At 59.9% G+C, this 57,671-nt stretch carries 53 protein-coding genes and 2 pseudogenes (2 of these 55 cut by a window edge); 18 read left to right on the forward strand and 37 right to left on the reverse strand.

Annotation, left to right across the window (positions count from 1 at the left end):
• The 5 genes and pseudogenes from NKH36_RS24815 to NKH36_RS24835 form a co-directional block, all read left to right on the forward strand.
• Positions 1 to 776: the final stretch of a Tn3 family transposase gene (locus NKH36_RS24815; RefSeq protein ID WP_352958862.1), read on the forward strand. Its footprint begins 1,393 nt before the window's first position; only the last 776 of its 2,169 coding nucleotides appear in the window; its start codon lies off the left edge, out of view; its stop codon occupies positions 774 to 776.
• A complete protein-coding gene (locus tag NKH36_RS24820; protein WP_352958861.1) occupies positions 773 to 1,693 on the forward strand; it encodes a tetratricopeptide repeat protein in 921 nt (306 codons plus the stop codon). The genes NKH36_RS24815 and NKH36_RS24820 overlap by 4 nt, the downstream gene beginning before the upstream one ends.
• Before the next feature lie 19 nt (positions 1,694 to 1,712).
• Positions 1,713 to 1,901, forward strand: a complete 189-nt coding sequence (locus NKH36_RS24825) for a helix-turn-helix domain-containing protein (RefSeq protein ID WP_502912108.1) — start codon at positions 1,713 to 1,715, stop codon at positions 1,899 to 1,901.
• Entirely contained in the window at positions 1,898 to 2,323 is a 426-nt protein-coding gene (locus NKH36_RS24830) for a hypothetical protein (protein ID WP_352958859.1), read from the forward strand. Before NKH36_RS24825 ends, NKH36_RS24830 begins: the two co-directional genes overlap by 4 nt.
• 132 nt (positions 2,324 to 2,455) lie before the next feature.
• A pseudogene (locus NKH36_RS24835) lies at positions 2,456 to 2,774 on the forward strand (Ros/MucR family transcriptional regulator); the annotation flags it as partial.
• 152 nt (positions 2,775 to 2,926) lie between these two features.
• Here the strand turns inward: NKH36_RS24835 and NKH36_RS24840 are convergent.
• From NKH36_RS24840 to NKH36_RS24885, 10 genes are all read right to left on the reverse strand, one after another.
• On the reverse strand, positions 2,927 to 4,585 hold the full coding sequence (locus NKH36_RS24840) for a dihydroxyacetone kinase family protein (RefSeq protein WP_352958858.1): 1,659 nt from the start codon (positions 4,583 to 4,585) through the stop codon (positions 2,927 to 2,929).
• A gap of 57 nt (positions 4,586 to 4,642) precedes the next feature.
• Positions 4,643 to 6,034, reverse strand: a complete 1,392-nt coding sequence (locus NKH36_RS24845) for an amidase (RefSeq protein WP_352958856.1) — start codon at positions 6,032 to 6,034, stop codon at positions 4,643 to 4,645.
• 31 nt (positions 6,035 to 6,065) lie between these two features.
• Positions 6,066 to 6,902 (reverse strand): ABC transporter permease, encoded by an 837-nt coding sequence (locus NKH36_RS24850; protein WP_352958855.1) that lies wholly within the window; start codon positions 6,900 to 6,902, stop codon positions 6,066 to 6,068.
• Entirely contained in the window at positions 6,899 to 7,714 is an 816-nt protein-coding gene (locus tag NKH36_RS24855) for an ABC transporter permease (protein WP_352958853.1), read from the reverse strand. The genes NKH36_RS24850 and NKH36_RS24855 overlap by 4 nt, the downstream gene beginning before the upstream one ends.
• A 74-nt stretch (positions 7,715 to 7,788) precedes the next feature.
• Positions 7,789 to 8,880 carry an ABC transporter ATP-binding protein gene (locus NKH36_RS24860; RefSeq protein WP_352958851.1) on the reverse strand — a complete coding sequence of 364 codons (1,092 nt, stop codon included), beginning with the start codon at positions 8,878 to 8,880 and terminating at the stop codon, positions 7,789 to 7,791.
• A 75-nt stretch (positions 8,881 to 8,955) separates the two neighbouring features.
• The gene (locus tag NKH36_RS24865) at positions 8,956 to 10,065 is read right to left on the reverse strand and encodes an extracellular solute-binding protein (protein WP_352958850.1); all 1,110 of its coding nucleotides are present in this window, start codon (positions 10,063 to 10,065) and stop codon (positions 8,956 to 8,958) included.
• A 41-nt stretch (positions 10,066 to 10,106) separates the two neighbouring features.
• On the reverse strand, positions 10,107 to 11,243 hold the full coding sequence (locus NKH36_RS24870) for a M24 family metallopeptidase (protein ID WP_352958849.1): 1,137 nt from the start codon (positions 11,241 to 11,243) through the stop codon (positions 10,107 to 10,109).
• Between the two features lie 4 nt (positions 11,244 to 11,247).
• Positions 11,248 to 12,525 carry an NAD(P)/FAD-dependent oxidoreductase gene (locus tag NKH36_RS24875; RefSeq protein WP_352958847.1) on the reverse strand — a complete coding sequence of 426 codons (1,278 nt, stop codon included), beginning with the start codon at positions 12,523 to 12,525 and terminating at the stop codon, positions 11,248 to 11,250.
• Positions 12,522 to 13,901: an FAD/NAD(P)-dependent oxidoreductase gene (locus NKH36_RS24880; RefSeq protein ID WP_352958845.1), complete on the reverse strand. Its 1,380-nt coding sequence runs from the start codon at positions 13,899 to 13,901 to the stop codon at positions 12,522 to 12,524. The genes NKH36_RS24875 and NKH36_RS24880 overlap by 4 nt, the downstream gene beginning before the upstream one ends.
• Positions 13,894 to 14,193 (reverse strand): (2Fe-2S)-binding protein, encoded by a 300-nt coding sequence (locus NKH36_RS24885; RefSeq protein ID WP_352958843.1) that lies wholly within the window; start codon positions 14,191 to 14,193, stop codon positions 13,894 to 13,896. Before NKH36_RS24885 ends, NKH36_RS24880 begins: the two co-directional genes overlap by 8 nt.
• A gap of 123 nt (positions 14,194 to 14,316) precedes the next feature.
• Between NKH36_RS24885 and NKH36_RS24890 the strand changes: the two genes are divergently transcribed.
• Together NKH36_RS24890 and NKH36_RS24895 are read left to right on the forward strand one after the other, a co-directional pair.
• Positions 14,317 to 15,672, forward strand: a complete 1,356-nt coding sequence (locus NKH36_RS24890; RefSeq protein ID WP_352958842.1) for an MmgE/PrpD family protein — start codon at positions 14,317 to 14,319, stop codon at positions 15,670 to 15,672.
• 150 nt (positions 15,673 to 15,822) lie between these two features.
• Positions 15,823 to 16,569 carry an IclR family transcriptional regulator gene (locus NKH36_RS24895; protein WP_352958840.1) on the forward strand — a complete coding sequence of 249 codons (747 nt, stop codon included), beginning with the start codon at positions 15,823 to 15,825 and terminating at the stop codon, positions 16,567 to 16,569.
• A gap of 70 nt (positions 16,570 to 16,639) precedes the next feature.
• Here NKH36_RS24895 and NKH36_RS24900 read toward each other — a convergent pair whose 3' ends face one another.
• Genes NKH36_RS24900 through NKH36_RS24935 form a run of 8 tightly spaced genes read right to left on the reverse strand, consistent with a single transcriptional unit; the run spans position 16,640 to position 25,469 of the window.
• On the reverse strand, positions 16,640 to 17,470 hold the full coding sequence (locus NKH36_RS24900; protein WP_352958839.1) for an ABC transporter permease: 831 nt from the start codon (positions 17,468 to 17,470) through the stop codon (positions 16,640 to 16,642).
• Positions 17,467 to 18,822 (reverse strand): MmgE/PrpD family protein, encoded by a 1,356-nt coding sequence (locus NKH36_RS24905; RefSeq protein ID WP_352958837.1) that lies wholly within the window; start codon positions 18,820 to 18,822, stop codon positions 17,467 to 17,469. Before NKH36_RS24905 ends, NKH36_RS24900 begins: the two co-directional genes overlap by 4 nt.
• A 7-nt stretch (positions 18,823 to 18,829) precedes the next feature.
• Positions 18,830 to 19,993 (reverse strand): Gfo/Idh/MocA family protein, encoded by a 1,164-nt coding sequence (locus NKH36_RS24910; protein ID WP_352958836.1) that lies wholly within the window; start codon positions 19,991 to 19,993, stop codon positions 18,830 to 18,832.
• Positions 19,945 to 20,784, reverse strand: a complete 840-nt coding sequence (locus tag NKH36_RS24915; RefSeq protein WP_352958835.1) for an ABC transporter permease — start codon at positions 20,782 to 20,784, stop codon at positions 19,945 to 19,947. The genes NKH36_RS24910 and NKH36_RS24915 overlap by 49 nt, the downstream gene beginning before the upstream one ends.
• Complete coding sequence (locus NKH36_RS24920; protein ID WP_352958833.1) at positions 20,781 to 21,860, reverse strand: ABC transporter ATP-binding protein; 1,080 nt, start codon at positions 21,858 to 21,860, stop codon at positions 20,781 to 20,783. Before NKH36_RS24920 ends, NKH36_RS24915 begins: the two co-directional genes overlap by 4 nt.
• Positions 21,861 to 21,905: 45 nt before the next feature.
• Positions 21,906 to 22,967 carry an extracellular solute-binding protein gene (locus tag NKH36_RS24925; RefSeq protein ID WP_352958832.1) on the reverse strand — a complete coding sequence of 354 codons (1,062 nt, stop codon included), beginning with the start codon at positions 22,965 to 22,967 and terminating at the stop codon, positions 21,906 to 21,908.
• Positions 22,968 to 22,990: 23 nt separating this feature from the next.
• Positions 22,991 to 24,340 (reverse strand): imidazolonepropionase, encoded by a 1,350-nt coding sequence (gene hutI, locus NKH36_RS24930; protein ID WP_352958831.1) that lies wholly within the window; start codon positions 24,338 to 24,340, stop codon positions 22,991 to 22,993.
• Positions 24,330 to 25,469, reverse strand: a complete 1,140-nt coding sequence (locus tag NKH36_RS24935; protein WP_352958830.1) for a M24 family metallopeptidase — start codon at positions 25,467 to 25,469, stop codon at positions 24,330 to 24,332. Before NKH36_RS24935 ends, hutI begins: the two co-directional genes overlap by 11 nt.
• Positions 25,470 to 25,782: 313 nt before the next feature.
• On the opposite strand from NKH36_RS24935, the gene dctP reads away from it, so the two are divergent.
• From dctP to NKH36_RS24955, 4 genes are all read left to right on the forward strand, one after another.
• The gene (gene dctP / locus NKH36_RS24940; RefSeq protein WP_352958829.1) at positions 25,783 to 26,943 is read left to right on the forward strand and encodes a TRAP transporter substrate-binding protein DctP; all 1,161 of its coding nucleotides are present in this window, start codon (positions 25,783 to 25,785) and stop codon (positions 26,941 to 26,943) included.
• Positions 26,944 to 27,072: 129 nt separating this feature from the next.
• Entirely contained in the window at positions 27,073 to 28,098 is a 1,026-nt protein-coding gene (locus NKH36_RS24945) for a C45 family autoproteolytic acyltransferase/hydrolase (protein WP_352958827.1), read from the forward strand.
• A 24-nt stretch (positions 28,099 to 28,122) separates the two neighbouring features.
• The gene (locus tag NKH36_RS24950) at positions 28,123 to 29,271 is read left to right on the forward strand and encodes a mandelate racemase/muconate lactonizing enzyme family protein (protein ID WP_352958825.1); all 1,149 of its coding nucleotides are present in this window, start codon (positions 28,123 to 28,125) and stop codon (positions 29,269 to 29,271) included.
• A gap of 223 nt (positions 29,272 to 29,494) precedes the next feature.
• Positions 29,495 to 31,099 carry an ISL3 family transposase gene (locus tag NKH36_RS24955; RefSeq protein ID WP_502912109.1) on the forward strand — a complete coding sequence of 535 codons (1,605 nt, stop codon included), beginning with the start codon at positions 29,495 to 29,497 and terminating at the stop codon, positions 31,097 to 31,099.
• Between the two features lie 202 nt (positions 31,100 to 31,301).
• Here the strand turns inward: NKH36_RS24955 and NKH36_RS24960 are convergent, their stop codons facing one another.
• On the reverse strand, positions 31,302 to 31,688 hold the full coding sequence (locus NKH36_RS24960) for an ectoine synthase (RefSeq protein WP_352958823.1): 387 nt from the start codon (positions 31,686 to 31,688) through the stop codon (positions 31,302 to 31,304).
• 148 nt (positions 31,689 to 31,836) lie between these two features.
• Between NKH36_RS24960 and NKH36_RS24965 the strand changes: the two genes are divergently transcribed.
• Positions 31,837 to 32,775 (forward strand): LysR substrate-binding domain-containing protein, encoded by a 939-nt coding sequence (locus tag NKH36_RS24965; protein ID WP_352958821.1) that lies wholly within the window; start codon positions 31,837 to 31,839, stop codon positions 32,773 to 32,775.
• Here NKH36_RS24965 and NKH36_RS24970 read toward each other — a convergent pair.
• From NKH36_RS24970 to NKH36_RS25035, 14 genes are all read right to left on the reverse strand, one after another.
• Positions 32,772 to 33,968, reverse strand: coding sequence for a CaiB/BaiF CoA transferase family protein (locus NKH36_RS24970; RefSeq protein ID WP_352958820.1), 1,197 nt, complete (start codon positions 33,966 to 33,968; stop codon positions 32,772 to 32,774). The genes NKH36_RS24965 and NKH36_RS24970 overlap by 4 nt on opposite strands.
• A complete protein-coding gene (locus NKH36_RS24975; protein ID WP_352958818.1) occupies positions 33,969 to 34,745 on the reverse strand; it encodes a carnitinyl-CoA dehydratase in 777 nt (258 codons plus the stop codon).
• Positions 34,746 to 34,761: 16 nt separating this feature from the next.
• Positions 34,762 to 35,862: an acyl-CoA dehydrogenase family protein gene (locus NKH36_RS24980; RefSeq protein ID WP_352958817.1), complete on the reverse strand. Its 1,101-nt coding sequence runs from the start codon at positions 35,860 to 35,862 to the stop codon at positions 34,762 to 34,764.
• 1 nt (position 35,863) lies between these two features.
• Complete coding sequence (locus NKH36_RS24985) at positions 35,864 to 37,066, reverse strand: acyl-CoA dehydrogenase family protein (protein ID WP_352958815.1); 1,203 nt, start codon at positions 37,064 to 37,066, stop codon at positions 35,864 to 35,866.
• Between the two features lie 352 nt (positions 37,067 to 37,418).
• Positions 37,419 to 39,473, reverse strand: coding sequence for an acetate--CoA ligase family protein (locus tag NKH36_RS24990; protein ID WP_352958813.1), 2,055 nt, complete (start codon positions 39,471 to 39,473; stop codon positions 37,419 to 37,421).
• A 7-nt stretch (positions 39,474 to 39,480) separates the two neighbouring features.
• On the reverse strand, positions 39,481 to 39,915 hold the full coding sequence (locus NKH36_RS24995; protein WP_352958811.1) for a MaoC family dehydratase: 435 nt from the start codon (positions 39,913 to 39,915) through the stop codon (positions 39,481 to 39,483).
• Positions 39,912 to 40,328: a Zn-ribbon domain-containing OB-fold protein gene (locus NKH36_RS25000; protein ID WP_352958809.1), complete on the reverse strand. Its 417-nt coding sequence runs from the start codon at positions 40,326 to 40,328 to the stop codon at positions 39,912 to 39,914. Before NKH36_RS25000 ends, NKH36_RS24995 begins: the two co-directional genes overlap by 4 nt.
• Before the next feature lie 9 nt (positions 40,329 to 40,337).
• Positions 40,338 to 41,504 carry a thiolase C-terminal domain-containing protein gene (locus NKH36_RS25005; RefSeq protein WP_352958808.1) on the reverse strand — a complete coding sequence of 389 codons (1,167 nt, stop codon included), beginning with the start codon at positions 41,502 to 41,504 and terminating at the stop codon, positions 40,338 to 40,340.
• Between the two features lie 13 nt (positions 41,505 to 41,517).
• A complete protein-coding gene (locus NKH36_RS25010; protein WP_352958806.1) occupies positions 41,518 to 42,258 on the reverse strand; it encodes an SDR family oxidoreductase in 741 nt (246 codons plus the stop codon).
• Positions 42,259 to 42,380: 122 nt separating this feature from the next.
• Positions 42,381 to 43,229, reverse strand: coding sequence for an amino acid ABC transporter ATP-binding protein (locus NKH36_RS25015; protein ID WP_352958804.1), 849 nt, complete (start codon positions 43,227 to 43,229; stop codon positions 42,381 to 42,383).
• Positions 43,230 to 43,502: 273 nt separating this feature from the next.
• Positions 43,503 to 44,207, reverse strand: a complete 705-nt coding sequence (locus tag NKH36_RS25020) for an ABC transporter permease subunit (RefSeq protein ID WP_352958802.1) — start codon at positions 44,205 to 44,207, stop codon at positions 43,503 to 43,505.
• Positions 44,197 to 44,892, reverse strand: coding sequence for an ABC transporter permease subunit (locus tag NKH36_RS25025; protein WP_352958800.1), 696 nt, complete (start codon positions 44,890 to 44,892; stop codon positions 44,197 to 44,199). The genes NKH36_RS25020 and NKH36_RS25025 overlap by 11 nt, the downstream gene beginning before the upstream one ends.
• Before the next feature lie 35 nt (positions 44,893 to 44,927).
• Entirely contained in the window at positions 44,928 to 45,698 is a 771-nt protein-coding gene (locus tag NKH36_RS25030; protein WP_352958798.1) for a substrate-binding periplasmic protein, read from the reverse strand.
• A 27-nt stretch (positions 45,699 to 45,725) separates the two neighbouring features.
• Positions 45,726 to 46,508, reverse strand: a complete 783-nt coding sequence (locus tag NKH36_RS25035; RefSeq protein ID WP_352958796.1) for an amino acid ABC transporter ATP-binding protein — start codon at positions 46,506 to 46,508, stop codon at positions 45,726 to 45,728.
• A gap of 71 nt (positions 46,509 to 46,579) precedes the next feature.
• Between NKH36_RS25035 and NKH36_RS25040 the strand changes: the two genes are divergently transcribed.
• Together NKH36_RS25040 and NKH36_RS25045 are read left to right on the forward strand one after the other, a co-directional pair.
• Entirely contained in the window at positions 46,580 to 47,317 is a 738-nt protein-coding gene (locus NKH36_RS25040) for a GntR family transcriptional regulator (protein ID WP_352958795.1), read from the forward strand.
• A 194-nt stretch (positions 47,318 to 47,511) separates the two neighbouring features.
• Positions 47,512 to 47,913, forward strand: coding sequence for a RidA family protein (locus NKH36_RS25045; protein ID WP_352958793.1), 402 nt, complete (start codon positions 47,512 to 47,514; stop codon positions 47,911 to 47,913).
• Positions 47,914 to 47,980: 67 nt separating this feature from the next.
• Here the strand turns inward: NKH36_RS25045 and NKH36_RS25050 are convergent, their stop codons facing one another.
• The 4 genes from NKH36_RS25050 to NKH36_RS25065 all read right to left on the reverse strand — a co-directional run bounded on the left by NKH36_RS25050 (position 47,981) and on the right by NKH36_RS25065 (position 50,955).
• Positions 47,981 to 48,139 carry a zinc-binding dehydrogenase gene (locus NKH36_RS25050; protein ID WP_352958791.1) on the reverse strand — a complete coding sequence of 53 codons (159 nt, stop codon included), beginning with the start codon at positions 48,137 to 48,139 and terminating at the stop codon, positions 47,981 to 47,983.
• An 11-nt stretch (positions 48,140 to 48,150) separates the two neighbouring features.
• On the reverse strand, positions 48,151 to 48,267 hold the full coding sequence (locus tag NKH36_RS25055; RefSeq protein ID WP_352958790.1) for a hypothetical protein: 117 nt from the start codon (positions 48,265 to 48,267) through the stop codon (positions 48,151 to 48,153).
• Positions 48,268 to 48,298: 31 nt separating this feature from the next.
• Entirely contained in the window at positions 48,299 to 48,970 is a 672-nt protein-coding gene (locus tag NKH36_RS25060; RefSeq protein WP_352958788.1) for an alcohol dehydrogenase catalytic domain-containing protein, read from the reverse strand.
• 572 nt (positions 48,971 to 49,542) lie between these two features.
• Positions 49,543 to 50,955 carry a helix-turn-helix domain-containing protein gene (locus tag NKH36_RS25065; protein ID WP_352958786.1) on the reverse strand — a complete coding sequence of 471 codons (1,413 nt, stop codon included), beginning with the start codon at positions 50,953 to 50,955 and terminating at the stop codon, positions 49,543 to 49,545.
• Between the two features lie 218 nt (positions 50,956 to 51,173).
• Here NKH36_RS25065 and NKH36_RS25070 point away from each other — a divergent pair.
• The 4 genes and pseudogenes from NKH36_RS25070 to bioB form a co-directional block, all read left to right on the forward strand.
• Positions 51,174 to 52,706 (forward strand): annotated as a pseudogene (locus NKH36_RS25070) (acyl-CoA carboxylase subunit beta).
• A gap of 10 nt (positions 52,707 to 52,716) precedes the next feature.
• Positions 52,717 to 54,720 (forward strand): acetyl-CoA carboxylase biotin carboxylase subunit, encoded by a 2,004-nt coding sequence (locus tag NKH36_RS25075; RefSeq protein ID WP_352958784.1) that lies wholly within the window; start codon positions 52,717 to 52,719, stop codon positions 54,718 to 54,720.
• Positions 54,717 to 56,858 (forward strand): methylmalonyl-CoA mutase, encoded by a 2,142-nt coding sequence (gene scpA / locus NKH36_RS25080; RefSeq protein ID WP_502912110.1) that lies wholly within the window; start codon positions 54,717 to 54,719, stop codon positions 56,856 to 56,858. The genes NKH36_RS25075 and scpA overlap by 4 nt, the downstream gene beginning before the upstream one ends.
• Before the next feature lie 334 nt (positions 56,859 to 57,192).
• Positions 57,193 to 57,671, forward strand: partial view of a biotin synthase BioB gene (bioB, locus tag NKH36_RS25085; protein ID WP_352958781.1) — the 5' portion only. 457 nt of this gene lie beyond the right edge of the window; the window shows 479 of its 936 coding nt (coding positions 1-479); the start codon lies at positions 57,193 to 57,195; its stop codon lies beyond the right edge, outside the window.

Here is a 57,671-nt window from a genome sequence, read left to right on the forward strand (position 1 = left end):
GCTCGTCCTCGGAGGTCGCGTCGATGATCAAGGGCGTGCTGCGTCACTGCACCGACATGGAGATCCAGCGGCAATATGTCGACAGCCATGGCCAAAGCGCCGTCGGCTTTGCCTTCTGCCGCTTGCTTGGATTTGAGCTCGCCCCGCGCCTGAAGGCGATGGCCCGACAGAAGCTGGCGCTGCCATATCCGGGCCTGCGGGCGGAATTGCCCAACCTGCTGCCGATTCTTTCTACCGGCATCAACTGGGAAGAGATCGAGCAGCAATATGACGAAATGGTCAAATATGCCGCCGCCATGCATCGCGGAGTAGCCGACCCGGAAGCGATCCTGCGCCGCTTCGCCCGCGCCGAGGTGATGCATCCGACCTACAAGGCTCTCGCCGAGTTCGGCCGGGCGATCAAGACGATCTTCCTGTGCCGGTATTTGCGCCATGAAGAATTCCGCCGCGAAATCCACGAAGGCCTGAACGTGGTCGAGAACTGGAACAGCGCCACCAGCTTCGTATTTTTCGGTAAGGGCGGCGAAATCGCCAGCAACCGCCTTGACGACCAGGAGATATCCGTTCTGGCACTGCATCTGCTGCAGTCGTCGCTGGTCTATGTGAACACGCGCATGATGCAGTCGGTGCTGAGCGAGCCGAAATGGTCGGCGCGGCTGACGCCGGAGGATTATCGGGGCCTGACGCCGCTGATCTACGGACGCGTCAATCCTTATGGCCGCTTCGACCTCGATCTGGATCGCCGGATCGATTTTGAGCAGAAACAAGCGGCGTGACCATCGAAGGGAATGTAGAAATGCCTGTATCGAAGAAGCCCCGAAAGAAGCCAGTGGCGAAATCCAAGAAGCCAGAAAATGACAATGCTCTGCCTCCGATGCCGGACCGGCGCGGCATGGAGGGGTTGATGGCAGGTCTTTTCGGCGGACGGCGTGGGAACGACCCGACGGACGCCGCGCAAGACATCATGTATGAGGCTTGGGAAGCGACCGGTCGCAGCAAGCGTATCGCGCTGGCCAGGAAAGCGCTCAAAGTCTCGCCGTTGTGCGCCGACGCCTATGGGCTGTTGGCCGAAGAGGAGGCCGGCTCTGTCGAGGAAGTGCTGGACTACTACCAGAAGGGCGTCGCGGCGGGTGAAGAGGCGCTCGGACCGGACGGGTTTGAGGAATATGCCGGTCACTTCTGGGGTTTTCTCGAGACGCGCCCCTACATGCGGGCGCGGGCAGGTCTTGCCGCGGTACTCTGGCGGCTTGGTCAGCATCAGGAGGCCATCGACCATTATCAGGCGATGCTCGAGCTCAATCCGAATGACAATCAGGGCATCCGCTACGTGCTGGCCGGGCATTTGCTGGCGCGCGACGATATCAAGGCCCTGAGGAAGCTTCTCAAACAGCACGAAGACGATTGCGCTGCTGCATGGCTCTACACGCGCGCCCTTCTTGCCTTTCGTGAAAACGATCCAGGCGCCGGGAAGCTTGCCGAGGAGGCCTGGCTCGCGAACAGCCATGTGCCCGGCGTCCTGTCCGGCAAGCAGCCTTTGGTTGCCTCTCCGGACGGCTATATCACCTTGGGGGGCGAGGATGAGGCAGCTGACTACGTCGAGGAAAACGGCAAGGCCTGGCAGGCCACTCCCGGCGCAATCGCGTGGCTGGCGGAGGTTACCAGAAAGCTGAAACCACGAAGACGACGTAACTGACCGCCCGGAACCGATGGTCGTGTTCCGCCAGGCCGAGGGGATTGCCGCCGCGAAAAAGCGCGGCGTCTACAAAGGTCGGCCGCCGCAGATCGACCGCGCCGAAATCATGCGTCGACCGGAACAGGGCCACGGTCCAACCCAGATCGCCCGCGATCTCGGCATCTCGCGCGGAACCGTCTATCAGGTGCGGAAAGGCGAACCAGAATGAGCAAAGGCAAGCACATAACCCGTCTGACGCCCGCAGCCTGCGAAGAAATCCAGGCCCGCATGCTCGAGGCCTGTCGGAAGATCGCCGCGGATCATGGGCTGGTCATCGAGGGCGCAGGGTGGCACGGCCTGGACTCTGGGTTCTGCTTCGAGCCCGTGTTCCGTGTCAGCGTTCCCGCCTCCGACGGCACAGCATTCAATCTCGAGAAGGACCTGTTCGGGTTTCTGGCCGCGCGGTACGGACTGGCTCCCTCAGACTTCGGGCGCGAGTTCCGCACCGGAAGCGAACGGTTCCGAATCACCGGCATCGATCCCAAGCGACTGAAATATCCTATCTCCGCCGAACGGATTCCCGACCGTCGAGGCTTCAAATTTACCGCCGAAAACGTCGCCATGCTGCTGAAAGCTCAGAGCAAGTCATAACGTTCTACACTTGTTCCGCAACTTGGCCAAAATCGCAGCTTCGGGCCGATTAGGCCTACTAACGGCGCGCTCGCGAGCGGCTTCGTAACCGCCGAGCTACACCTGATGGGCCACGACCCCGATTAGGCCAACGTGGTGTCCAACAACCCTGTTCCGGCCGGGGACCTTCCTGCCCCTATTGGCCAGGTCCATGCCGCACTGAAGGGGACCTCCAGCGTCACGACAGAAGAAAAGGCTTAGGCGTAGAAACCGGCGGTTCCCATCAAGAGGTCGGTGACGCCTATTCCATCACCAGTCTCGAGGATGGAAAAAAGTTCAAATCGCTGAGACTCACGCCCGAGGAATACCGCGCAAAATGGGGCCTGCCATCGGACTATCGGACTATCCGATGATCGCGCCGAACTATGCCGCCGCTCGCTCGGTGCTCGCCAAGACGATGGGCTTCGGCCAGACGAGCACCCCAAACTGCAGGTGCTCCGAAGTGGCCGCTATCGGCAATGTCATTCGCGTCGACCGCAGTTGCAACCGCTGCGATCAGTCGGCTCCAGATGCTGCCTACAGAACCGATACGCCAATCGGAAGGCATTCACTGATAATTCGAGTCTAAGACAGCGCGATCGCGCCCAGCCAGATTGCCACGGAGGTTGCGCCGGCGTCAGGTGAACCGAGGGCGCGATTGCCGAGATAGGCCGCACGACCGAGCGCCGGAAACATGGCGCTGGTTGCCTTAGCGCCGTTCTCGGCGGCGCGCGCCGCGTCGGCGAAACGGCCGGTTCTCTGCCAGGCTTCCGCGGCGGGAATCAACGCATCGACCATGGTGCGGTCACCCGGCTTGGCGCCGCCGAGTTCCATGATGGCAGCGGTAGCATCCTTGAACGCTCCCAGCCAATCCATCGAGTCCGGCTCGACGACGCCGCGTAGCCGCGCGGCGGCGCGCAGCAGCGCAGTGGCATAGAACGGACCGGAACTGCCGGCAATGGCTCGGCGCAGCGCATTGGCAAGATCGGCGAGCAGGCGTTCTGGCGTCGAAAAGCTTTCGTCCCCCAGGGCACGGATCGCCTCCGCACCCCTTACCATCGATGCGCCGAGATCGCCATCGCCGGCCCTGGCGTCGAGATCGCCCAATTTCTCTTCGGCCGCCTCCAGTGCCGAAGCCACCGACATCGCGACCTGCTTGAGCCTGGGCGAAAGCGGACCCGACAGCGCAGGCGGCGGTGTCGACGAGGCTGGGATCGCGATCAGCTTTCGCTCGGCGATGCGGCCGTCGCCCGGCCAGACCGGCACTTCGGCTTTGTCGTCGAAAAGCGCATCGCGCTCCGCGTCGAGTATAAGCACAGTGAGCGAGCATCCAGACATTTCGATCGCCGTCATGAAATTGCCCGACCAAGAGCGCTCGACCGCCAACCCCCGGCCGCGAAGGTTCGCGAGAGCGGCCCTTGTGACGACCGCAAGTTCCATTGGGGGCGTGCCGCCCAGGCCATTGACCAACATCGCCAGCCGCATGCCCGGCTGCAGATCGAGATCGGAGACGATGGGATCGAGCAGCGAGGCGACGGTTGCGTCGGCGCTTTGCATGGCTGTCCGCTCGACTCCCTTTTCGCCGTGAATGCCGAGCCCGAATTCGATCTCGTTTTCGCCGAGCTCGAAGCCGGGCTTGCCGACCGACGGCACGGTGCAGGCACCAAGCGCCACGCCCATCGAGCCAAGTTTTTCGGCCGCCCCACGCGCGATGGCGGCAACTTCGCCTAACGGTAGACCACGTTCCGCAGCGGCGCCGGCGAGCTTGTGGATGAGCACAGTGCCAGCGATGCCGCGACGACGTTCACGAGCGACAAGGTTTCTGAGCGCCACGTCGTCGGCGACGGTCACTACTTCGACCGGGATGCCTTGCTGACGCGCCAGTTCGGCCGCCAGGCCGAAATTGAGCCGGTCGCCCGTGTAGTTCTTGACCACGAGCAGAGCACCCGCCGGCCCGCTGGCGGCAAGGATGGCGGCAAGCACCGCATCAGTACTTGGCGACGTGAAGACGTCACCAGCGACCGCAGCGGTCAACATGCCACGCCCGACATAACCGGCATGCGCGGGTTCGTGGCCGCTGCCGCCGCCGGAGATGACGGCTACCTTGCGCTGTGCAGCAGGCGGCAGGTCGCTGCGCACCACCACGTCTTCGCTGTCTAGCAACGCCAGTCGCGGGGAAAGATCGACGGTGCCTTCAAGCAGTTCGCGTACCAGATGCCGCGGATCGTTGATCAGCTTCTTCATTGTGGTCCCCCGTTGTTTTCCGTGCAATTCATTGTCGCGTTGCTGCGATCGGTAAATTCAGAATCCCGGCGGTGGCACAAATAGGCCGCCGCGTTCGCGCTCGAGCGCGCGGCCAATACGCAGTGCGCGTGCATCATCGAATTTTCTTACGATGATCTGCAGACCTGCCGGCAGCCCCTGCGTTGTAAGGCCTATCGGAATCGAAAGGCTGGCCAAGTCGAGATAGTTCACCAACCGGCCGAAATGGTTGGGCGGCTGGCTCTCGTTCACGTCCCCCAGGAGCACTGGCGTCCGGTGCGATCCAGGAGCGACGAAGGCATCAAAACCGTGCGCCGCATCGATAAAGGCAATTTGCGCCAGACGCCGGGTTTCCAGAAGCTGATAATATTCCGGCCCGGTCAGCGTCTTGCCGCGTTTGATGCGGCCGGCGATGACCGCGTCCACGGGGCTGTCAGGCCGGTCGACGTAGGAGCCGAGGAGCGCGTAGCTTTCCACGCTCATAATGTCTCCACCGCTGCTGAGATACTGGCTGATCGACAGCGGAAGCCTGATTTCGTCGAAACTGGCGCCGAGTGCTCGAAGCTCGACAATAGAGCGATCATGGAGGGCTCTTACTTCGGGTTCGACCGCTTCGAGATCACGCTCCGGCAAGATCCCGATCCGCAAATGCTTGATGTCTTTCTCGATGTTATCGAGCGGCCGAATGGACGGGGCATTGTGGGTGGAAACATCACGACGGTCAGCGCCTGCCATGGCTTCCAGCAAGATCGCCGCATCGCGAACGGTACGGGTCATTGGACCAACACTGTCGTGAGTGGGACACAGCGGAACGACGCCACCGCGGCCGACAAGGCCGATCGAAGTTTTCAAGCCGACGATACCGCACCAGGCGGCCGGCGTCCTGATGGAGCCGCCGGTGTCGGTTCCGAGCGCTGCCGGAACCAGTCCCGCAGCGACTGCGACGGCCGAGCCGCTGCTTGATCCGCCGGCGACCAGATGACCATGCTGTCCCCGCGGATTACGCGGCGCGCCTTGGACGGGATTGGTGCCCCATCCCCCATAGGCGAATTCGACCATGTTGGTGCGGCCCAAGATGACCATGCCCGCCATCTCAAGCTTTTCCACTACCGTTGCGGATTGACCCGGCAACCGATCATCAAGAGCATTCGATCCGGCGTGGGTCGCGTGGCCCGCATGATCGAATATGTCCTTGATCGCGAGTGGTATGCCGAGCAGCGGGGAGCACGGCGAGGCTGCGTTTCGCAAGGCGTCGGCTTTACGCGCCTGAGCCAGAGCGTAGTCGCCGTCAATTTCACAGAACGCGTGCAGATCCGCGTTCAGGTCGGTGATACGGCGCAACAGTTGGGCAGTCGCTTCGACAGAGGAAATTTCTCGGCGCGCAAGGCGCGACGAGAACTCTTCGATCGACCAAAATGGATCAAACGTCATTAAGCACTTTCGCCCATGGTCTTTGCCAGCGTTAAACCGCCGATCCCCGGTTTCCGATCACTGCGTCTACGATCAGGACGGCAGCGACATTGATGACGACGATCAGCGACGACACCGCGAAGACGGCCGGGCTGAACGACGTGTTGGCCTGCTGGAACAGCCAGATGGACAAGGGAAAGACGTCCACCGTGTAGAGGAAGTAGCTCAGCGTGAATTCGTTGAACGACAGGATGAAGACCAGGATCGCGCCCGACGCGATGCCGCCGCTGGCCAGCGGCAACACGATCTCGAAGAAGGCCCGCGGCGCCGAGGCGCCGAGTGTCTTTGCCGCTTCCTCCAGCATTGAATCGATGCCGCGCATGGCGGCCAGGCAATTGCGCATCAGAAACGGCAGGCCGATGATCGAATGCGCCGCGACGATCTGGAAAATACCGAAATCGATCCCGCTGGCGCTGACCAGTACGAGCAAAGCGATGCCAAGCACCACCGCCGGAAACACCACCGGCAATCCAAGCAGTTCCTCGACCAGACCCCTGCCCCAGAAGCGGAAGCGCACCAGCGCATAGGAAGCCGGCACACCGACCGCCACGCAGACCAACGCGGTCAACGCCGCGATCTCCAGGCTGACCAGCAGCGATTCACGCAGCCTGACGATGCTGGCATCGGGACCTGCGAGCATCGCCCAGACATCCTGGTACCAACGAAGCGACAGGCCGGGCGGCGGAAACTGCAGAGTCGTTCCGGCGGTGAACGAGACGAACAGGACCATGCAGATCGGCGCAAGGAACAGCGCGATGAGCACGATGGAGAGCCCCTTGATCAGCCGCCACTCGAAGCCGGAGCGGCCGGCGGCAAAATGGTCGCTCATCGCTCCGCCTCCACCCCGGTGCGAATCACCAGGCGGTTGAGCGACTGGACGCCAAGCGCCAACAGCACGAGAACGACCGACAGGGCAGCACCAAGCGGCCAGTTGAACAGCGAGCCCATCTGGTCGCGGATCACCACGGCGATGGTGGTCACCTTGAGGCCGCCCAGCAGCAGCGGCACCACGAATGCACCAGTGTTGAACCCGAAGACGAGGATCGCACCCGCCGCAATGCCTGGCCAGACCAGCGGCAGGATCACGTGTCGGTAGGTCCTCAGGCGATTTGCACCGAGCACGTTCGCCGCTTCCTCCAGCGACAACGGGATCCCCCGTAGCGCCGCGGCAATCGGCAGCACGGCCAGCGGCACCGTGGTCTGGACGAGGCCGAGCAACACCCCGGTGCGGTTAAACAACAGCGACAGAGGCTGTTCGATACCGGTGATAGCGGTGACCGCCTGGTTCAGCAGGCCGTTGGGACCGAGGATGGCCATCCAGCCGAAGCTCTGCACCAGCAGGCTGACGATCATCGGTAGAAGGATGCATATCAGGACGACACGGCGCGCCAGGGCCGAGGCGGTTCTGGTCATGAACAGTGCAATCGGAAAAGCGACGATCGTTGTAATGGCGGCGCTGAGCAGGGCCATCCAGATCGTGTCTAGAATGATGCCGATGTTGCGCGCCGTCGCGAGTTGCGCATAGGCATGCAGTGACCATGTGCTCCATTCGGCATTGCGCTCGCCAAGGCTCATGCGGACGACGGTAAAGCTGCAGACCAAAAGCAGCCCGATCAGCAATCCTGCCGGCAGCAGCAGCAACCAGGCGGGCGGCTTTCGAACCGCGACCTGGGTTTCCTGCTTGGCGGGTTTCTAAGTGTCGATCGCAGTCGGCGTCATTGGCGGACAAACCTGACCTTGTTGGGATCGACGCCGACCCATGCGGGATCGCCGACAGCGCATTGGCCTAAGCGATTTTCGGTCGATTGCGCGATGATCGTATTGCTATGCCCAAGCGCGATCTGCCAGCGGTAGAGCCCGCTGCGGAACTGCGTTGAGGCGATTGTCCCATGCAAAGCGCCAGCGCCCGGATCGGACGCGTGCACCAGGGTCTGTTCGGGACGAAAGATCGCATACATCCCCTCGCTCACCGGCCCCTGCGCCGCAGAATATCGAATCTTCGCACCACCCTCGGTCAACGCTAGCAACGCGCCTTTATCACTATCGACAAGGCGCTCGATGCGAAGAACATTGGTGTCGCCGAGAAATTCGGCGACGAATCGGGAGTTCGGCATGTCGTAGATCGCGGCAGGCGAACCGACCTGAATCACCTTGCCGGCGTTGAGGATGACAACCCGGTCCGACATGGCGGAGGCCGTTTCCTGGTCGTGCGTCACGTAGATCGCGGCGATGCCCAGCTTTTTCTGGATCGCTCGCAGTTCGACAGCCATATAGTCGCGCAACCGCCGGTCGAGGGCAGCCATCGGTTCGTCGAAAAGCACCAGTGCCGGCTCGGTCACCAGCGTGCGGGCCAGCGCCACGCGCTGCAATTGCCCGCCGCTGAGCTCGCCCGGACGACGCGTCGCGAATGTTTGGGGAGGCAGTTGCACCAGGTCGAGCGCAGTCCTGACCTTGGCTTCGATGACATTGGCCGCCAGACCCTGCATGCGTAGACCGAAGGCAATGTTCTGTTGCACGCTCATGTGCGGAAAAATGGCCAGTGACTGAAACACCAGCCCGACATTGCGCTTGTAGGGCGGCTTGCCGACGACGTCCTTGCCAAGGATGCGGATCTCGCCGGAAGTTGGCGTCTCCAGGCCGGCGATCATCCGCATCATCGTCGTCTTGCCGCACCCTGACGGCCCGAGGATGGAGACGATCTCTCCCGCCTGGACATCCAGGTCGACATTGTCGACGGCTTTGACCAAGCCCCGCGCGAATGTGCGCGAAAGGTTGCGGACCTCCAGGACAGACTGTGTTGCTTGCATTTTGCCTCGACTGAACAACAGCTACGAATGCGCCAGCTGGGCCGGCCGGCAGGCCGGTCCAGCTCTGATTGAAGACTACATTACAGCGTCGGTATAGCGCTGGATCCAGTCATCGCGGACAGATGCCAGATAGGCTGCATCGACCTTGTTGGCGCGTTCCTTGACGACCTGAGGCGAGGGAATGAACGAGCTCGACTTGGCCGCGTCGGAAAGCTTGGCATCCTGGTTGATCGGCCCGTACCAGACCTCCTCGGCCATCTTGCCCTGAACCTCGGCGTCGAGGGCGTGATTGAGCAGGGCGTTGATTACTGCAACGTCGCCCGGATGGCCTTTCGGCACGACCATGTATTGCAGGTCGACGAAGAACCCTTCAGCGAGATCGTAAGTGCCGCTGACATTGAATTCCGGCTTGGGGATGAACGGCGAGAGTTCCAGCGGCGAGTAGACGCCGCCGGCATTCAGCGCACCGGTGCGGAACAGGTCGCCGATCTGATTGGCGTTGGACGTGACCGTCAGGTACTTTCCCTTCAGCTTCTTGAGGATTTCGAAGCCGGCATCGGGGTTCTGCGCGTCGCCGCCTGCTGCCTTGGCTGCGACAATGATGAGTTCAAGGGCATAAAGATTGTCGGCCGGCGGCAGGAAGATCTTGCCTTCGTTGCCGGCATTCCAGATCACGTCGTAGGATTTTGGCGCCTCGGGGTAGGTCTTGGTGTTGAACACCAGCCCGTCGCTCCACAGATAGTAGCCGACGCCATGCCCCTTGGCGCCCGTCTGGTATTCTGGAAGCACTCGCGCCAGATTGGGTATCGCAGCGGTGTCCGGTTGTTCGAGCATGCCGGCATCGGCCAGCGAATTGGCGCCGAAGCCCGACAGGATGACCACGTCATATTGCGGCCTGGCGGCAGACGCCCTGATCTTGGCGATCATGTCCGACGTGGTGCCGGTAAGATCGGCGACGACCCGCGCCCCTGTCTTCGCCTCGAAAGTCTTCAAGATGTTCTTGACTGCCGCCTGGCCCGTCGCGTCCGACCACGTTAGCACACGGATTTCCTTGCCGGCGAATTCTTGGGCCGCTGCCTTTCGCACGAAAGGCGAAGGCAAAACAGTCGCCGCCGCCGCGGCGGCCGTCCCTGCCAGGAATGTCCGGCGCCTTAGAAACGTATCGAATAGAGATTTGTCTGACATTTGAATAGCTCCCATTGTTGGCTCAGCCCATTGTTGGCCGATCACTTGATCAGCAGTTCACGCCTATTCGAGCCTGTTAGGCGCTCAACCCCATTGTGCGTAACGACGACCGTCTCGCTGATGCCGAAGCCGCAGGCGAGCGCCAGCATGTGCAAGGCCATGCCTTCCTTCAATTCCCAGTCTTCCTGCTCGTTGAAATCGAGTGCTTCCCACTCCGCGGTCTTTGGCGGGAAGCCGATTCCGGTCGAATACCCTGTACGATTGTAATATTCGGGGCGGATCTTGCGGATCGGCTGGCGCACCAGCGCGTCGATCTCGCGGGCCGAGGCTCCCGGCTTCATTGCTGCGATGCCCGCGTCCTGCGCCGCGATGACGATATCGGCGGCCTTCTTAACCGCGTCAGACGCTTCGCCGATGGCGACGGTGCGCATCTGGGTGGCGTGATAGCGCTCAAGGCAGCCATAAAACTCGAACATCACCAGCTCGCCGCGACGGATGATCTTCGGCGACCAGTTCGCGTGGCAGACATTGTAGCGGTAGCCCGACATGATGTGGTGTGGCAGCCCGGTGTACTCGCAGCCGGCATTGACGCCTGCCGCAAACACAGCAGCCGCCACTTGCGCTTCCGTCGCCCCGTCGCAGATGGTGGCGAAGGCGACCTGCTGCTCGATCTCAGCGATCTGTGCGGCCCGCCGGATATAACCGACCTCGGCAGGCGACTTGAGCACCCGGACCCGGTCGACGAGCAGGCTAGCATCGACGATGGTGGCGTCGCCGAGCCCCGCCGTGATGGCATCCGCGTAGGCCGAGGTCAGGAACCAGCAACGCTTTTCCAGACCCACGCTTTTACCTGTGCAGTTGAACGAGCGCACGATAGCCAGGGTCTTCTCGACCTGATCGTCGCCTTCTTTCCACGTGGCTGCATCGTCCAGCCAGGAATACTCGTCGACATTGCCTTTCTCCAGAAATCTGAGCAGCAACTGCGGATCGCCATCCTGGCCGAGGATGACGGTCTGGTAGGCGAAATAGCCGGAAGTCTGATGCCCGGTCAGGTAGTAGATATTTTCGGGCGCGTGCAGCAACAGGACGTCGATACCCTGATCGGACATCGCCTTCTGCACGCGCGCTACGCGTCTGCGAAATTCTTCAGTCGTGAAAGCCTGGCGGTTACCAGTCATCTGCTCAGCCTCTGTATGTGATGTGCAAGTGGCGCAAGAACGAATCGAGGTAGGCGGCCTTCACGGATCCGGGGGTGGACCGAGGGAGGTGTTCGGCCGCGCCGCGCGAACCGTGAAGACCGCGTCGACCGCCGCTTTCCGCCTGGAATCGGACGGCCGTGTTCAAGGAATTTTCTGCTTTTACGAAACGCGCCACCGAGAACGGATCGATCGGCGTCGTCGTTTCGCCATCCAGCGCAAGGTCAGCAAGAATGGCCCCGACGGCCGGGCCGAGTTGGAAGCCATGACCGCAAAAACCAAACGCATGGTAGAGACCCGGCGTCGACGTGGAAGGACCGATCACCGGGATTCCATCGGGCATGCGTCCCTCGATTCCGGACCAGGTGCGGATGATGTGGGCCGACGAAAGACGTGGAACCAGCGCCAACGCCAGCCGTGCCGCCTCGGCGGTTACCTCGGGCAAGGGCCGGGCGCGAATCGTGTCCCGGTCGGCACGGCCCTCCCCGGCGCCGAAGATGACGTTGCCGCGCGGGATCTGGCGAAGGTAGATGCCGCCGCCGCAGACGCCGATGTTGGGAACGATGAAGTAGGGCAGTGGCTCGGTCACCGCCATGTTTGGAGCCATGACATCTTCAGGAATACTTTCGCCAAACGTCTCGGCAATCTTCGATCCCCACGCCCCTGCCGCATTGATGAGGCGAGCGGCGCGAAAGCTGCGGCCATCGGCGAGGCGGAGATCGAAACTCTTGCCGTCAGCGGCGAGTTGAACGACTTCGGCAGCCTCCACTGCCTCAGCTCCGGCTTTAGCGGCGGCGCGGGCAAAGGCCGGCGCCACCAGCCTTGGATTGGCGTGGCCATCGCCAGGGCAAAACGAACCGCCGACGACATTCTCGCCCAGATAGGGATAGCGCCGGCGTATCTCCTGCTTTCCGATCAGTTCGAGGTCGAGCCCGAACTCGATAGTGTCCCGCGCATAGACCTGCAGTTCGGCCATCTGCGCTTCGGTTACAGCCAATTTCAAATGGCCTGAGACGGCGAATTCGCAATCGGTCCCCAGCAACTCCGGCAGTCGTTCCCAGATTTTGCGACTGCGAACCGCGATTGGCAATTCGGCGACGTGGCGGCCCTGGCGCCTGACACCACCATAGTTGACACCGCTCGCTTGGCTGCCGATGCGTCCACGTTCCAGGAGGAGGACGCGGCTGCCGCGCAGCGCAAGGTGAAGTGCGGCCGATGAGCCGACAATGCCGCCACCGATGATTGCCACGTCATAGGAGGTCATTGGGCGGCCTCCTCACGGAAAACGGCCATCGGCAGCGGTTTTATCGGCGCCTGACCGCGCAGCCGCGACACCATTGAAATATCGAGGCCGGCTGCCGAGGCGGTGATCTCGGCAGCGGCCGTTTGGCAGACCCGGCCCTGACAGCGCCCCATGCCGACACGGGTGAAAGCCTTGACTCGGTTTATCTCCGCTTGCCCTTGCCCTCGAACTGCCTCGCGCATCGCTCCGGCGGCGATGCCCTCGCAGCGGCAGATCATCAGGCTGTCGTCACACTGCTGCGCCAGCTGATGGGGAAACGGGAAAGCGCGCGACGCCATCGCATCGCGAAAGCGAAGCCAGCGGTCGATACGACGATTGAGCGACCTTACTATACGCCTGGCATCGTATTGACCGATATCATGCAGCACGGCTTCGGCAGCCCTCGCCCCCGACAGTTCCGCCGCCTGAGCCCCCGCAAGCTGCATTCCGTCTCCCGCCAGGTAGATACCTTCCACGCTTGACCGGCCCCAAGCGTCGACGGCAGGGAGCCACTGGCGCAGCGACGGATCGAAGTCGAACTGCACGTCCAGCAGATCCGCCAGCTGCGTTTCCGATCGCAAGCCGAAGCCCATCCCGACGGCGTCGCAAGCTATCGTAGTTATCTTGCCCTCGCCTGTCGTATAGCGGACCACGCCGACCCGTTGTCCGCTACTGGCGTCGATGGCGACAGGGGTGATACCCGACCTGATTGTAACACCGGCCGCGACCAGGCGCGCCACGTAGTACAGACCCTTGAGCAAAGCCGTACCACCCGCCATCATTGTCGGTGCGGCACGAACCTTGCCGGAAAGCGGCGCTGTGTCGAGCACGGCGGCAACGTCGACCCCAGCCTTCATGTACTGGTAGGCGATAAGATAGAGCAGCGGGCCTGTTCCCAAGAAGACGGGCCGCGCGCCGATGGCGCAGGCCTGGTACTTCATCGATACCTGGGCCCCACCAAGCGTGAAGACGCCGGGCATGTCCCAACCCGGTATCGGTATGACGCGGTCCATCGCCCCGGTTGCCAGGATCAGGCGGTCCCAGAGCAAATGACTGGCACCATCGCGGTCGATCACATCCAGCCGCCTGCCCTCGGCGGACCAGACCGAGGTACTCGGCCGATAATCGATCGATCCGGCGAGTTCGTCGAATGTACGATGCAGCTTGCAAGCGCGCTCTGCCTCGAAACCATAGAGGTCTTTGGGATCCCGGTGCAGTTCGGCAGGCGGCCTGCGGTAGATCTGGCCACCGGCAGCGACGTTTTCGTCGATGACCACGGGACGATGCCCTGCCCTCACCAGCCGCTCGGCTGCCCGCACGCCGGCCGGACCGGCCCCGACAATCACGATCTTAAGCACGGGCGCCGATCTCCGTCGAGATGTCCATATTATCGGCGACCAGCGTCGAGCAGGCGCGAACACGTCGATTGTTCACTTCCACCCAGCAATCCTGGCAGGCCCCCATCAGGCAGAAGCCGGCGCGATAGCCATCTCCGAACTCGAATTTCCTGAGGCGCGGTGCCTGGGTAAGCACGACCGTCAGCACGGTATCGCCAGCCAGCGCCGAAATAGCCTGGCCGTTGACCCGGCAGCGAACTGGCGGCCGTTCGGCACCGGCAATCCGTACCAATTGAGCCCCGCTGTCAGCCACATCTCACCTCCGATTGCCCAATCACTATATTCCATATTATGACATTTACAATGCGTTTTTTTCATATAGTGATACATCTTATCCGGCAATGCGCCGGGCTTTTATGCAAGAGGCAGCAGGTTGATGACCATCGTAGGGGATTTCGCGCAGTTCCTGTCTGGCATTGGGGACATCGAACCGGAGCCGATCGAAAAGGCCAAGGCGGCCGTTCTGGACCTGGTCACCGCGGCAGTCGCCGGAGCCGATGCGGAAGGCACGATCGCCGCTCATAAGGCGGCATCGGCGGTCTGGAAGGAAGGCGATGCGGCGGTCTGGTTCTCCGACCGCCGCATGAGCGCCCCCGGGGCTGCGTTCGTCAATTCAACCAGCGCCTCTATCCTCGATATGGATGACGGGCACCGTGCCGCGGCCGGCCATCCCGGCGCCTCGATCATCCCAGCGGTCCTGGCGACGGCAGCCACCCATCGCTGCGCGCCCGAGAGGATCTTGACCGCCATCGTGCTTGGTTACGAAATTGCCGTACGCGTCGGGTCGTCCAGGGATTTCGCATCGCTGACGACCTTGGTCTCGGGTCCATGGGTAGGATACGGCGCCGCCGCCGCAGCGGCATGGCTGCGCGGGCTCGATACGCAGGCGATAGAACAAGCCATCGCCATCGCCGGCACCACGGCACCCAATCTCTCGGCAATCGCCTATTCGAAGGTGATGGGCAACCACATCAAGGAGGGTATCCCCTGGGCGACCGCGACCGCCCTGGTTGCTGTCGAACTCGCTGCGGCGGGCTCCACCGGCCCGGTCGACCTGCTCGACAACGAATCATTGTTCAACCGCAACCAACTTGTCGACGGCCTCGGGTCCAACTGGGCGATCAACGGCATCTACTTTAAGCCGTATGGGTGCTGCCGCTGGGCACATTCGGCCATCGATGCAGTGCTGTGGCTTCAATCCCAACACGGCATAGCGGCACAGAACATAGAGACCATCGAGATTGACACCTTCTCCTGGGCATTGCGGCTCAACAACGAAGTCGCGCCGCGTACGGTCGAATCCGCGCAGTACAGCGTACCTTTCTGCGTCGCCATGGCGCTGACCAAAGGCGCCGGGGCTCTGGTCGAGGTCGAGCCGCCGCAGATCGCTGATCCCGAGACGCTTGCTCTGGCAAGGGACGTAAGGCTGCGTGTCGATCCGTCATTCGACGCGATGTTTCCGCAATCGGTTCCGGCACGCGTGCGCATCACCACCAGGGACAGTTCGATGGTCAGGGAAGTGGCGGCGCCCCTTGGCGAGCCGACAAACCCGATGGACTGGACGGCGCTACAGACCAAATTCCGCACTGTGGCCGACCGACGGCTGGACGAACATTGCCGCGACCGCTTTCTGACCGCGTTCGAGGACATGAAGCAGGGCCGCCTCGAAAGCCTGCTGGCCGCATTGGAAATGCCGCTGGTGCGGGGATCGCGGCAGGCGAAGGACGCATAGCTTGCACCGAGCCGCACAACTGGCTTCCTACCGATCACTCGTGTAATTCGGTGCACGACCACGAAAAGGTCTCCAACTGGCCAAGGAGCGGAACCCGCCGTGAAAGACCCGGAAGACAAGGCGACCGGCACGCAACTGCTCGACCGAGCCGTGGCGATCCTGAACCATCTGGGCGATGTCGGTCGGAACGGGGCGCGCGTCTCTGAAATTGCCGAGACCTTCGACCTCAATATGTCGACGGCGCATCGCATCATTGTCGGCCTGGAGCGGCATCGTTATGTCGAGCGGGACGACGCAACCAAGCGCTACCGGCTTGGTCTGGCGCTGTTCGCGCTGGGAGCCAGGGCAGCCGACACGACCGGCATGCGGCGCGTCTGCCATCCGGCATTGATGCGCATTGCTGTCGAGACCGGCGACACGGTTTTCCTGATGGCTCGCAACGGGTTCAATACGGTCTGTGTCGACCGCCAGGATGGAGGCTACCGAATTGACAGCCTGACCGGTCAGGTGGGTGGGCAAATACCACTCGGCGTTGGCCCCGCAAGCCAGGCTATCCTGGCGATGCTGCCGAGTAAGGAAGCCGAAATCATACTCGAGGCAAACGCCCAGCAATTCGCGCGCTATAACGGCCTCACTGTCGATGCGATCAAGCGTGAGCTCGTTGAGATTCGGCAACGACGCTTTGCAGTGGATGATGGTCATCTTGTCGAAGGAATTTCGGCGGTCGCTGTTCCCATAGTCATCACCAGCGGTGAAGTTGCCGGATCGATTGCTATCAACATGACAAGCGCTCGGTTGCGAAAGGGCCGTCTTGACGACTTGGTCAAGATACTGCGGCGGGAAATCGCTGAAATCGAACGGACAATAAATCCGCATGACGTGTCAATCGCCGGTTGACGTCTGCCGACGACGGCAAGTTTCGGCCCAGACATTGTGCTGGGCGCGAACCGGTTCCGCAGCGATGCTCTCAACCATTCAGTTGTGAAGATTTAGATCGCCGTTTCTTGAATTGGGGCCAGACGATCAAGAGAACTGTGCCCTGTATCACGACCCCTGCCAATGTGACCATCGTGGCAACAGCTGCAACGCCTGGTGTAAGTTCCACATTGAGGGATCTCCACATCAAGCTTGGCAGGGTCAGCGTTGAGCCTTGCCCGACGAAAATCGCGACCACTGCTTCATCAAATGAGGTCATAAACGAAAGTACCGCTCCGAGGATAATCGCAGGGGCGATGAAGGGAAGCAGTACGGTACGCCACGCATAAATCCTCGACGCGCCCAGCGTTTCGGCGGCATCGATCAAACCATCGTCGAAATACTCCAACGCAGTCGACACTGTGACGTAGATAAACGGCATTATCAAAATTGCATGCCCCAACGCGATACCTAACTTGGTTCCCACAAGGCCAAGCTTGGCGAAGACGAAAAACAGCGCAATGGCAAACACGATGAGCGGAATGATCAACGGGCCCACGGTGAGGAAATTGACGACGCGCCGCGCTTTCTCGGGGAGCCGATAAGATGCAACTGCCAGGCTGACAGCGCAGGGGAGTGCGATCAAAACCGCAAGGACAGCAACTTGAACCGAGGTTATGGCTGCCTGTACCCAGGCTGTGCTGCCAAGAGTCTCTCCATACCAAAACAGCGAGAATGCCTGCGGCGGGAACGACAGAAATTTCCCGGACGACAGCGACATGATTCCGATAATCGGCAGGGGAAGCACGAGAAAGAGCAGGACGACATAGATCCAGACGTCCAGCAAGAAACCACGATTGGAATTTCGATCCAAAGGACTCATCGTGCCACCACCTCTGTGCTACTTGAGGACGCTGCAATCTTTAGGATCGCGGATAGCGTGACGTTGCCATCGGATGCGACAGAACTACAGACGCGCTCTGCCGTCTCTCGATCCAATCCGTATCGGGCAAGCGTGCGGAACTTCTCGACGATTTCGATGCGCTTCATGGGATTCATCGCGTCGCCTTTCGGAAAGTCGACTTGCTGTTCGATCGTTTGGTGACGAGTGACGAGTTCAACACGGGCAGCCGTTCTTCCCGGGAATAATCCGTCGAGGACAGGGTCGATTTTCACTCGAACCTTTTGAGCGAACACGATCCGCCTTCGGTCGTTCATGTCGCCCATGTCAGGGGCAAGGAGCGATCCTGCGCCTTCGAGCGCCGCGACCGCGAGACAGTAGGGGACGCTGAATTGCGCCTCGAAATGCGATGAGGGGCTTGTTTTGTTGTTCAAACGCGCAGCAGGGCCAATGGTATGCACGATAACCGCTTCAACATCTTCCGCTGCAACTTGGTTGGCGTCCATCAGGATGAGGAGTGCGTCGATAGCTGCATGGATCCACCGGCAGCACGAATAGGGTTTGGTGTAGGCGGCATCGACCTTGAGGCCTGTGCCAAGACCGGCTGTAATTGCCTGCACATCGAAAAGCGCCGGAATGTCGAATATATCCAGCGAAGCCGTGACGCCTTGCTCGGCGAGGCTGACCGCGAGAAAACCATTCAGCGTACTCCAGGCGATACCTTCCTTCACTTGGCCAAGTTGTCGACTGGCGCCGCTTGGAATCTGGCACGCGCGATGAGTTCCCGCGATCGCCAGGGACTGCGCGAGCGCCACTTCGTCCAGTCCTCGGAGAAATCCGACGCTGGCCGCAACGGCGATCGAAGCCCATCGGCCGGTCGCATATTCGTGCCTGTCGATCCGATTGGCCTGAGCTGCTGCTATCCTGATACCGATTTCGTACCCAATTGCGATGGCGCACGCCAAACGCTCCTCGCCGGAACTCAACGACTCGCCCTCGGCAAGCACCGCAGAGATGATCGGGGCACCCGGATGCCCGATGGCTTCTCGATGGCCGTCGTCGACGTCCATTGCACTGGCGGCGGCACTGTTGGCGAATCCAGCCGCGCACGACGTCAGGCGTCTGTCCGTGAACCACACGCTGGATTGCCCAGCCTGGAAAATATCTCCGGCTACGGCCCTCGTCGCCCGAGCGGGGTCGCTTGGGAAGCCGGCCGCGGCTGCACCCACAAGATCAATTGCCAAATCGCTGATTTTGTATCGCGTCGAGGGGAACATGTCGGAGATCGTGAATGCTCGTATGTACTGGGCGAGGGTTTCGGCTACGAAAGACATTCCCACCTCACTTGTCGTCAATCGACGCCCAGCATCGATCCTTGAGTGATCGGGCTATCGCTTCGATTGCGATCTGATTTCGCAGGCCGTCGCTGAAGTCAGGCCCTTCCGGGCTCGCGATCCCGCGTATCTCGTCGACAAATCGCCGAGCCAGACATCCAGCAAAGCATTCTCGCCAAGTTGTCGCCCATTCGATTCCACGCAGGTATTTCTCTGAGATGTCGAACGGTTTGAAATCGCTTGCCTGGTCGTTGTTGCCGAGAACCTCGGCGAACGGCCAGTTCCTGGTCATCCGCCAGCCAAGAACGCCCATGTCGCCGATCACTGCGACCTGAAAGCCGAAATTTACCAACGAACTCCAACTCACATGGAACTGACCTTCTGCACCTCCCGCGAACTTCACAAGCCAGGAACAGGTGTCGTCAACCGTGACCGTCCGCAACGCGCCCGTGGCCGGATCGGGCCGTTCGTCAACCATCCGCACGGCGTTCGCGCAGACTTCGGACATTTCGCCGACCAACCATCGGCCCAGATCGAGTCCGTGGCAGCCATATTCCACAAAGGCGCCTCCTCCCGTACGCTCCGCGTCCATCACCCAATGAAAGGGCTCGGCTTTGTCAAAAAACTGGGGGCTATTGTTGAAGAATACAAAGCTGTGGACCGTGCCAACGTAGCCATTCTGCAGAAGCGTCTTGAGTTGCCGCATCGCAGGACTGTATCGAAGCACAAATCCGAGCTTGGTCACGACCTGCGCCTTGCTGGCGATTTCGGCCAGTTCACGCGCTTCTCCGACGGTTCGTGACATAGGCTTTTCGCAGAGCACGTGGATGCCTGCCTGGAGTGCTGCTTTCGCCACCGTGTAATGTGTGTCCTCCGGAGTTGCTATGACGATTGCGTCAAGACCGGCCGACAGCATCGTCTCCACATCGTGATGGACGGCACAGTCCGAAGCTCTCGCTGCGAGAAACTTCGCGCGGGCAAGATCCGGGTCGGCGATACCGACGATCCTGACGTCAGCCAGCCTGGAGAGCGAAGGAACGTGCGCGCGTTCGGCCCATAGTCCCGCGCCGGCGATGCCGACCCGAATCGGGGCATTGGCGTCTCTTGGTCCAGCCCACGCGGTCATGTCGTTCTGCCCGTCTTCGGCATGGCCAAACTTCTGATCGCCCACAAACACCCGATGGTTATCAGAAGAAGGACCATTCCACCGGCCGAAGCAAAACCAAAGTCGCCGAACTGCGTGACGCTACGCGCAATCAGCTGGGCAAGCATGGTCTGCCGAGGTCCTCCAAGCAGGGCCGGCGTGATGAAGAAGCCAACGCCGATGATGAATACCACCGACGCCCCGTTAACGATCGCTGGAAGGGCTAGCGGGAGATACACTGTCCTGAGTGCGAACCAGTGCGACGCGCCGAGGCCCTCGGCAGCGCCCAACAAGTGATGCGGGACTTTTCTGAGGCCAGAAAATGCCGTCAGGATGTAGATCGGCAGCAGGAAGTGTACCATGCCGACGAGAACGGCTGTCGGCGTCGCGAGCAGCGTGTATCCCGGCGCTCCAAGAATACCGAGAACTCTGGCCAACGGACCTTGGGCGCCGAAGATCACCATCCATGCAAAAGTGCGGATTAGCGAACTCGTGAGAAACGACAAGACCAGGACAGCCAGGGTAAACCCATTGAGCAGCTTCCGATCCGAGTGTGCGAGACTATACGCAACGGGCGTCCCGACGATCGCACAAAGCCCCGTTGCAATGAATGATATCCATATCGTCCGCCAGGCAACACGAAGATAGGTGGAAGAGGTCAGGAGCGTCTCGTAATTGCCAAACCCGAACTGGGGGTCAGTAACACTGCGCAGGGCCATCACGCCAAGTGGGAGCACGAACAGAGCCAGGATGAGCAGCAATCCCGGGCTGACGGCGATGAAGTTCAGGGCCTTCGGCGACACGATCGGAGCGGTCATGCCGGCACGACTGCGATTTTGTCCAGCGGCCACGCTGCGGTCGCATGCCCTCCCGGGATGTGATTTGTCCTACAATGGGCAGTCAGAGCGCCGAGCTCAGTTACCAAAACGACCTCGTAATGTGTTCCCATGAATGTCGTTTTTTGGATGGTCCCGCTCACCACCACATGATGAGCGGACGTTCCATCGCCGAACTCGGCATCTCCCGGTCGAAGCACAAGTCGGACATCGTGGCTGGAGTCTGGCCATTTCGCGTTTGAATTTGGCAGTAAGCACTCAGTGCCGTTTGAAAGCGCTACGCCCAAGGATTGATCACTTCGGTCGATGACGAGCGCGGAGACGAGATTGCTGTCTCCCATGAACCCGGCCACGAAGCTGGTCCTGGGATGAAGATAAAGCTCCTCGGGGCTCCCAACCTGCTCAAGCCGGCCGTCTCTCAAAACCACGACAGTCGTGGACAGGGCGAGTGCTTCGCTTTGATCGTGGGTAACATGGATGAAGGTGATCCCTACATCGTGCTGCAGTTGCCTGAGAAATTCCTGCATGTCGTTTCTTAGATGCTTGTCGAGTGCTCCCAAAGGCTCGTCCAACAGCAAGACCTTCGGCCGGCAGACGAGACCGCGCGCAAGCGCCACCCGCTGCTGCTGGCCGCCGGAGAGTGTATGAGGATAGCTGTTCGCCCAGTTCGTCAGCTGGACTCGCTCGAGATACTCATCCGCGAGGCTTTTGCGCGCGGTCTTGCTGAGCTTTCTCACCCGCAAAGGATACTCAATGTTTTCCCTCGCGGTCAGGTGTGGAAATAGCGCGTAATTCTGGAACACCATACCGAGCTCGCGCTCGCGGGCACGGCGCATGGTGACGTCGACCCCCGAGATGCTAACACTTCCTTTGTCGGGCGCGCCAAAACCGGCAATGATCCTGAGAAGTGTCGTCTTGCCTGAGCCGCTAGGGCCGAGCAGCGTCGCATATGCGCCGTTTGGGATTTCCAAGTCGATGCCGCGAAGCACCTCTTTGTCTTCGAAACGCTTGCATATCCCTTTGATGGATATGGCGGCACCGACTTGATCTTGGTCCATTGGCACCTTTCCGGGAGCGATAGCGCGCTGTGCGCAGTTGCGATCTTACTGCGTGAGCCACTCGTTGAAGCGGCTCGTGACATCTCGGGCATGTTCGGCCCAATAGGCCGCACCCCACGGCACCACGCTGCTCAGATCCTTCGGATCAATGGTGAATTTCTGATCTGCCGGCAGCAACGAATAGGAGTCTTTGAGGGCTGGTGCGTATCCGATGCATTTGGCGAAATCAGCTTGCCGCTGCGGGTTATGGATATGCGCCAGGAAGCGCGCCCCTGCTTCGGCATTTGCACCCTTGGGCAACACCCACAAGTCAGGTTTAACCACGGCATGATCCGATGAAAAATCGACGTGGACTCCTTCTTTTTGCAGCGCCTTGACACGGCCGTCCCAGCCGGCGCCGATAACCGCTTCTCCCTGCTGCAGCAATGCAATCTGCTGAGTGCCGAAGTCATACCACATGATGTCGTCTTTGATGGTGTCGAGCTTTTTCAGCGCCCGTTCCACGTCCAGCGGGTAAAGCTTTGACGGTTCAACACCATCAGCGAGGAGAGCCACTTCGAGGACTCCGAAATCGACCACTGAATTCGAAAATAGCCGTTTCCCAGGGAATTTCTTGACGTCAAAGACGTCCGCCCAAGTCCGGGGCTTTTCTCCGGTAAACGCATCGGCGTTGTACGTAACGACAATGCCGAAAATCTCGGATGGCAAGGCGTACACGTTGCCGCCACTGACGCTTACCATTCCCGGGAACTCGATGACGCCGCCATTCGTCTCAAGAAGGTGCGGATCGATCGGCTGGACCCACGCGTTCGCGACCAGCTGCTGCAACTGGCCAGGATCGGACGTGGCGACATCCCACTCCACTTTGCCGGACTCCTGCTGTGCTCGCCAGACGCCAGTGTCGTAGGCAGGTCCGCCTACAACGACCTTAATGCCGGTCTCCTTCTCGAAACTGTCGGAGTAAACCTTTTTCACGCATTCGTCGTAAGATCCTCCCGATGCCGAAATCGTAATACTGGCCGGAGATTGAGCGTGAACCGGTGTGATGACACCAACCGTCAATGCAAGACAAGCTGCTATTTCTGAGATTATATTTGACTTTGTCATGACTATTCCCCTGGTTTGAAGTATCAACGCTTCTGCGCACTAAGTACTTCACCGTTCTTCACGACGTTTCTGATCAAGCGTTGATCGATGAAGTAAGGCAATTCACGATAAGTAGACGTATCCAGCACAACCATGTCTGCAGGCCGTCCAACGTCCAGGCAGCCGGCGGTCGCGACACACCCGATCGCGCAAGCTGCGTTCCAGGTCGCCGCGACCAAAGCCTCCGCAGGGTCCATCCGGAGCCACGAACAGGCCAGGCCCATGACGAACGGCATCGACAATGAAGGGCTGCTGGGTCCGTGATCGGTGCCAAGCGCGATCGGAACCGACTGTTCGATCAGCTGGCGGGCGTCCGCAAAACACGGCGCGAGAAGATGATGCCGCGTCGCAGGAAGCAGAATCGCAATCGTTGCCGACTGCGCCAGTGCTCGCGGGGTGCCTTCCCGCAGATAACACAGATGGTCTGCGGACGCCGCTCCCAGTTCGGCCGCCAGCTCCGCGCCGCCGGCGGCCGAAAATTCGTCGGCATGTATTTTGAGTTGCATTCCAAGAGCTACCGCTGCGCGCAAAATTCGCCGTGCGCCTTCGACTGAGAAGCCTCCGGCATCGCACACGATATCGCAGAATCGAGCATGAGGAGCGATGACGGGCAAAACCTCGTCTATGACAAAAGCGGCTTGCGCATCGACGTCCTTGAATCGTCCGGGGGTGCCCAAAGCCACGTGGAACGTCGCCACCAGATCGAGGGGCTGGCAGCGCGTTGCCCGCGCGATGATCTCCAGGGCTGCGAGTTCCCCTTCAGGCTCGACCCAGTACCCGGTCTTGACCTCAGCCGTCGTCGTGCCGTTCAGAACAGCGCGTTCCAGCCTCGCGTTCAGAGAACTTTCTAAGACATCTGGCGTCGCTGTGCCGCTTTCTCTTATGGTTCTTGCAACACCACCGCCAGTGGCGGCGATTTCGCTGTAGCCGGCGCCGGCGATGCGCATCGGGTATTCGTCAGCTCGCGAGCCCGCATAGAGCAGATGCGTGTGGCAGTCGACGAAGCCGGGTACAACGGCGCGTCCCGACGCGTCGAGAACAATCGGATCAGAATTGTTTGGAAGACTGGCCAGAACGTCTTCAGCAGGCCCTAACCTCCTGATCTTTCCGTCAACCGCGTAGACCGCTGCGTTCGTTATCGATCGGAGGCTTCTCAACGGACCTCGCTGCGAACTCATTCCAAATTCGTTGACCGGTGTAAGCTCAGCTATGTTGGTTACCAGCAGCTCCCCCGATCGATGCCCGCGCGTGGCCGCGTCCCAATTTCCAAGGGCGCTATTGCGCACTGCAACAGCGGCTGGGTTCGTGCGGCCATTTTCCGGCTTAGCTGACAACGTAGAGCTCCCGGTCGAGAGAGGTCAGCCGCTCGGCTCCGGTTTCGTGCACCAAGATCGTCTCGCTGAAGGAAATGCCGTTGGCATTGATGATCATGTGAAAGATCGTTCCGGCTTCGAGCAGCCAGGTGTCACCGGCCATAAACTCCCTGACTTCCCATTCGCCGGACACCGGCGGAAAGCCGATACCGAGGGAGTAGCCGACGCGCGGGTGATAGGTATTGCGGAGACCCGTCTTGAGAACGGGCTGCCGGATCGCCGCATCGATGTCGCCAGCCACGGCGCCCGGCTTCATCATGCTGAAAGCACGATCCTGGCTGCTTATGAGCAGGTCGGCCACGCGGGCGACATCGTCGCTTGGCTTGCCCATCACGGCCGTTCGCATCATCGCGGCGCCGTAGCGTCTGACGCATCCCGTGATCTCGAATTTTAGAACGTCGCCGGACGCAATGACCTTTTCGGTTGGCGTCGCGTGGCCGATAGCCATTCTATAGCCGGAGGAGATGTAGTTCGGCAGGCTCGTGTATTCGCAACCAGCCAAGATTTGTTTATCTTGAATAATGGCCGCAATCTCGAGTTCCTGCTTGCCGACTGCAAGGGCGCCCAATCCAGCGCTCATCCCGACGTCGGCAATCAATGCGGCCCGGCGGGCATAAGCAATTTCCTGCGGCGACTTCACGACGCGAACGCGTCCAACGATGACCGAGCCGTCAACCAAATGGTTCGGCTTCGCGTGGCTCAGGAGTTTTTCGTAGTCCCTGACCGATAGATTGAAGGAGGACTTCTCAACGGCTATCGGCAATTTTGCGGCGGTCCACCCGAGATCGGCGAGCCAACGGCCGGTGACGGCTACAGGATCTTCGTTGTCCAGATAGATCGCCTGCTGATCGCGATCGAGCCACGAATACTCATCGGCGTTTGTGCGCTCCAGTTCACGCACCAGAAGCAGAGGTTCGCCCTCAGCCGGAACAAAGAGCACCTGGTAAGCGAAGAAACCGGATGTGTGATAGCCGGTGAGATAGCAAATATTGTGCGGCGAATGAACGAGCAGGCCCGTCAGGTCGCGTGCCTGGATGGCCGCCTGAACTTGATTGAGCCGTCCTTGATACTCCTCTAGGGAGAACGCCATATTCCTTCCAACCACGTCATTTCCTCTTACAAATCTGTTCAACCGCGCTTCGACAGAGGCTTCAGCGCACCCTCTTCGCAACTTCCGACTAAAAGGGCACGGCGTGTTTTTCCTGTCAAGAAAATTCTAGCATCATGCGCAAGTCATTTTTTTTCCGAAAGAATGATGCTATCAGGACCGTCGCGCTCTTCAGATTTTCGGATCCGCCAATTTCTGAGGGCGGCCCGAAAGTCGCTTTTTCTTAGGCTGCCGTGATGTTGGCAGGGCGCGTAGGGGGGACACATGAAAATGACAGTAGGAGCTAGAGGGCCCCATGGACGCCAAATCAGACATCTCACAGGACATTAATGGTGTCGTCGGCAAACGCCTCCGCGAAGCCCGGAAGGCGAAGAAGCTGAGTCTCGATCACTTGGCTAAGAAGGTAGGGATGTCCGTATCACAACTGTCGAAGCTGGAGACAGGAAAGGCGGCCACTTCGATCGCGTCCCTAGTCCGCTTTGGTCTCGAGCTCGATCGTCCGACGCAGTATTTTCTCCAGAATGACTCGGAAATGCCTCGTTGCCTAGGCACCCTTGTTCCCTCCTGGGATCCAGAAGGTCGAGCAATCGATATGTTCTCTTCGCTTGTAAAAGAGAAGACCGGTTCAGACCTTACAATTTCGGTTTTTCCAGCGGCACAACTTGGACCCGCTGACACCCAGGTCAGAGCGCTCGTCAATGGTATTATCGACATCTTCGTCGAGAGTTTAAGCTTCTTTCAGCATCTCGCCGATCCGATTAAATTGGCATCGTTGCCGTTCTGCTTCGAGAATGAAAGACATTTCGAACAATTCTCGAACAGCTCCTTATTTTACAAGGAGATTAGGACGGCCCTTAGGAATAATTCTGTCGAAATACTGAGTCCGAACATGAAATGGAGGCGAGGTCCGTCGCTTGTCATGCTTTCGACGACTCCAATCTTATCTCCGGACGACCTCAAGGGCCTCACGATCAGGTGCCCCGAGAATGACACCATGTTCCGCTATTTGGAAATGATGGGATGCCGTCCGGTCGTCGTTTCATGGAACGATATCGCCGACGCTTTTGAAGCCAAGAAATTCACCGCCATGATCACAAACCTGAGTCATGTTGTGAGCATGCGATTCACTCGCTTCGCCAGGTTCATCACCGTCCTTGATTATCGGCCGCTGGATCTGACCTTCGCCATGAACCTGCAGCGTTACCAAATCCTTGCGCCCCACATGCAAGCAGGTCTCGAACAGGCCGCGATTGAAGCGGCTGAATTCTGTTCGGATCTGATCGGACATACCGACGACCTGCTGCCAGCGCTGCTCGAAGAGGATGATGCGGTCATGTGTAGCGTCGGCTTGAAGCCTTGGCGGACCAAATCCCAGGAGATCTTCCGAGAAATGGAAAAAGCGGGAGTTTGGCGACCCGGTCTGGTTGACGACCTCGGTTCGTTCGCCAAATCCTAACGGCGAAACGAAAAACTGCACCCTAACGAAAGCTCATAATTTTCTTGACAAGAAAACAATGATTGTCTAGCCCTCTGATAAATTCTATGCCGTCATTCGCCGACGGATGTCGTTGAGGAGCGGATGGCCATGGAAGCCGATATCCCCGTCGTCGTGCTGTGCGGATCGGCCTATCAGCGCGGAACGCAACATGGCCAGCGCTTTGCGGCGGCGATCGAGACTGGGATAAGGCGCCCCCTCGACACGCTTGGATCCTCTGATCTGCGATTGATATATGAGCGCGCTAAGGACACCGCTGACGCGATCAGCGCTATCGCTCCTGACGTTCATGCAGAGCTGCGCGGAATTGCAGACGGCGCCGGTCGTCCCCTCCTCGACATAGTTATCCGAAGTTCCTTTGAGCTGCTGGCGCCGAACAATGACACGGGCTGCAGCGCGCTTGCGGTTCAAACGAGCCAAGGTGTGGTGGTTGGGCAGAATTGGGATGCGCCGGTTGGAAGCCAGGCGGAGCAGGCTCTCTTCATACACATCGCATCGGACGGATTTGATTTCGCCACCGTGTCGGCGTATGGCGGTCTCGGCTGGGTGGGATGCAATCGCGCTGGGCTCGCCATGGTCAACAATGACTTGGTGCTCAGATCTCGTACCGACGGAATTCCCAGTCAAATTGCCCGCCGGATACTCCTCGCAACGAGCGGTGTAGATGAGGCACTCGACGCAGCCAAATCATTACCGCATATGGCGGGACGGGCCTATCTGATCGGTGACGTCACCGATGCTATTGCCAGCATCGAGGTCTCAGCGCGCCATGGTGTGCATGTATCGCGAGTGGATGACTTTTTGGCGCATACCAACCACGCCTTGTGTGAAGACATTCGTCGGGACGAAGACGCTCAGGAGTTGGCCAAGCAATATCCTTCGAGCCAGGCACGTCTGCACACCATAAATGCCCGCCGTGACACCTGCCAAAGCATTGAAGACGTCTTTGACATCCTGCGAAACCGGGACGGCACGCCCGATTCCGTATGCAAATTGACGTCAACCCGCGAACCGACGCAAACCGCGTTCTCCATCGTCATGGATTGCCGATCGCGGACGCTATATCTGGCGCGGGGAATGCCATCCGCTTCCAAATACGAACGACTCTGCCTGTAGTTCATCTTTCACTCGGAGGCGGCAATGAAGATCACCCAAGCAAAAATTTACCTTCTCAAGTCTGGCCGTCTTCATCCAGTACTGGTGGAACTGTCAACCGATGAGGGAATATCGGGGCTAGGCGAAGCGGGAATCGCTTATGGCGTTGGGGGAACTGCGGCAGCAGGGATGATTAAGGATCTGTCGGAGCGGTTTCTGATTGGTCGAGATCCGTCGCGAATTGAGGAATTATGGTCATCGATGTACGATCATTCGTTCTGGGCGAAGAATGGAGGCGCGATCATCTTCGCCGGGATCAGTGCCATCGAGCAGGCGCTATGGGACATCAAAGGCAAGTCCCTTGGCGTTCCCGTCTATGAGCTTTTTGGTGGGCCGTTCCGCGATCACGTTCAAGCCTACGCCAATGGCTGGTATGGTGCAGCTGACACACCGGACGAGTTTGCCAAGGCAGTCGACCGGCCTCTGAAAGACGGCTACTCCGCGCTGAAGTTCTATCCGCTCGCTCAGCGCGTTGGTACGGCATTGCAGCACGTCACGCGTCGGGCGGTAAGTGCTGAAGCCATCGAGCTTGCTTATCAGCGCGTGAAGGCGGTGCGAAATGCCGCGGGCTCCAGGATCGAGCTCATGATTGATCTCAGCGGCGGTCTCACGACGGATGAGACAATACGGCTCTGCCGGCGGTTTGTTGAATTCGACATACACTATGTCGAAGAACCCTGCGATCCATTCGACAATGGTGCTCTGAAGGTCATTTCCAATCAGATTCCGATACCGATCGCTGTCGGAGAACGCATTTACACGAAGTCTGGTTATCGCAAGATTTTCGAGCTGCAAGCGACAGGTATCATCCAACCAGATGTTGGAACGGCCGGCGGATTGATGGAGGTCAAGAAAATAGCAGCCATGGCCGAAGCGTACAATATGAGGGTTGCTCCCCACGTTTGTGGAAGCAGCTTGATAACGGCCGCCACGCTCCAACTCGAGGCAAACATCAGTAATTTCATGATTCACGAACACTATCCCTACTTCAATGAGGACCAGGGCTACGTGGAGGTGCTAGAGAACCCAGCGTCAGCGAAAGATGGCCAATTCAGTATATCGAATGAGCCTGGGATAGGGGCAATCTTGTCCAAGGGTGCCGTTGAACCATATTTATGGGCATCGTGCATTTAGGGGCATTCCTCGAAAGAGAGGTAAGTTTACGCGTCTTTGTATAATCGAGCTGGCATGTATCAGCTGTCGCTTGGCACTTAATTGGGCTCTTCCTCACTTTGTGTGGTTCATTCGCCGTTAGCGAGGATGCCGCTATGCGCGGGCATGCGAACGAAAACAAAATGGTCCCCCGGCCCAGGGGTTAAAATACTGGGTGTCGCGCTCACTGATGATGACAGTTGGCTTGTTTCCGCTGCCGGACCGGCGTTCGGCATTTGGCCCGATTGCGGACAGTCGGCATGGCTGGTCCAACCGCAGCCTTCAGGATCTGCCGGTCCAGGGCAAGACCGTGACGGTGAAGCTTCGGTTGAGCCGCTGGCGGTGCGCACATCAGAAATGTGAACGACAAACATTCACCGACCGTCTGCCGACGATTGCTACCCCTTATGCGCGCCGGACAAGGATAATCGCGGAGATTGTCGGTTTGCTCGGCCATAGCACCGGCGGCCGTCCCGGCGAGCGCTTGATGCGACGGCTCGGCATGCCGGTCAGCGACGACAGTATCCTGCGGCAGCTGAAGCGAGATGCCGCGGCCGCTCACAGCAACTCCACCATTCGGGTCGTTGGCATCGATGACTGGAGCTGGCGGCGATCATGGCGCTACGGCACGATGATCGTGGACCTGGAGCGCCATTCGGTTGTCGACATCCTGGATGACCGAAGCGTGGCGAGTGCGTCGCAATGGCTAGAGCGGCACCCTTCCGTCGAGATCGTGAGCCGAGACCGATGCGGGCTCTATGCGCAAGCTGTTCGCGAGGGTGCACCGCAAGCGCGCCAGGTGGCTGATCGGTTCCATCTCATGCAGAATCTGCGGGTCGCAATCGAGGAGCAGATGAGCCTTTCGGGCCGCGCCACGGGGCGTGCATTGCTGCCCGATAAGGGTATCGGGAGCGCGCAAGTCGATCTGATTCAGGATGATCCGCACGTTGACGCAACGCATCGGCGCCGGGTGCGCCACGCTCATCGACAATCGCGGCAGACGGTGTTCGAAATGGTTCACGCCTTGCGCAAGGAAGGGCTGTCCTGTTCCGAGATCGCCCGTCGTACCGGCTACGGCCGGCGCAGCATCGCCAAATGGCTGACTTTCGACACGCCACCCGACCGACGCAGGGCCGCGTTGAAGCCGACGTCACCCTTATATTTCGAGGCGTTTCTTAGCCAGTCCTGGAGAGACGGCAATCGCTGCGGACGACACCTGTTCCACGATATCAAACAGCGCGGCTACACGGGCAGTTTCTCCAATCTGGAGCGGCTTCTCGCAAGCTGGCGCCGCGCCGAGAGGCCGGGCAAGGACAGTGCGTCGCCTGCTTCGATCATACGCCATCAACCAGCCCGCGATGCTGTCCCCATACGGGATCCGGCGACTGGCCATGTGATCTCGCCGGTAGTCGCCGCGGCCCTCTGCATGAAGCCCCGGGGTATGCTGACGATCAACCAGGCGAGAAAGGTCGATGTCCTGAAGCAGGGATCACATGAGTTTGCCATGATGCGCAGGCTTGCCATGCGCTTCCGCGGCATTTTGCGGGGCCGTGAATTGGACAAGCTCGACACTTGGATCGACGATGCCGTCAACTCCGGGCTCGTCGCCATCACGCGTTTCGCTCGGGTCCTACGCCGTGACGTTGACGCCGTTCGCAATGCCATTGAATTGCCGTGGAGCAACGGCCAGGCGGAAGGGCAGATCAACCGCCTGAAGACGATCAAGCGTGCGATGTACGGCAGAGCGGGCTCCGAACTCCTTAGGGCACGCATGCTGCCACTCAACCGGCCTGATCACCACACAAAGTGAGGAAGAACCCAATTAAGTGCCAAGCGACAGCATTGGCCTCGCCCGTGCAAGCTCAGGACTACGACTCTGCCTCGCACGGTGCACCCCAGTATCAAGCGCGAGATACTCTCGAGCATAGGTGCGTTCTTTCACCTTTCTGCCGTGCCAAGCGGTGATCTGCCGGGCAGGTCGTCCGTGGCCGTTCGGCCGTGGCATTGCGAAATCAGTACGACGAGCCCTCGCCGTTCTTGAGGTCATGCCGCTCTGTACCCTTGAGAGGTGGATTGAACACACTGACCAGGATGAGGTCCGCATCCCTACCACCGCGCAGGTAATGCTTGTCATGTTGGTCTAGCACGTAAATGTCGCCGGCCTTGATGGGGTGGATAGTGCCGCTCATATCTTCAACCTCGCCCTCGCCGGCGATGCAGTAGCAGGCCTCCAGGTGATTTTTGTACTGCAGCAGGGCTTCCGTGCCGGCTTTCACGACAGTGTGGCAGACTCCAAAACCCATCCCGTCGGAGTCGATCAGCAGGCGGTAGCTCTTGCCATTGCCCCAATCGACGTCCCGCGTAGTCCCCTGGATTTCATTGATCGATCGAACGAACATGTTTTCACCTATAAGAAGAACTATGATGAAGGCGCCACAGCTGTCACACCGAGATAGCGATGAGGCGCACTATCCGTAGGAAACATGCATGATTGAGGCTTTTCGGACAAACCGTCATTTCTAACACAAATGGAAGGAATACTTACAGATGGAACTGCCTCCGTTGAACGCGCTGAAAGCGTTCGAAGCCGCGGCTCGCCTGGCCAGCCTGACGAATGCAGGCCGCGAGATAAACGTCACGCATTCGGCGGTGAGCCAGCAAGTCAGACAGTTGGAGGAATGGCTCGGTCGACCACTGTTCAGGCGCGTCGGACGCGGCATCGTCCTCACACCTGCCGGCGAGGAGTTCTACGAGGCAGTATCGACTGCGCTACGCATGATCTCAGTCTCGACCCGGCGCCTAAAGCGCTGGCCCGGCAGCAGCCCGCTATCGGTCGGTTGTATCGCATCGATCGCCACACGTTGGCTCGTGCCGGCTGTCCAGGACTTCCTGAGCAAACATCCGGACATAGACATGCGCGTTGAATACGCCCATGCGCAGGAAACCTTCGATGCCGATAAGCACGATGTCTTGATCACGCTTAGCCGCGCGGACAGCGAGGCCTGCCGCTCGATCAGGCTTTTCTCACGCATGAACAAGCCCGTGGCGAGCGCCCATTACGTGAAACAGAAGCCCGAGATTCTCCATAGCAATGGATTGGAAAGCGCGGACCTGCTGCATGATGAAAGCTTGGATGGCTGGGCGCAGTGGTTCGAGAAGGCGGGCATCAAGCGTATCAAGCCGCTTCGCGGGCCGATCTATCAGGATTTCAATCTTCTGACGGGCGCCATCATGGCCGGCCATGGCGTCGCACTTTGTCCGATCCAGGTGTTCCGACGGGAGATAGCGCACGGCGATCTCGTGGTTCTGTCAGAGATCGCGACGCTTGAAGATCAAGGGTACTACCTCTTAAAGGCCCATGATGCGGGCCCCGCCGTGGACGCGTTCACCGATTGGTTCCAGCAGATCTGTGCAAGCAAGGACGGGCACGACGCCTCGAGCGCGCAAGCTGATCCCCACCGCCAGACTGCCACAACGCTGAATTAACGAAGGTCTGCCGTACCGACTGCCCCACTCGCAACGATCCGTTCCATGCTGTCTTCGTCATAACCCAGTTCGGTGAGGACCTGCCTGTTGTGTTGACCTGGCTGCGCGGGCGCAGACCGGATCGAGGAAGGAGTTTCAGAAAATCGAGGAGCGGGTGCAATTTGGCGAACCCCGAACCGCTCGACCACCATCTCTCGCGCACGAACCTGCGGATCGTCGGCAACCTCGGTCATGTCCAGGACCGGCGTGATGCAGACGTCCTTCCCGTTGAAGAGATCGAGCCAATCGGCCCGCGGCTTCTCAGCGAATTTTTTGGCGAGCGCCTCGGCCACGGACGCGTTGCTTTCGGAGCTGTCCATGCGTTCGAAAAAATGAAGCAGGTCGAGCTCGCGCAGCAGAGTTTCGCTGAAGCGTTTCTCAAGCGATGCGACAGCGAGATATTGACCGTCGGCGCAGCGATAGCACCTGTAATTGGGCATCCCACCACCGAGAGTCGATCGCCAGTCGCTTACTCGCCCGATGCCGTTTAGCGGAGCCGAAAAGAGATCGGCGAGCGTAAGCAGGACACCGTCCAGCATCCCGACATCGATCTCCTGGCCCTGCCCCGTCTTCTCGCGCGCCGCAAGCGCAGCCAGAATACCTATGACGGCCAGATATCCACCGCCCACATAGTCCCCTAGGACATTTTGGGGCGGCAACGGCTCGCCGTTACTGTCGCGCATGAGCTCGAGAGCGCCAGACAGGGCGACGTAGTTGAGATCATGTCCAGCGGATTGCGCCAGCGGTCCGTTGCTTCCGTAGCCACTGATGCAGCACGCAATCAGGCCGGGATTATCGGCTTTCAGGGTGGCATGGTCGAGACCGAACTTCGCCAGCTTACCCGGCCGCATCTCGACGACCATGACATCAGATTGCAGTGCAAGTTTGCGACAGATCTCAAGACCGCAATCGGTCTTGAGATCGAGGGTAAGCGAACGCTTGTTGCGCATCAGCGTGTCTTTGGGGCCGAAGCGAACGCCCACAAATGGGTCGTCGAGCAACTGCTTGAAGTACATTGGACCGGCAGACGCACCCGGATGCACGATATGAGTCACTTCGGCACCCAGATCGCCGAGGATCATCGTGGCGAACGGCCCCGGTGCGTGCTGTGAAAGATCGAGGATTTTGAGCCCGTGCAGCGGAGGATGTGTCATCTATCGCCCTTTCCAGACAGGATCACGCTTTTCGGCGAAGGCAAGGATACCTTCCTTCTGGTCTTCGGAATGGTAGAGCCTTTCTACCGACTCCAGCTGGCTTCTGGAGACGCGGTTGATCGCATCTAGGAACTTCAAGTCCTCTGTTTCGCGCACGATTTCCTTGATAGCCGCGTAAACCAAGGGAGGGCCGGCGGCGAGCGATCTCGCAATCTTGCGAGCTTCCGCCATCAGGTCCGCGGCCGGATGGACATGGTTCACGAGGCCCCAGCGTGCCGCTTCGGCCGCATCCATCCATCGCCCCGTGAAGAGCATCTCCATGGCGATATGGTAAGGAATGCGCGTCGGCAGCTTGATGCTTCCTGCGTCCGCGAGATTGCCCGAGCGGATTTCAGGCAGTGCGAAGGTGGCATGATCCGCTGCCAGAATGATGTCCGCACAGATGGCAAGCTCCAACCCGCCACCGCAGCAAATACCGTTGACCGCCGCGATGACCGGCTTGTTGAGACCGCGAAGTTCCTGTAGTCCGCCGAAGCCGCCCTTGCCAAAGTCTCCGTCGACGGCGTCGCCAGCCTTGAGGTCCCAACCAGGGCAGAAGAATTTCTCGCCGGCCCCGGTAAGGATGGCCACCCGCAATTCCGGGTCGTCGCGGAACTCGGTGAAGACGTCTCCCATGATCCGGCTGGTAGCCCGGTCGATAGCATTGGCTTTGGGCCGGTCCAGAGTGACTTCCAGGACATGGCCGTCTTTGCTTGTCCTGATCGGATTATCGGTCATTGCCTCTCCTATTTGCCTACAGGGCCCAAAGGCGTGAGGTGTCGCCAATGGACATCAGTTCAGTCGCATAGTTTGCCTCATGCATCGAGGCGCCGCCGCAGCTCTGCGATATTGCCACGAGGCGAGCGAAAGCATGGCCGATCGGCATCTCTTCCATGGTGCCGATCGCGCCGTGTAGCTGGATGGCCTCCTTTCCCACCCGCCGACCCTGTCGGCCGACATACGAAAACGCGGCTCGAACTGCTTGTAGTGTTTCGGCGGTGATCCCAAGACGATCCAACGTGTCCGCTGCCTGAAACGCGAGCGATTCCGCCAGTTGCGAAAGGGCATACATTTCGACGAGCTTGTGACGAACCACCTGAAAACGGGAAATCGGTTGTCCAAATTGCTGTCGGGTCTGCGCATAGTCGCGCGTCGCGTTGACCAGAAACTCCATCAGGCCAACTGCTTCGGCCGTAAAAGCCAGACACGAAGCCAGCTCAAGCTTGTCTATGATGGCACGGGCAGGCTCGCCGACGGCCAGGCAAGCCTCGCCATCGACTGCCAAAGATTGGAATGAAACGCTCGCCGCTCCCACGCCATCCAGTGTCGGAAAGGGCTTGAGCTGAAGCGACGGCGACTCCGTGGAAAGTCTGAAGATGGCCGGAACATGGTCCGCTTCATCAAACGCCTTCACGATCAACATGGAGGTGTCGGAAGCAAAGCGGACGAATGGTTTGTCGCCGCTCAAGACGTAGCCGTCGGTCGTCCTTTTGAAAATCAGTGGTTCTGCGGCATCGTCCTGCAGAACATAAGCAAACTTGACGCTCCCCGCAGCGATGCATTCCAACATGGAGGCGTCGTTTGCAAATGTTGTCGCGCCGAGGATGGCGGTTTCCGCGAACGGCACGGCGACATGCCCTCTGCCCAATTCCTGCGCCAGAAGGCAGCCGTCGATGATTGACCCGCCAAACCCGCCCGATTCCAGCGGAACCATCACGGACAGCCAGCCCATTTCGGCGATATCCGCCCAGGCTTTTCCGGGATCGATGCGAGGCGTTGCCGATTCCGTCCTCGCGAAATAGCGGCGCGCGGAGTCGCGCAAGAGTGTCTGTTCCTCGGTAAGCGTGAAGTCCATTTCAAGCCCCCAGACCGAGCGCAGTCCGCGCAATCAGTTCCTTTTGAATCTCGGTGGAGCCACCGTAGATCGTCGTGGCCCGGTACCGGTGAAAGGCCCTGCCCGCAAAGCCACCCTGAACGGGACAGATCGAGCCTGGAAGTGCCACTTCGGCCGGCAGCCTTGCCTGCGCCTGCTCGCCGTAGGCATCCATGAGCAGTTCAAGTAAATCTTGCTGAAGCTCGGTGCCAACCCATTTAAGGACAGATGGCTCGGCTCCGTTCGACTCCTGCGGCGACGTCCCAAGCGCATACCGGCATTCGGTGGCAGCAAGGGCACGTAGGTCAATCTCAAGCCGCGCAAGACGAGCCTGGAGTTCACCTCCCTTTTCAGTGCATGTGGTCTTACGTTGCAAGGCAAGGATACGTTCGCGAATCCGCGCTACAGTGGCAATTGAACGGGGCACTTCAGCAAGATCAAACCGTTCGACGTTCAGTAGATACTTGACAATGGCCCAGCCGTTACCCTCTTCGCCGATGAGATTCGCACAATCAACCCGTACCTTGTCGAAGAAGACCTCGTTGCATTCGTGCGTCCCTTCATAGTTGGGCAATGGGCGAATCGTGATGCCGGGAGAGTTCATGTCGACGACAAGCGCCGTGATCCCTTCCTGCTTGCGTCCGCTTGAACTGGTTCGAAAAAAGCCACACATCAGATCTGCATGATGTGCATCGCTTGTCCAAATCTTGGAGCCAGTGATCTCGTAACCGGTTTCCGTCTTTATCGCGGAACATCGCATTGCGGCGAGATCAGAACCGGCATTGGGTTCTGAGAACGCAAGGCACCAGAATGTGCGGCCCGCGATGATATCGGGCAGATACTTCGCAACCTGCTCGGCGGTCCCAAAACAAGTGAGCGCCGGCGCCATCATCTTAAGGCTATAAAGGGGCGGCCGCGGCGCGTCCGCACGACCCAACTCGCGCAAGAACACGAAATGCTCCTCGTCGGTCCATCCCGGCCCCCCATGTGCCCTCGAAAGGCCCATGCCGCCCCAACCGTAGGAATCGAGAATTGACTGCCATGTCGCTTGGTCGGCCCGCGCGAGATCTACCCTTTCATCAGCGACCTGGACGCGAATCCCGGGTGGTAGCGCATCGGCAAGCACCAGCGCCACCTTCGCCCTGAATGCCTCGGCGCGTTCATCGAGGGCGAAGGAAATGGCCATCTGGGCCTCCTTTCCAGTTGGTATCTCTGGTCGCCCGCTCGCCCCATTCCCCGGGCCAGGTCAAAAAAACAGGAGAAGGCGCTGCTTCCTCACAAGGTCGTGGCCGACGCCTCCGATGGCACATCAAGGTCCGCACCGGCATATGCCGTGCCAATGGTTCGACTGGATTCAATTCTGCCCGTGAAGACGAGACTTTCGCTCTAGCAGTCCGGCGACAGAAAGCTGCCGCCGAGCCATGCTGGGCGGCAGCTTGGTCAGCCTTGGGAGGCATTGGCGTTAAGGCGGTTCGTACGTTGCGACTAACTCGCAACCCGAGTTTCCTCCAGAAACCATGATCTCGCATCGCAACACCCTATCGAGCCGTAACGATCCTCGCATCGACCGCGACGCAGCGATCGGGTCCGACAATGAGCGGATTGATCTCGGCTTCCAGCACGTTGTGGTGATCCGACATGAAGCGGGAGATCGCCGCGACGGCTTTCGCCACTTCTCCCAGGTCGACAGGCAGGCTGCCTCGGAACCCAGCAAAGAGCGGTGCGATGCGCAGGGAGCTCAGCATGCGTCGGGCGGTCGCTTCGTCGACCGGAGCGAGCGCCACGACCCGGTCCCGCCAAATCTCGGTCTTGGTGCCGCCGGCGGCAACGACGACCGTGGGTCCGAACGCCGGATCGCGCAGTCCCCCGATCAACAATTCTACGCCGTCACGCTCGACAACCATCTCCTCAACGCTGAAGCCAGTCGGCTTGAGTCGGCCGGTCAGTGCGTCGATCTTTGCCTGCAGCGACGCTTCATCGGCAATCCCCAGAACGACCGCCCCGGCATCGCTCTTGTGCAGGCTGCCGAGAGCCTTCAGCACCACCGGGTATCCGATCTTGGCGGCGGCGGCGGCAGCCTCGTCGGCATCGTCGGCGTGGATTGCGCGCGTGAACTTAATTCCACTGGCGGCAAGCGCATCTCGACTCGCTTGGTAATCCGTTTCTCCCAGATAGGGCGCCGTCGTACCAATCTTCGGCAGTTGCCGAGCGGCTTGGCGCATTCGACCAAGAGCCAGACATCGCGCCGCTTCTACGGGAAAATCGAATACCGGCACCCGGTCGGCGGTGAAGGCAACCATCGCAGGCTCGCCCATGATCATGGTGGCCACTGACAAGGCGGTGTCGGAGCCACTACAAGCCTTGCGAATGTTGGCGGCAACCTGGGCTTCCGCTTCGGCATCGGCACCGGCCACGTTGTTGAACGCGCCGTTGAGCATGATGGCATCGACCTCGCCGGACGCGGCGATGGCGCTGATGACTGGCTCGAAGATGGCAAGGTCGAGAGCGCCTACAAAATCGACCGGATTACCGAGAGCGGAATTCGGCAGTGTTATCTCCGCGAGCTTGCCGGCAAGTGCCGGCGAAAATGCCGGAACCTCGAGTCCTTCCGCGACGGCCGCATCCGTTCCAAGCGTGGCCCAGCCGCCGCCATCCGTTATGACGGCGACGCGCCGACCATGTGCCCGGACGGGCGCAGTCAGGCCGCGGACAGCCAGGAGAAGATCCCCGATTCCGTGTACTCGGATGACATCGAGCTCGGCGCACAAGCTCGCCAGAACGTCGTCGTTGGAGATCATCGAGCCCGTGTGGGACGCGACGCTGCGACCAACGGCCTCGCTGGCGCGCGGGGCAACCAGTACGACTTCCTTGTCCAATTGCCGGGCGCGTTCGATGGCCCGAAACAGGCGACGGCCATCGCGAAATTCCTCGACATAGGCGACAATCACCCGTGTGTTGGGATCGAGCGCAAACGCCTCGACAAATTCCTCGACGGTGAGATCAGCCTGGTTGCCAAGTGAGACAGCTCGAGAAATGCCGAGATCCTCGCGCGGGAGGCGGGCACCCAGGTCCACGATCACTCCACCGCTTTGCGAAATGATCCCGATGTCGCCCGGCGACAGTTTCCAGAATGCCGTGCACTCGAGATTGGCGGCTGCGTCGTATACTCCCGCACAATTGGGTCCTACGAGCCGCGCGCCGGCCGAACGGACCCGGTCGCGGATTTCGTTTTGCACGCGACGGCCTTCTTCCCCGATCTCGCCGAAGCCGGAGGTGATGCACACGAAGTACCGCGTTCCGATCTCCAGCGCCTCGTCGATCGCCTGCTGGACATGCGCTGCCGGTACGCAGATGACGGCCAGTTCGGGCGTGTCGGGAAGCGAATGCAGGGAGGTGTAGGATTTTTGGCCGAGGATCGTCTCGCCCCGTTGATTGATCAGGTCGATGCGGCGCCTCGAAGCCCCTCCGAGCAATTGACGGGCATACGCGAAGCCCCATTTGGTGGTGGTAGACGACGCGCCAACCAAGGCAACGGAACGCGGGTTGAACAGTCCGTCGAGCGATGCCGAGATTCTTTGCCCTTCGATGTTCATTGTTGCCTCACGCATTGCTTTCAATCAAAAGGGTATCGCGGCCCGTCTGGACGGTTTCACCCGTCTGTTTCGTCACCGTCACCGCAAGCGTGACGACGCCGGTGTCAGGCCGGCTTTTCGAACGACGCGCTTCTACCACTTCATAGACAGCCGTTATCGTGTCCCCTGGAAACACCGGGGCAACGAAACGCCGCTGCGTCTCCATCCAGCCGAGCATCGCATAGTCGTCGAGGCGGCTGCGCAGGCCGGAGACGAGCGACGCGACCAGCATGCCGTGGGCAATTCGCCCCTGATGGATCGTCGAAGCCGCGAAGACGTCGTCGACGTGGAGACGGTTGAAGTCGCCGCTCAACCCGGCAAAGTTGACGATGTCGGCATCGAACACCGTGCGGCTCGACGACGTGAACTTTTCACCGACGGCAATGTCGTCGAAGGCGATCATGCGACGGATCCAGCCTTGTTCAGCTTGAAGCAGGGCAGTTTCTGGCCGGGTGCGATCTCGACGAAGGTGGCGCGCACCGGGTCGCCGATACCTACTTCGGATGGTTCGGCGTCAACGATATGAGCGGTCATGCACACACCTTCGTCCAGTCGCACGACGGCGAACACGTAAGGCGCCTGGATAGCCGGATAGAACGAGCGGTGCACCACGGAGAAGGTTTCGATGGTGCCGGTCCCGGCGACCGGTTCAAATCGGGGGGCCGTGTCGCGCGTCATCGGATCATCGAGTGCGTGGGCACGCGGATAGCTCTGCCAGTGGCCGGCGGCGGTCTTCTGCACGACAAGACGGTCTTGCGAAACCGCTTCCCAGAACTCCTTGTCGTGGGCGCATGGGATTGGGAGGGGTCTGTCCATCTTATTTCCTCAGGAACGTGCAAGGAGCATTGTGGAGGCGGCCGAGTTAAAGCCGCCGATGCCGTGAGCAAGAGAGACCTCGCAGTTCGAGATCTGATGGCCCGGGGACTCGCCCCAGAGCTGGCGAAGCGCCTCGATCAGAACGAACATGCCGCGCTTTCCGGGGTGGTTAGAGGAAAGCCCTCCGCCGTCGGTGTTGATAGGAATGGATCCATCGGCCGTGATCGCGCCGCTAGCGACGAAAGCCCCGCCTTCGCCTTTCTTGCAGAAGCCAAGGTCCTCAAGGGCCAGCAGCGGCGTAATCGAGAAGGCGTCATAGAGCTGCGCCACGTCGACGTCGGCCGGGCTAAGACCAGCGGCGTTGAAAGCCCGCGGGCCGGAGTGAACTCCTGGGGACACTGTGAAGTCCGCGGTCTGATTGATATTGACGCAGGTGATGGCCTCGCCATAGCCGAGCATCCTGATCGGTGTCTTGCGCAAATCCCTGGCGCGATCGCGCCGGGTCAACACGACTGCACCACCGCTGTCGGTCACGACGCAACAGTCGAGCTTGTGGAACGGGCTCGAAATCATCGGTGACGAAAGCACATCCGCGACCGTGATCGGGTCCTTCATTAGCGCCGAGGGATTGCGAGCTGCATTGGCCCGGATTGCCACGGGCACGGCTGCAAGTTGCTCGGGCGTTGTGCCGAACTGGTGCATGTGGCGCGCAGCGAGAAGACCGTATGCGGTGATGTTGGAAATCCCGTAGGGCATTTCCAGCGCTCCCGGCCCGATGGGCCATGTCATTGGGGTGGTCGGCCCGACAGGGAACCAGCGCGGGCAAGCGGCGTAGGCAACCACGACGGTGTCGGCCATCCCGCAGGCGATGGCCGCCGCTGCACGCGCGGTCTGCACTATGGCGCTGCAGCCGCCGACATCGGTGGAATCGAAGAACCGGGGCATGATACCCAGATACTCCGCGACTTCGATGACGTCCTCGACACTTCCGCCTTCACCAACGTCTCCGGCGGTGACGCACAACCCGTCGACATCGGCGAACGTCAGGCCGGCGTGCCCGAGTGCGCCGGCTATCACCTCGTGGAAAATCTGGAAGGGGTGAATGTCGTTGGCCTTGCGGCGAGGCGATTCACAAGCACCGACGATGGCAGCACGAGACAGGAGTTCCATATCCATGATTTTCTCCTCCTTAAGCGGTGCCCAACAGGTCGCCGCCATCGGCCTCGATGAGCTGACCGGAAACCACGGAATTCTGGTCGGAGGCCAGGAAGAGGACCAGAGCGGCGATCTCTTCCGGCTCCGCGAAACGCCCGAACCGGGATTTAGCCAGCCAAGCCTCCCGTTCGGCCTCGGGGACCGAGAGAAGCATTGGCGTCAGCACGTTGTGCGGCGCCACTGCATTGACGAGGATGCCGTTTTTCGCCCCCTCGATCGCCAAGGTGCGCGTCAGTCCGATAATTCCGGCCTTGGCGGCAGAGTAGTTTGCCTGACCGAATCCGCCGCGGTGGGCTGTCGACGAGAAATTGACGATCCGGCCCCAGCCCTTGGCTTTCATGCCGGGGAACATCGTCTGGGATCCAAGCCAAGCTCCCCGCAGGTTGACGTTGATCACCACGTCCCACTCCTCGTCGGTCATTCTGAGGAGCGAACGATCACGTAGCACGCCTGCATTGTTGACGAGGACATCGGCCGGTCCGAACGCCTTCTCCGCTGCAGAATAGGCTTTCACCCAGCTGTCGCGCTTTGCCACGTCGAGCTCGACAAACAGAGCGTCCTTGCCGCCGTCACGAAGCGCCTGGGCCGCTGTCTCGCCTGCCATGGCGTTGACGTCGGCCAGAACCACCGCGTCCCCACGGTTCGCAAACTGCTGGGCGACGGCGAGACCCATCCCGCTGGCTGCGCCGGTTACAAATGATACATGACGTTGCATTGGATACTCCGGTTAGAATTTGTTTGCTCCCGTCCCGAGCTGAGGTCGTGGACGACGGCGCTCTGCACCCTCCGGGAGCGCTCAGACGTCTGACAGCGACTCGACGGCCGATACCTTGCTGATTAGTGCGGATTCTCTGGCGCCCCCTCCCCAGCGGAACTCTCCCAAACACCTTTGCCGGCGTGAAATTCGTCGTCGTGAAAGCGGCTAAGAAAACTGCGCAGAGCTTCTGACCTCGCGCCTCGAAGCACATCTTCAGGGCCGCCTTCCTCGCGGACAGCGCCGTCGGTCATGAAAACCACCTTCGTTGCGACGTCGCGCGCGAAGGCGATCTCGTGCGTGACCACCAGCATGGTTCGGCCTTCTTCGGCCAGCAAGCGCATGACGCCGAGGACCTCGCCAACGAGCTCTGGATCAAGTGCCGATGTCGGTTCGTCGAACAGGAGCACTTCCGGATCCGTGGCGAGCATCCTGGCGATCGCCACGCGTTGGCGCTGACCACCCGAAAGTTCACCCGGATAGTGGTGCGCCCGATCCGCCAGGCCCACGCGTTCCAGCAGCTCCATCGCACGCGCTTCCGCCTCCGCACGTGGCATGCGCATGACCTGCAGCGGACCTTCCATGACATTCCCGAGGGCGGTGCGATGGGGCCAGAGATTGAAGGCCTGGAACACCATGCCGACTCGGCGCCGCAACGAGATGAGACGCGCACGCGCTGCGCGGCTGGGCCTACTGGCGAACTCACTTGCCTCAAAGCGTTCGTCACCGAGAATCACGGCACCAGACGACGGCTTTTCCAGGAAGTTTAGACAGCGCAGCAGAGTGCTTTTGCCGGAACCGGAAGGGCCAATCAACGCCACCACATCTCCTCGCCTGGCGGCGAGATCCACGCCCTGGAGTGCAACCACCGCGCCGAAGTGCTTGGTGATTCCAGCTGCCTGAATCAGGGGAGTTTGACTTGTTCTGTTCATGTATACATGTAATACGCAGCGCCGTTGAGTCTGTCAAGAGGCTATTCGCCAGCGGACTTGAAAAGTTCAGGAGGTGCGGCTTTCGCTCCCGAGACGGCAAGCGGCGCGACGTGGCCGCTTGCCCCCGACGCCGTTGGAGGTGGACGTCGAGACCGATGATCAAACCGCTGACGATCGACGGCGACGCGTTTGCGTTTCAAGTTGATTTCACCCTGACCAGCTCGGCTGGCGTGCCGTCACGTTCGATCGCACAAGGGGACTTACAGCGCCGCCTCAGAGTGCCTTGCGATCTCCGTTTCCCACTGCCAGCCCTGCAATCAGCCGCTGCGTCGCGAATTCGACGATCTGAACGAGCGCAAAATAGAAGACCGCGGCAACGAGGAGCGGTGTGAATTGGTCGAGATAGATTTTGCCGACGACCACGGGTCCGCCGAGCAGGTCACGGATTGTTATGATGCTCGTGATTGCAGAGGCTTTGATAACGGCAATCGTTTCGTTACCCAGGCTTGCCACGATGTTGCGGAAGCCCACCGGCAGGGTGATCCGAAAGAATACTCGTACCGGTGTCATGCCAATGGCTTCCCCGGCCTCAATCAATCCGCGCGGAACCGTTAGAATACCGCCGCGGATGATCTCCGCCAGATATCCCCCATTGTTGAGCGTCAATGCGAACACCGCAGTTGACAAAGCCGAGGCGAAGATCAGGTCCCAGAAGAACGTTTGCTGTATGCCGGGTATGCGGGGGGCACCATAGTAGAAAAAGAAGAGGAGGACCAAAAGCGGTACACCGCGGAATATAAAAACATAGACGATAGCGAACCAACGCAAGGGCCATGTCGCATATAGCCGAAGCAGGGCAATACCCGTCCCGACCAACAGGCCGAGGGCCATTGTTGTGATCGTCAGGAATACGGTGATCCCCAGCCCCCTTAGGACAGCCCACCAGAATTCGGGAAGATACAGCAGATCAATGGACACTGACCGGGCCTCCCTTGGCGAAGCGACGGCCGAACACCCACTCCTGTATTAGCGACCCCAGACCCGCAAGCAGCAGGTAGCCAAGCGCGGCAACGCCAAAGCACAGGAACGGGTCTTTGATCGCGCCGGAAACGAGATTGGAGCGCCGTGTCAGCTCATCCACTCCGATCGCAGACGCAAGTGCGGAGATCTTGAGCAGCACGAGGTAGAGGTTACCGAGCGACGGCAGCGAGGCCCGCAACATCAGGGGCGTCACGATGCGGCTCCGGACCTTCGCCTCGGTCAGCCCGACGGCTCGCCCGGCTTCCGCGAGCCCGACAGGAAGGCTGCGATGGGCATCCCGCAGAATTTCGGCCGAGTACGCTCCGAACTGGATCGAGAGTGCGATGACGGCCGCCACGAACGGGGTGGCGTTCGGCATCGGGATTCCGAGTGCCCCACCGACACCGTTCAGCAAGAAGTTGATGCCATAGAAGGACAGGAACATTACGAGCAGTTCCGGCAAACTGCGAAACACCGTGACGAATGCCTTGGCGAAACCGCGCATCGCGGGCGAACGCCCCACCCTCGCGTGGGCCACCGACAGCCCGAGTACAATGCTGATCGGGAAAGCCACCGCCGAAAGCAGCAACGTGGTGAGCAGGCCGAGCAACAGGAAGGGGATATAGGGCGTGAGCAACGACATGGGTCATCCTAACCCGGACCTTGTGGTGAGTGAAGCTATTTGGCTGGCACAGCCGTCCCGAAATAGCGCTTCCCGATCTCTGCATGCGTACCATCAGCGACGGCCTCAGCCAGCGCGGCGTTGACCTTGTCGGCGAGTTCAGTGTTGCCCTTCTGGAACACCCACCCTCTTCCGGCGCCCGTAAATTCCTGCGCGTATTCCGGCTCTGCGACAAATTTGTAGCCGCCTTTAGAGACGAACTGGTCCTGAAGCTGCAGATTGTCGCCGATCACCGCAGAGATGCGTCCGGCATCGAGATCGAGGACGGCAGCGTCGATGGAATCGTATCCTCGAATGTCCACCCCCTCACCCAGTTTTGCTCTTCCGAAGGCATACCACGGTTCCGTGCTGGCCAGCGTGCCGATGATTTTTCCCTTGAGCTCATCGTAGCTCGATACCGGCGCGTCTTTTTTGACAAGCATGACCAGGCCGACCCGATACACTGTGTTACTCATGGTGTATTGGGCCTTTCTCGCGTCGGAGATCGTAACACCTGTGCCGATCCACTGGATGTTTCCCGCTTCCAGCGAAGCGAAAATCCCATCCCACGGCACGTTGCTGATGTTGCAGGTGACGTTCATCTTTTCGCACACAGCAACCACCAAGTCGTATTCGTAGCCGGAGATGTCGCCGTTCGGCTTCACGAAGGCGAACGGTGCAAATGCAGCATCGATGCCCACCGAAATAGTTTCCTGGGCTTGCGATGCAGTCGCAAAGGCATTGCCGACAAGCGCGGCAACCAAAATAGTCGCGGCTTTCAGTTTCATTTCCATTCTCCCCTGTTGTCGCGCACACTAGTGACGCTTGTTGAACCTTGACAGAAAACTCGCAAGTTGAGGCGTTTCAGGCGCCGTCAGCAGTCGTCCTGGAGGGCCTGCCTCGCATATCGAGCCGTCCTTCATGAACACGATGCGGGAAGCGACGTCCCGGGCGAAGGCAACCTCGTGGGTTACAATGAGCATGGTGCGGCCTTCCTTCGCCAGTTGGCGCATTACTCCCAGGACCTCTCCGACGAGTTCAGGGTCCAATGCCGAGGTGGGCTCGTCGAAAAGAAGCACCTCGGGCTCCATGGCCAAGGCACGCGCGATGGCAACCCGCTGCTGCTGCCCGCCTGATAGCTGTGATGGAAAATGCTCCGCTCTGTCCGCTAGGCCAACCTTTGCGAGGAGCCGACGCGCCTGGTCTTGCGCCTTTGCCCGCGTGAGACCTAGCACGTGCATCGGCCCTTCCATGATGTTGGCCTCGGCGGTGCGATGGGGCCAGAGGTTGAAGCTCTGGAAAACCATGCCGACCCTGGCCCGCAGATGGACCAGGCGTGCCTGCTGCGCCCTCCCCGGGTTCAGGAACTTAGAACACTCGAACTGCTCTTCCCTCAGAACGATGGCACCACTGTCTGCCACCTCGAGAAAGTTGAAGCACCGCAGAAGGGTGCTCTTGCCAGACCCGGATGGGCCGAGAATGGCAATCACTTCCCCAGAACACGCCGAAAGCGACACGTCGCTTAAGGCGACTAGCGAACCGAAACGCTTGCCCAGATGCCGGGCTTCGATAACGGGTTTCGCATTTGTCTCGTTCATGTATACTTGTATCGGCTATTGAAATATCCATGTCAAGGGCGATATGACATACGTTCAAACAAGGACCCGTGATGACAAACGATAAAGGACAAATTGGGAGTGGCGCCAGCCTCAGACGCCAGACGTTCGGTGCGGGCTCGATTGCGGCAACCCCGTTCGCTAGCAGGAAGCGCGTGGACACCGAGCATATCTTTGAGACGATTCGATACAGAATCTCGACTCTTGAGTATAGACCCGGAGAGATACTGAAGGAGATGGAACTCGCGGCAGAATTTGGGGCAAGCCGAACTCCGGTTCGCCAAGTTCTGCAGAGACTGGAACTCGCAGGATTAATTGAACCTGTTGTCGGATATGGGTCGATTGTGACCCCGATAGACTACGAGGCAACAAGCGAGGTGCTCAAATTCCGCCTTCAACTCGCCCTTATGTTAGAGCATTTCTTAGATGCTGATAAGATGAAGCGCGCAGCCAGCGAATTTGCAACCCTACTGGAAGAACAAAATTCCGGAGAGCCAGGCGACGCAACCTGGTTTGCAGAATTATCGCACCGATGCCGCTGGCATGTTTTAAGCTGTATTAATAATAGGTTTGTCGCGAACACGTGGATAGATACGTATTACTACGCCAGTCGGCTCTGGTATACCAGCTATGATCGGGCAAAGATGGCATTCCAAGCTCTGCAACGCGAGGAATTGGAGACTTACCGCGACAGTTTTGCAACTGGCGACCCGAAGCAAGCTGCCCTCACAATGTATAAATCGCATCAGAGATGGATGGATGCAATTTGGGAGTCAATGAAGCCAGCGTAGTGCTGACTCGCAAAAGAGCTGAACCGGATCGCGGCGTCGTGGTTGCCTCGCATTCCCGCAAGGGCAGGCGTCCGGTCAGAAAGGAAGAAGCCTGTTGAAACCGGTATCCTTCGGATGGAGGTCGCCATCGATTTCCGGCCCCATCTTCTTCCGACGCATGGCCCTCAAGGGACTTGAAAAATGGAGAGAAACGAATGAGCGAACGTCGCCCGAAACTCTTCACACCGGATAATTGCCCGCTCACCATGGGCTACTCACAGATAGCCGTGGTTTCGGCGGGCAAGCTCGCTTTCATCTCCGGACAGGTCGGCATCGACGCGCAGTGGCGGCTCGCTCCCACATGCCAGGAACAGACAGAAAGGGCGTTCGCCAATCTCAAGGCCGCCGTAGAAGCCTGCGGCGGGACGATGGCGAATGTCTGCAAGCTCACCATCTTCATTGTCGGAAACGTTGAGGAAGGAACCTATTCGACCGTACGCGACTCGTACTTCGAAGGACAGGTCAACCTGCCGGCCAGCACGTTCATACGCGTTGCCGGCCTTTACCGACCCGAAGCGCTGATTGAGATCGAAGCGGTGGTTGCCATCCCGGAATGAAAGTGCGCTCGGCCGGGTGATGCACCCGATCGAGTGGGCCGACCTCGGTCCGAGGGCAAGCTGACGCTCAGTGCGCCAGCACCAACTTGCCGAACTGCTCTCCTCGCTCGAGCGTGGCCATCGCGTCAGCAGCCTTCTCGAACGGAATGACATCGCTGATGACGGGCCTTAAGCTCCCTTTGAAAATCAACTTCATCACCGTTCGATAGTCGACATAATTTCCCATGGTGCTGCCTATCAGGCTGATCTGCCTACTAAAAAGTAGCGAAGATCGATCTCGACAAATGGACCGCTGGTATTGCCGACACAGACGATGCGGCCGCCGTTCCTGACTGCCCGAAGACTATCCCGCATGGTCGCCGCCCCGACATTGTCCACCACGACGTCAACGCCGATCTTTGTTGGTGAACTTGTGGATCGTGCTGGCCCAGTCGCGATCTTCTCTGTAGTTGAGCACCAGCTCGGCCCCGAGCTCCTTCGCCATTTCCGCCTTCTCGGGCGTGCTTGTGGTCGCATAGACCCTGCAGCCCGCCAATTTTGCGATCTGGATAGCGGCGGTGTTAACGCCGCCCCCGGCTCCGAGGACCAACACGCTTTCGCCAGCACGTATCCGGGCGCGGGTGATTAGCATACGCCATGCGGTGAGGAAGGTAAGGCTCGCCGCACCGGCGACCTCGAACGTCACGTGATCGGGTATCGCAATGACGTTTGTGGCCTTGACGCACCGGAACTCGGCACACGTCCCCGGACTGTCCTCGCCGATCCCGCCATATCCGCGGCTGAGCGTTCGCTCGCCGGAAAGCGTGAATTCGTCCTCATAATGGTTGATGCCTGGATCTATGGCAACACGTAGCCCGACGCGCAAGGATGTGACGTCTTCCCCCCGTTCCACAATCACTCCGGCGCCGTCGCTACCGCTTATATGCGGCAGTCCCAGCTTGAGGCCGCGCCAGCCGTCGCGGACCCAGATGTCGAGCCTGTTGAAGGCACTCGCCTTGATTTCGATGAGGACCTCGTCGCGCTTCGGCTTTGGCCGTTGCGCGTCGAAAAAGGTCATCACCTCCATTCCACCGTGCTTGTGGAAACCGAAAGCTCGCACAGATTCTCTCCATTAGGTGGCAGCCACATGACGCTACGCGCAGGTGTGGTTTGCAAAGGAACTAGCTACCTCAAGATGGGCCGGACGGACGGCCTTCATAGGCCGGCCCGGATCAGGGGTTGCTGTTCGTCGACGCGGCCTCCAAGACACTTTTTTCGTCTAAATGCCAGCCGATCGCACCGTGTAACGCGACTGTAGAAGCAACGTTCGGCGACATAGTGGAATGCAGGCAGAGATACCTCCGCGAAGACGCGTCCTCCGAAATGGTGATGCCGCTTGCATACTTCATGCATACAAGCCATCATGCCCGTGCTGAATTGTCAATCACCCTATTCGACGAGAGCCGGAGGAGACATCACGCGATCGACCCCCTCTGGGCGCCACATTTGGCTGGTAGCGACAGCGTCTCCAGACGCAGACATGCCTCCGCGGCTATGATCACCATGGCGCCGACGAAGCGCTCCATGCCAATCGAGCTTGCGGACTTTGGCTGAATAAAGTCCAATATCGGGGAAGACTGTCGAACATAATCAGCAAAGGGTATACGGCAATTCATAACGTCGGTTGTGGTCGACTACGATCGTGCTCTTGAGCGGCGGAACGGCGCGTTGAATGCAATCCATGCGCTCGCAAATGCGGCATGAAACCCCGATGGGCTCGAACGCAGAGCTGTTGGTAAAATCCAGCCGGTCTGCGTAGACGAAATCGCTCGCATCGGAGATCTCGCATCCGAGCGCGATCGCATAGCGTCGATGAGGAGAGCCAAATCCACCGTCCGCCTTGGTGATTTCTGTCGCAATACTGAGATAGCGCACGCCGTCTGGCGTCTCGGCCAGCTGGCAAATCATGCGGCCTGGAGTTTCGAACGCCTGATGAGCGTTCCACAACGGGCAAGCTGCACCGTAGCGCGCGAACTGCAACTTCGCGGCGCTGTGGCGCTTGGTGATGTTGCCAGCTCGGTCGATGCGCGCGAAAAAGACCGGAACGCCCTTCATCCGAGGCCTTTGCAACGTCGAAAGTCGATGCGCCACCTGCTCAAGGCTGGCGCCGAAGCGCACTGCGAGCAGGTGCAGGTCGTGCCGAAGTTCTTTTGCCGCGGCCAGGAAGGGTCGGTATGGCAACATAAGCGCGCCGGCAAAATAATTCTGGAGGCCGATCCTGCATATCTCTGCCGCTTCCGAGGTGCGGAAGCGCGCTCGCTCGATGATCGCGTCGATTTCCGCCCGGTGCTCCAAGGCGCCGATCTGGAGTGCCATCTGAAAACTCCGCGTCGGCGCAGGTGAGTATGAGTTCAGGTACAACACGCGCGCGGAAGCGTCAAAACGCCTGATTGCCCGCTCGCCGTTGTCAGCTCGCGCAATGCGAACGTGATGATGCTGTTCCAAGTGATCTGCGAAGGCCGTACTGACATCTCGATCCGGCACGCCCAGGGCTTTCGCCAGATGCTCGGCCGCCCGGTCGAGCTCATCGATGTAGTTGTCAACAAAATGAAAGAAGTCCCGCACTTCCTCGTAGGGTGTCGGTTCGGCAAAAGCATTGGTTCGGATCAGCTGGTCGTCGAAGCTGGCAAGCTGCTCGCTATTTCGTCGATATGCCTGATGACAGGTGATCAGTGCATGAGCGAGAGACGGTGCGTTTTGGGCAACGAGCTTGAGTTCCTGAAATCCGGCTGAAACACCGCTGAACATGGGGTCAGCAAGTGCCTCGCTCAGTGCCGAGAGCAGCCGGTCGGCCTCACTGCCGCCGATCGAAGCGATATCCACATGGAATTTTTCGGCGAGCGCAAGAAGCACCGCGGCTGACACCGGTCGTTGGTTGTTTTCTATCTGGTTCAGATAGCTGGTCGAAATCCCCAGCCGCTCCGCGAACACGGCCTGGGTGGCCTTGCTGGCCTCCCGTAATTCGCGGACGCGGCGCCCAATGAAAAGCTTATTATTAGCCATTTGCAAATTCGCATTTTGCTGTTTGCAATTCCATACTTTTCACAACCACACCCGGTCAATCCTTTTCCTTTCATTGCCGGCGAACTAATGCGGAGCTCATTTCTGCGGGAGGTTCTGGTGCGATCGTCCAAAGCAAGGCCAAGTTCAACGCAAAGCCGGTTCACCGCGATACAGTTGCCGACGGCTTGGGACCTGTTCGAAGCAAAGGCAGGGTGCTGATGCGAGGGGTTCTCGAACAACTCGAGGTCCGTCGTGCGCAGGCCCGCATGGGCGGAGGGCAGAAGCGCGTCGATGCCCAGCACGCGAAAGGCAAGCTGACTGCCCGCGAGCGCCTCGTGGTGCTTTTCGATGAAGGCTCCTTCGAAGAATACGACATGTATGTCACGCATCGTGCAACAGACTTCGGCATGGCTACCCAGAAGGTGGCCGGGGATGGCGTGGTCACAGGCTGGGGTACGATCAACGGCAGGCTCGTCTATGTCTTCTCACAGGACTTCACGGTGCTTGGCGGATCGCTGTCGGAGACACACGCTCAGAAGATCTGCAAGATCATGGACATGGCGGTGCGCAACGGTGCTCCGGTGATCGGGCTTAACGATTCCGGCGGCGCTCGCATCCAAGAGGGGGTCGCCTCGCTTGCTGGCTACGCCGACGTCTTCAAGCGCAATGTTGATGCTTCTGGCGTCATTCCGCAAATTTCGGGATCATGGGCCCGTGCGCCGGCGGCGCGGTCTATTCCCCGGCGATGACCGACTTCATCTTCATGGTGCGGGACTCCTCCTACATGTTCGTGACCGGGCCCGATGTGGTCAAGACAGTCACCAACGAGATCGTGACCGCGGAGGAACTGGGCGGTGCGGCAACTCACACGCAAAAATCCTCTGTTGCCGACGGGGCTTTCGAAAACGACATTGAGGCTTTGGAGGAGGTTCGGCGCCTCTTTGACTTCCTGCCATTGAACAATCGGGAAAAGCCGCCCGTACGACCGTTTTATGACAATCCCGAGCGGATCGAGTTGCGCCTCGATACACTCGTGCCGGAGAGTGCCAATAAGCCCTACGACATGAAGGAACTGATCCTCGCCATCGCCGATGAAGGAGACTTCTTCGAGCTTCAGGCTGCCTTCGCCCGCAATATCATCACCGGTTATTTGCGCATCGAGGGCAGGACGGTAGGTGTAGTGGCAAACCAGCCGATGGTGCTGGCCGGATGCCTCGACATCGATTCCTCCCGCAAAGCGGCGCGTTTCGTTCGCTTCTGCAACGCCTTCGACATCCCGATTCTGACGCTCGTCGACGTACCGGGTTTTCTGCCGGGCATCGCCCAGGAATATGGCGGGGTAATCAAGCATGGCGCCAAGCTGCTGTTTGCCTATTCCCAGGCGACCGTGCCGATGGTCACGCTGATTACACGCAAGGCTTTACGGCGGCGCCTACGACGTGATGGCGTCGAAACATATCGGCGCGGACATCAACTACGCCTGGCCGACCGCCGAAATCGCTGTGATGGGCGCAAAGGGCGCGGCCGAGATCCTCTACCGGTCCGAACTCGGCGATTCCGAGAGGCTGGAGGCTCGCACCAAGGAATACGAGCAACGTTTTGCCAATCCCTTCATTGCCGCCGAGCGCGGCTTTATCGACGAGGTGATCATGCCACATTCCTCGCGCAAGCGAATCGCGCGCGCCTTTGCCGCTCTGCGCGGCAAGAGCGTCGAGACTCGCTGGAAGAAGCACGACACCATCCCGCTTTGAGTGACAAAAAATGTTCAAGAAGATCCTGGTTGCCAATCGTGGCGAGATCGCATGCCGGGTGATCAAGACGGCCCACAGGCTTGGCATAGCCACCGTCGCCGTCTATTCCGACGCTGACCGCGACGCCTTGCACGTCCGGCAAGCCGATGAAGCGGTCCATATCGGTCCCGCCGCCTCAGCCCAGTCCTATCTTCGCATTGCAAACATCCTCGATGCCGTCTCCGCTACGGGTGCTGATGCCGTTCACCCGGGCTACGGTTTCCTGTCTGAGAATTCGAATTTCGCCGACGCGCTCAAAGCCAATGGCATCGCTTTCATCGGGCCCTCGCCCGTCTCCATCGAGGCGATGGGCGACAAGATCACGTCGAAAAAGATCGCGGCATCTGCCGGCGTCTCCACAGTCCCCGGCCACATGGCCGTGATCGAGGATGCAAAGGAAGCGGTGCGCATCGCCGCAGAGATCGGCTTTCCTGTCATGATCAAGGCATCCGCCGGTGGGGGCGGCAAGGGCATGCGCATTGCCTGGAACGAGGTCGAGGCACGCGAAGGATTTCACTCCTCGCGAAACGAGGCGAAGAACGCCTTTGGCGACGACCGTATCTTCATCGAGAAATTCGTCACCGAGCCACGTCACATCGAAATCCAGGTGCTGGGCGATCAGTACGGCAATATCGTCTACCTCGGCGAGCGCGAATGCTCGATCCAGCGCCGCAACCAGAAGATCATCGAGGAGGCCCCCTCCCCGTTCATCGACGAAGCGACTCGACATGCGATGGGAAAGCAGGCCGTCGCTCTTGCAAAGGCGGTCGGCTACCACTCGGCAGGTACCGTTGAATTCATCGTCGATCGCGATCGCAACTTCTACTTCCTCGAGATGAACACCCGGCTTCAGGTCGAGCATCCGGTCACAGAACTTGTGACCGGCATCGATCTGGTCGAGGAAATGATCCGCATTGCCGCCGGCGAAAAGCTGCGCTTTGACCAAGAGGATGTGAGGCTGAACGGCTGGGCGATCGAAAGCCGGCTCTACGCCGAAGACCCGTATCGCAATTTCCTGCCTTCGATCGGTCGTCTGACACGCTATCGCCCGCCCACTGAGGGTGCACGTGCGGACGGCTCACTCATCCGCAATGATACCGGGGTGGTCGAGGGTTCGGAAATCTCGATGCACTACGACCCCATGATCGCCAAGCTCTGCATCTGGGCACCCGACCGGCTGGGTGCAATCAACGCCATGGGCGCGGCGCTGGATGATTTCGAAGTGGAAGGCATTGGCCACAACCTGCCGTTTCTCTCCGCTGTCATGGACCATCCGCGGTTTAGAGAGGGGCGGTTAAGCACAGCCTTTATCGCCGAGGAGTTTCCGGACGGCTTCGCCGGTGTGATCCCAACGGATGTGGATGAGCGGATGCTCGCTGCGGTCGCAACACACATCAACTGGAAACTCCAGCACCGTAATGTCCTGATCTCCGGGGCGATGGACAATCATCGTCGCAAAGTCTCCAGCGATTGGATCGTCACGCTTGGCGACCATGCCTTTCCGGTGGCCGTGTGCAATCAGGAAGACGCAACCGCGGTGTCATTCGATGATGGCGCTATCCTGGCTGTCGCAAGCGACTGGCTGCCGGGCCAGCCACTCGCGCACTTTCAAATTGGCGACGAAAGCGCGGCGATCAAAACGTCACGCTCAGGAACGGGCTACCGACTGCGCTGGCGCGGCATGGATGTTGTCGCCCATGTACGCAGCCCACCTATCGCCGAACTGGCGCGGTTGATGCCGAAGAAGCAGCCGCCGGACACCTCCAAGCTGCTGCTTTGCCCGATGCCCGGTGTGGTCACCGCAATTGCCGTATCCGAAGGGGAGTCGGTCGAGGCTGGACAGGTACTGGCCACCGTCGAGGCGATGAAAATGGAGAACGTCCTGCGCGCTGAACGGCGGGCCGTCGTCAAACGGATTGCCGCCAAGGCGGGGGCAGGCATGGCCGTCGACGAACCCATTCTGGAGTTCGAATGATGGCCGATCCCAAACTCGCCGACTGGCGCACTCTTGCCGACCGCGAGCTAAAGGCATCGCCCGACACCCTGGTCTCGCGCACGCCCGAGGGCATCGACGTCAAGCCGCTCTACACGGCCGAGGATCTCGAGCAGGTCGGCCATCTCGGTTCACTGCCCGGGCTGAAACCGTTCGTCCGGGGCCCGCGCGCAACCATGTATGCCGGCAGGCCGTGGACAATCCGGCAATATGCCGGCTTCTCGACGGCGGAGGAGTCGAACGCCTTCTACCGCAAAGCGCTCGCAGCGGGTCAGCAGGGAGTGTCGGTCGCCTTCGACCTTGCTACGCATCGCGGCTATGACAGCGACCACCCGCGCGTGGTCGGCGATGTCGGCAAGGCCGGCGTGGCAATCGATTCCGTCGAGGATATAAAGGTCCTGTTCGACGGCATACCGCTCAACGACATTTCCGTCTCTATGACCATGAACGGTGCGGTCATCCCGATCCTCGCTTGCTTTATCGTCGCCGGCGAAGAGCAGGGTTGTCTGCGCTCCGCGCTTTCAGGAACGATTCAGAACGACATCCTGAAGGAGTTCATGGTCCGCAACACCTACATCTACCCGCCCGAGCCCTCTATGCGCATCGTCGCCGACATCATCGAGTATACCGCAAAGGAGATGCCGAAGTTCAACTCGATCTCCATCTCCGGCTATCACATGCAGGAGGCAGGTGCGACGCTTGTGCAGGAGCTTGCCTTCACCTTGGCCGACGGGCGCGAATATGTCCGCGCGGCGTTGAAGAAGGGCCTCGACGTCGACGATTTTGCCGGACGGCTGTCGTTCTTCTTCGCGATTGGGATGAATTTCTTCATGGAAGCCGCCAAGTTGCGGGCAGCGCGACTCCTGTGGTCGCGTGTCATGGAAGAGTTCCAACCGAAGAAGCTTTCGTCGCTGATGCTGCGCACGCACTGCCAGACATCAGGCGTGTCGCTGCAGGAGCAGGATCCCTACAACAATATCGTGCGCACGGCCTATGAGGCGCTCGCCGCGGTTCTCGGCGGCACCCAGTCACTTCACACCAACTCCTTCGATGAGGCGATCGCGCTGCCGACCGAGTTTTCGGCGCGGATCGCCCGAAATACGCAGCTTATCCTCCAGCACGAGACCGGCGTGACCAAGGTCATCGATCCGCTCGCCGGCTCCTATTACGTCGAAAGCCTGACCGCCGAACTTGCTGATAAGGCGTGGGCGCTCATCGAGGAGATCGAGGCCATCGGCGGCATGACCAAGGCCGTCATCGACGGTTTGCCAAAACGCCTCATCGAGACGGCGGCGACCCGCCGCCAGGCGGCGATCGACCTCGGCGACGAGGTGATCGTCGGCGTCAACAAGTACCGGCTGGAAAACGAGGTCCCGATCGAGGCTCTTGAGATAGACAATGCGGCGGTGCGCGAGGCGCAGATCCGCCGTCTCGAACAAACAAAGCGTCAGCGCGATCCCAAGCGCGTCGACGCAGCCCTTGCCGCGCTTGGTGGGACCGCTGCCAGCGGCAAGGGCAATATACTCGAAGCAGCGGTCGAAGCGGTGCGCGCTCGCGCGACGGTGGGAGAGATTTCCGACACTCTGCGCCACGCCTTCGGCGATCACACGGCTGTCCCCGAGGTGATCTCGAAGGTCTACGGCGCCGCCTTGCAGAATGAGCCAGAATACCAAACGCTGGCCTCGCGCATCAAGGACTTTTCCGTCTCGCTTGGCGGCCGGCCAAAGCTGATGGTGGCCAAGCTTGGCCAGGATGGCCATGATCGCGGCGCCAAAGTAATCGCATCGGCCTTCGGCGATCTGGGATTCGATGTGGTCGCCGGGCCGCTTTTTCAGACGCCGGAAGAAGCAGCAAGCATGGCAGTGGCCTGTGAGGTTCATGTCGTCGGCGCATCTTCGCTCGCGGCCGGGCACAAGACACTCCTTCCGCAACTCGTCGAGTCCCTGAAGGCCAGAGGCGCCGAAAACATCATCGTTGTTTGTGGTGGCGTGGTGCCGCGCCAGGATTATCAGTTCCTGATGGACCATGGGGTCGCCGCCGTGTTCGGCCCTGGAACACATATCTTGGATGCCGGGCGTGCGGTCGTCGATCTCCTTGAAGGAAGGCGTCGCAACCGATGAAGGGTCTCATCGTCGAGGACTTCGGAAATCGCGCGAAGCGCCCATGCTCGGATATTGATGCCGTGATGGTCGGTAAGGATATTCGAAATTCCTCTGCGTCCGGGCCTCCGGTCGCGGCAGCCCTGAGGCGATGGCCCGAATACTCCCGGGCCGGCGTCAAAGTAGCCCATTAAGCGATGACGCAGGGCACCACTAATTCGCCATTCGCTCGCGGCCTCGACTCGAGGACTGGAAAAACGAGCAGAATGCCGTAAGGACGGTCTGCTTCCGCATGAGGGAAGGAAACAATGGTAGTGAGTGGACCACAAATGAGCTTCGAAAGCGCCCGGCCCTTGTGGACGCAAACGGAGGCTCAGGCTCTCCATCGCCTTTCAATGACCTGCTGTTTCAGGCGCAAACCGTCCATCGCGAGAATTTCGACCCGAACAAGGTCCAGCTCAGCCGACTTCTCAGTATCAAGACAGGCGGATGCCCGGAGGATTGCGGCTATTGCAGCCAGTCGGCGCATCACGAAACCGGGTTGAAGGCGTCGAAGCTGATGGAGGTCAAGCGCGTCATCGCCGAAGCGACCAAGGCGCGTGACGCCGGAGCCACCCGCTATTGCATGGGCGCTGCCTGGCGAAACCCCAAGGCGCGCGACATGGATGCGGTGGTGGCGATGGTCGAAGGTGTGAAGGCACTCGGCATGGAGACCTGCATGACCCTCGGCATGCTTGATCTTGAGCAAGCCGCTCGTCTGAAGCAGGCGGGTCTCGACTACTACAACCACAACATCGATACGTCGGAACGCTATTATAGCGAGATCATCAGTAC

The sequence above is a fragment of the Mesorhizobium sp. M1312 genome, from assembly GCF_040318115.1.
Classification (GTDB): domain Bacteria; phylum Pseudomonadota; class Alphaproteobacteria; order Rhizobiales; family Rhizobiaceae; genus Mesorhizobium.

Bases quoted from the DNA above. Each gene is read 5' to 3' on its own strand.
- NKH36_RS24830 (WP_352958859.1), top strand. From the start codon at position 1,898: ATGAGCAAAGGCAAGCACATAACCCGTCTGACGCCCGCAGCCTGCGAA.
- NKH36_RS24840 (WP_352958858.1), bottom strand. From the start codon at position 4,585: ATGAAGAAGCTGATCAACGATCCGCGGCATCTGGTACGCGAACTGCTT.
- NKH36_RS24845 (WP_352958856.1), bottom strand. From the start codon at position 6,034: ATGACGTTTGATCCATTTTGGTCGATCGAAGAGTTCTCGTCGCGCCTT.
- NKH36_RS24850 (WP_352958855.1), bottom strand. From the start codon at position 6,902: ATGAGCGACCATTTTGCCGCCGGCCGCTCCGGCTTCGAGTGGCGGCTG.
- NKH36_RS24860 (WP_352958851.1), bottom strand. From the start codon at position 8,880: ATGCAAGCAACACAGTCTGTCCTGGAGGTCCGCAACCTTTCGCGCACA.
- NKH36_RS24865 (WP_352958850.1), bottom strand. From the start codon at position 10,065: ATGTCAGACAAATCTCTATTCGATACGTTTCTAAGGCGCCGGACATTC.
- NKH36_RS24870 (WP_352958849.1), bottom strand. From the start codon at position 11,243: ATGACTGGTAACCGCCAGGCTTTCACGACTGAAGAATTTCGCAGACGC.
- NKH36_RS24875 (WP_352958847.1), bottom strand. From the start codon at position 12,525: ATGACCTCCTATGACGTGGCAATCATCGGTGGCGGCATTGTCGGCTCA.
- NKH36_RS24890 (WP_352958842.1), top strand. From the start codon at position 14,317: ATGACCATCGTAGGGGATTTCGCGCAGTTCCTGTCTGGCATTGGGGAC.
- NKH36_RS24900 (WP_352958839.1), bottom strand. From the start codon at position 17,470: ATGAGTCCTTTGGATCGAAATTCCAATCGTGGTTTCTTGCTGGACGTC.
- NKH36_RS24905 (WP_352958837.1), bottom strand. From the start codon at position 18,822: ATGTCTTTCGTAGCCGAAACCCTCGCCCAGTACATACGAGCATTCACG.
- NKH36_RS24915 (WP_352958835.1), bottom strand. From the start codon at position 20,784: ATGACCGCTCCGATCGTGTCGCCGAAGGCCCTGAACTTCATCGCCGTC.
- NKH36_RS24920 (WP_352958833.1), bottom strand. From the start codon at position 21,860: ATGGACCAAGATCAAGTCGGTGCCGCCATATCCATCAAAGGGATATGC.
- NKH36_RS24925 (WP_352958832.1), bottom strand. From the start codon at position 22,967: ATGACAAAGTCAAATATAATCTCAGAAATAGCAGCTTGTCTTGCATTG.
- NKH36_RS24935 (WP_352958830.1), bottom strand. From the start codon at position 25,469: ATGGCGTTCTCCCTAGAGGAGTATCAAGGACGGCTCAATCAAGTTCAG.
- dctP (WP_352958829.1), top strand. From the start codon at position 25,783: ATGGACGCCAAATCAGACATCTCACAGGACATTAATGGTGTCGTCGGC.
- NKH36_RS24945 (WP_352958827.1), top strand. From the start codon at position 27,073: ATGGAAGCCGATATCCCCGTCGTCGTGCTGTGCGGATCGGCCTATCAG.
- NKH36_RS24950 (WP_352958825.1), top strand. From the start codon at position 28,123: ATGAAGATCACCCAAGCAAAAATTTACCTTCTCAAGTCTGGCCGTCTT.
- NKH36_RS24960 (WP_352958823.1), bottom strand. From the start codon at position 31,688: ATGTTCGTTCGATCGATCAATGAAATCCAGGGGACTACGCGGGACGTC.
- NKH36_RS24965 (WP_352958821.1), top strand. From the start codon at position 31,837: ATGGAACTGCCTCCGTTGAACGCGCTGAAAGCGTTCGAAGCCGCGGCT.
- NKH36_RS24970 (WP_352958820.1), bottom strand. From the start codon at position 33,968: ATGACACATCCTCCGCTGCACGGGCTCAAAATCCTCGATCTTTCACAG.
- NKH36_RS24975 (WP_352958818.1), bottom strand. From the start codon at position 34,745: ATGACCGATAATCCGATCAGGACAAGCAAAGACGGCCATGTCCTGGAA.
- NKH36_RS24980 (WP_352958817.1), bottom strand. From the start codon at position 35,862: ATGGACTTCACGCTTACCGAGGAACAGACACTCTTGCGCGACTCCGCG.
- NKH36_RS24985 (WP_352958815.1), bottom strand. From the start codon at position 37,066: ATGGCCATTTCCTTCGCCCTCGATGAACGCGCCGAGGCATTCAGGGCG.
- NKH36_RS24990 (WP_352958813.1), bottom strand. From the start codon at position 39,473: ATGAACATCGAAGGGCAAAGAATCTCGGCATCGCTCGACGGACTGTTC.
- NKH36_RS24995 (WP_352958811.1), bottom strand. From the start codon at position 39,915: ATGATCGCCTTCGACGACATTGCCGTCGGTGAAAAGTTCACGTCGTCG.
- NKH36_RS25000 (WP_352958809.1), bottom strand. From the start codon at position 40,328: ATGGACAGACCCCTCCCAATCCCATGCGCCCACGACAAGGAGTTCTGG.
- NKH36_RS25005 (WP_352958808.1), bottom strand. From the start codon at position 41,504: ATGGATATGGAACTCCTGTCTCGTGCTGCCATCGTCGGTGCTTGTGAA.
- NKH36_RS25010 (WP_352958806.1), bottom strand. From the start codon at position 42,258: ATGCAACGTCATGTATCATTTGTAACCGGCGCAGCCAGCGGGATGGGT.
- NKH36_RS25015 (WP_352958804.1), bottom strand. From the start codon at position 43,229: ATGAACAGAACAAGTCAAACTCCCCTGATTCAGGCAGCTGGAATCACC.
- NKH36_RS25025 (WP_352958800.1), bottom strand. From the start codon at position 44,892: ATGTCGTTGCTCACGCCCTATATCCCCTTCCTGTTGCTCGGCCTGCTC.
- NKH36_RS25030 (WP_352958798.1), bottom strand. From the start codon at position 45,698: ATGAAACTGAAAGCCGCGACTATTTTGGTTGCCGCGCTTGTCGGCAAT.
- NKH36_RS25035 (WP_352958796.1), bottom strand. From the start codon at position 46,508: ATGAACGAGACAAATGCGAAACCCGTTATCGAAGCCCGGCATCTGGGC.
- NKH36_RS25040 (WP_352958795.1), top strand. From the start codon at position 46,580: ATGACAAACGATAAAGGACAAATTGGGAGTGGCGCCAGCCTCAGACGC.
- NKH36_RS25045 (WP_352958793.1), top strand. From the start codon at position 47,512: ATGAGCGAACGTCGCCCGAAACTCTTCACACCGGATAATTGCCCGCTC.
- NKH36_RS25050 (WP_352958791.1), bottom strand. From the start codon at position 48,139: ATGGGAAATTATGTCGACTATCGAACGGTGATGAAGTTGATTTTCAAA.
- NKH36_RS25055 (WP_352958790.1), bottom strand. From the start codon at position 48,267: ATGCGGGATAGTCTTCGGGCAGTCAGGAACGGCGGCCGCATCGTCTGT.
- NKH36_RS25060 (WP_352958788.1), bottom strand. From the start codon at position 48,970: ATGACCTTTTTCGACGCGCAACGGCCAAAGCCGAAGCGCGACGAGGTC.
- NKH36_RS25065 (WP_352958786.1), bottom strand. From the start codon at position 50,955: ATGGCTAATAATAAGCTTTTCATTGGGCGCCGCGTCCGCGAATTACGG.
- NKH36_RS25075 (WP_352958784.1), top strand. From the start codon at position 52,717: ATGTTCAAGAAGATCCTGGTTGCCAATCGTGGCGAGATCGCATGCCGG.
- scpA (WP_502912110.1), top strand. From the start codon at position 54,717: ATGATGGCCGATCCCAAACTCGCCGACTGGCGCACTCTTGCCGACCGC.